The 57,671-nt window shown below is 41.9% G+C and carries 58 protein-coding genes and 2 pseudogenes (2 of these 60 cut by a window edge); 26 read left to right on the top strand and 34 right to left on the bottom strand.

Features of this window, described 5'->3' with window-relative positions; all coding sequences use genetic code 11:
* Together AACU32_RS09110 and AACU32_RS09105 are read left to right on the top strand one after the other, a co-directional pair.
* A protein-coding gene (locus AACU32_RS09110; RefSeq protein WP_096599278.1) for a DJ-1/PfpI family protein crosses the window boundary here: on the top strand, positions 1 to 588 show its 3' portion. 111 nt of this gene lie to the left of the window's left edge; only the last 588 of its 699 coding nucleotides appear in the window; the start codon falls outside the window, past its left edge; it ends in the stop codon at positions 586 to 588.
* A 308-nt stretch (positions 589 to 896) separates the two neighbouring features.
* Positions 897 to 1,700: a sulfite exporter TauE/SafE family protein gene (locus AACU32_RS09105; RefSeq protein WP_096599277.1), complete on the top strand. Its 804-nt coding sequence runs from the start codon at positions 897 to 899 to the stop codon at positions 1,698 to 1,700.
* A 109-nt stretch (positions 1,701 to 1,809) separates the two neighbouring features.
* Here the strand turns inward: AACU32_RS09105 and AACU32_RS09100 are convergent, their stop codons facing one another.
* From AACU32_RS09100 to AACU32_RS09075, 6 genes and pseudogenes are all read right to left on the bottom strand, one after another.
* Positions 1,810 to 2,772: a HEAT repeat domain-containing protein gene (locus AACU32_RS09100; RefSeq protein ID WP_096599276.1), complete on the bottom strand. Its 963-nt coding sequence runs from the start codon at positions 2,770 to 2,772 to the stop codon at positions 1,810 to 1,812.
* A 119-nt stretch (positions 2,773 to 2,891) separates the two neighbouring features.
* Entirely contained in the window at positions 2,892 to 3,146 is a 255-nt protein-coding gene (locus AACU32_RS09095; protein WP_339377691.1) for a class I SAM-dependent methyltransferase, read from the bottom strand.
* 26 nt (positions 3,147 to 3,172) lie between these two features.
* Positions 3,173 to 3,298: a GNAT family N-acetyltransferase gene (locus AACU32_RS09090; RefSeq protein WP_339378739.1), complete on the bottom strand. Its 126-nt coding sequence runs from the start codon at positions 3,296 to 3,298 to the stop codon at positions 3,173 to 3,175.
* Positions 3,299 to 3,352 (bottom strand): annotated as a pseudogene (locus AACU32_RS09085) (hypothetical protein); the annotation flags it as partial.
* On the bottom strand, positions 3,346 to 3,474 hold the full coding sequence (locus tag AACU32_RS09080; RefSeq protein ID WP_339378738.1) for a hypothetical protein: 129 nt from the start codon (positions 3,472 to 3,474) through the stop codon (positions 3,346 to 3,348). The pseudogene AACU32_RS09085 and the gene AACU32_RS09080, both read right to left, overlap by 7 nt.
* A 54-nt stretch (positions 3,475 to 3,528) precedes the next feature.
* A complete protein-coding gene (locus AACU32_RS09075) occupies positions 3,529 to 3,921 on the bottom strand; it encodes a hypothetical protein (protein WP_096599274.1) in 393 nt (130 codons plus the stop codon).
* A gap of 237 nt (positions 3,922 to 4,158) precedes the next feature.
* On the opposite strand from AACU32_RS09075, the gene AACU32_RS09070 reads away from it, so the two are divergent.
* Positions 4,159 to 4,854 (top strand): class I SAM-dependent methyltransferase, encoded by a 696-nt coding sequence (locus tag AACU32_RS09070; protein ID WP_339377690.1) that lies wholly within the window; start codon positions 4,159 to 4,161, stop codon positions 4,852 to 4,854.
* A 342-nt stretch (positions 4,855 to 5,196) separates the two neighbouring features.
* Here the strand turns inward: AACU32_RS09070 and AACU32_RS09065 are convergent, their stop codons facing one another.
* Entirely contained in the window at positions 5,197 to 5,880 is a 684-nt protein-coding gene (locus tag AACU32_RS09065; protein WP_096599272.1) for a glutathione S-transferase family protein, read from the bottom strand.
* A 651-nt stretch (positions 5,881 to 6,531) separates the two neighbouring features.
* On the opposite strand from AACU32_RS09065, the gene AACU32_RS09060 reads away from it, so the two are divergent.
* Together AACU32_RS09060 and AACU32_RS09055 are read left to right on the top strand one after the other, a co-directional pair.
* Entirely contained in the window at positions 6,532 to 7,620 is a 1,089-nt protein-coding gene (locus AACU32_RS09060; RefSeq protein WP_096599271.1) for an aliphatic sulfonate ABC transporter substrate-binding protein, read from the top strand.
* A 139-nt stretch (positions 7,621 to 7,759) separates the two neighbouring features.
* Entirely contained in the window at positions 7,760 to 8,386 is a 627-nt protein-coding gene (locus AACU32_RS09055; protein WP_096599270.1) for a thioredoxin family protein, read from the top strand.
* A gap of 245 nt (positions 8,387 to 8,631) precedes the next feature.
* Here AACU32_RS09055 and AACU32_RS09050 read toward each other — a convergent pair whose 3' ends face one another.
* The 5 genes from AACU32_RS09050 to AACU32_RS09030 all read right to left on the bottom strand — a co-directional run bounded on the left by AACU32_RS09050 (position 8,632) and on the right by AACU32_RS09030 (position 12,241).
* Entirely contained in the window at positions 8,632 to 8,868 is a 237-nt protein-coding gene (locus tag AACU32_RS09050) for a hypothetical protein (RefSeq protein ID WP_339377688.1), read from the bottom strand.
* Positions 8,869 to 8,903: 35 nt separating this feature from the next.
* The gene (locus AACU32_RS09045) at positions 8,904 to 9,353 is read right to left on the bottom strand and encodes an aminotransferase class I/II-fold pyridoxal phosphate-dependent enzyme (RefSeq protein ID WP_339377687.1); all 450 of its coding nucleotides are present in this window, start codon (positions 9,351 to 9,353) and stop codon (positions 8,904 to 8,906) included.
* Positions 9,354 to 9,606: 253 nt separating this feature from the next.
* Positions 9,607 to 10,614, bottom strand: a complete 1,008-nt coding sequence (locus AACU32_RS09040) for an aldo/keto reductase (protein ID WP_096599269.1) — start codon at positions 10,612 to 10,614, stop codon at positions 9,607 to 9,609.
* A gap of 261 nt (positions 10,615 to 10,875) precedes the next feature.
* A complete protein-coding gene (locus AACU32_RS09035) occupies positions 10,876 to 11,619 on the bottom strand; it encodes an SDR family oxidoreductase (protein WP_096599268.1) in 744 nt (247 codons plus the stop codon).
* A gap of 193 nt (positions 11,620 to 11,812) precedes the next feature.
* Positions 11,813 to 12,241 carry a (R)-mandelonitrile lyase gene (locus AACU32_RS09030; protein WP_339377686.1) on the bottom strand — a complete coding sequence of 143 codons (429 nt, stop codon included), beginning with the start codon at positions 12,239 to 12,241 and terminating at the stop codon, positions 11,813 to 11,815.
* 182 nt (positions 12,242 to 12,423) lie between these two features.
* Between AACU32_RS09030 and AACU32_RS09025 the strand changes: the two genes are divergently transcribed.
* On the top strand, positions 12,424 to 13,407 hold the full coding sequence (locus AACU32_RS09025; protein WP_096599267.1) for an AraC family transcriptional regulator: 984 nt from the start codon (positions 12,424 to 12,426) through the stop codon (positions 13,405 to 13,407).
* Between the two features lie 117 nt (positions 13,408 to 13,524).
* Here the strand turns inward: AACU32_RS09025 and AACU32_RS09020 are convergent, their stop codons facing one another.
* Both AACU32_RS09020 and AACU32_RS09015 read right to left on the bottom strand, forming a co-directional pair.
* Positions 13,525 to 14,253 carry an HAD family hydrolase gene (locus tag AACU32_RS09020; protein WP_096599266.1) on the bottom strand — a complete coding sequence of 243 codons (729 nt, stop codon included), beginning with the start codon at positions 14,251 to 14,253 and terminating at the stop codon, positions 13,525 to 13,527.
* A gap of 41 nt (positions 14,254 to 14,294) precedes the next feature.
* A complete protein-coding gene (locus tag AACU32_RS09015; protein ID WP_339377685.1) occupies positions 14,295 to 14,741 on the bottom strand; it encodes an HAD-IA family hydrolase in 447 nt (148 codons plus the stop codon).
* Between the two features lie 120 nt (positions 14,742 to 14,861).
* Between AACU32_RS09015 and AACU32_RS09010 the strand changes: the two genes are divergently transcribed.
* Complete coding sequence (locus AACU32_RS09010) at positions 14,862 to 15,293, top strand: LLM class flavin-dependent oxidoreductase (RefSeq protein WP_339377683.1); 432 nt, start codon at positions 14,862 to 14,864, stop codon at positions 15,291 to 15,293.
* A gap of 93 nt (positions 15,294 to 15,386) precedes the next feature.
* Here AACU32_RS09010 and AACU32_RS09005 read toward each other — a convergent pair whose 3' ends face one another.
* On the bottom strand, positions 15,387 to 15,569 hold the full coding sequence (locus AACU32_RS09005) for a hypothetical protein (RefSeq protein WP_096599265.1): 183 nt from the start codon (positions 15,567 to 15,569) through the stop codon (positions 15,387 to 15,389).
* A 197-nt stretch (positions 15,570 to 15,766) separates the two neighbouring features.
* Here AACU32_RS09005 and AACU32_RS09000 point away from each other — a divergent pair, with 197 nt between their 5' ends.
* Positions 15,767 to 16,495 (top strand): 2-phosphosulfolactate phosphatase, encoded by a 729-nt coding sequence (locus AACU32_RS09000; RefSeq protein ID WP_096599264.1) that lies wholly within the window; start codon positions 15,767 to 15,769, stop codon positions 16,493 to 16,495.
* Between the two features lie 63 nt (positions 16,496 to 16,558).
* On the opposite strand, the gene cutA is transcribed toward AACU32_RS09000, so the two are convergent.
* Positions 16,559 to 16,876: a divalent-cation tolerance protein CutA gene (gene cutA, locus AACU32_RS08995; protein WP_096599263.1), complete on the bottom strand. Its 318-nt coding sequence runs from the start codon at positions 16,874 to 16,876 to the stop codon at positions 16,559 to 16,561.
* Between the two features lie 192 nt (positions 16,877 to 17,068).
* On the opposite strand from cutA, the gene AACU32_RS08990 reads away from it, so the two are divergent.
* Complete coding sequence (locus AACU32_RS08990) at positions 17,069 to 17,434, top strand: GNAT family acetyltransferase (RefSeq protein ID WP_096599262.1); 366 nt, start codon at positions 17,069 to 17,071, stop codon at positions 17,432 to 17,434.
* A 122-nt stretch (positions 17,435 to 17,556) separates the two neighbouring features.
* Complete coding sequence (locus tag AACU32_RS08985; protein ID WP_096599261.1) at positions 17,557 to 17,913, top strand: DOPA 4,5-dioxygenase family protein; 357 nt, start codon at positions 17,557 to 17,559, stop codon at positions 17,911 to 17,913.
* Here the strand turns inward: AACU32_RS08985 and AACU32_RS40670 are convergent.
* The 5 genes from AACU32_RS40670 to AACU32_RS08965 all read right to left on the bottom strand — a co-directional run bounded on the left by AACU32_RS40670 (position 17,892) and on the right by AACU32_RS08965 (position 22,705).
* A complete protein-coding gene (locus tag AACU32_RS40670; RefSeq protein ID WP_096599260.1) occupies positions 17,892 to 18,050 on the bottom strand; it encodes a DUF4351 domain-containing protein in 159 nt (52 codons plus the stop codon). The two genes, AACU32_RS08985 and AACU32_RS40670, sit on opposite strands and share 22 nt — an antisense overlap.
* A gap of 12 nt (positions 18,051 to 18,062) precedes the next feature.
* The gene (locus AACU32_RS40665; RefSeq protein WP_445223168.1) at positions 18,063 to 18,296 is read right to left on the bottom strand and encodes a hypothetical protein; all 234 of its coding nucleotides are present in this window, start codon (positions 18,294 to 18,296) and stop codon (positions 18,063 to 18,065) included.
* Positions 18,297 to 18,710: 414 nt separating this feature from the next.
* The gene (locus tag AACU32_RS08975; protein ID WP_096599259.1) at positions 18,711 to 20,249 is read right to left on the bottom strand and encodes an amidohydrolase family protein; all 1,539 of its coding nucleotides are present in this window, start codon (positions 20,247 to 20,249) and stop codon (positions 18,711 to 18,713) included.
* A 1,420-nt stretch (positions 20,250 to 21,669) separates the two neighbouring features.
* Positions 21,670 to 21,804 (bottom strand): HAD hydrolase family protein, encoded by a 135-nt coding sequence (locus AACU32_RS08970; protein WP_339377682.1) that lies wholly within the window; start codon positions 21,802 to 21,804, stop codon positions 21,670 to 21,672.
* Between the two features lie 70 nt (positions 21,805 to 21,874).
* On the bottom strand, positions 21,875 to 22,705 hold the full coding sequence (locus AACU32_RS08965; RefSeq protein ID WP_096607922.1) for a dienelactone hydrolase family protein: 831 nt from the start codon (positions 22,703 to 22,705) through the stop codon (positions 21,875 to 21,877).
* A 721-nt stretch (positions 22,706 to 23,426) separates the two neighbouring features.
* Here AACU32_RS08965 and AACU32_RS08960 point away from each other — a divergent pair.
* Positions 23,427 to 23,678 (top strand): annotated as a pseudogene (locus tag AACU32_RS08960) (pyridine nucleotide-disulfide oxidoreductase); the annotation flags it as partial.
* 100 nt (positions 23,679 to 23,778) lie between these two features.
* Complete coding sequence (gene fosX / locus AACU32_RS08955) at positions 23,779 to 24,186, top strand: FosX/FosE/FosI family fosfomycin resistance hydrolase (RefSeq protein ID WP_096599258.1); 408 nt, start codon at positions 23,779 to 23,781, stop codon at positions 24,184 to 24,186.
* An 89-nt stretch (positions 24,187 to 24,275) separates the two neighbouring features.
* Here the strand turns inward: fosX and AACU32_RS08950 are convergent, their stop codons facing one another.
* Entirely contained in the window at positions 24,276 to 24,641 is a 366-nt protein-coding gene (locus AACU32_RS08950) for a hypothetical protein (RefSeq protein WP_339377681.1), read from the bottom strand.
* A gap of 339 nt (positions 24,642 to 24,980) precedes the next feature.
* Complete coding sequence (locus AACU32_RS08945) at positions 24,981 to 25,817, bottom strand: hypothetical protein (protein WP_096599256.1); 837 nt, start codon at positions 25,815 to 25,817, stop codon at positions 24,981 to 24,983.
* Positions 25,818 to 26,699: 882 nt separating this feature from the next.
* On the opposite strand from AACU32_RS08945, the gene AACU32_RS08940 reads away from it, so the two are divergent.
* The gene (locus AACU32_RS08940) at positions 26,700 to 26,945 is read left to right on the top strand and encodes a DUF7219 family protein (protein WP_096599255.1); all 246 of its coding nucleotides are present in this window, start codon (positions 26,700 to 26,702) and stop codon (positions 26,943 to 26,945) included.
* A gap of 30 nt (positions 26,946 to 26,975) precedes the next feature.
* Here the strand turns inward: AACU32_RS08940 and AACU32_RS08935 are convergent, their stop codons facing one another.
* The 4 genes from AACU32_RS08935 to AACU32_RS08920 all read right to left on the bottom strand — a co-directional run bounded on the left by AACU32_RS08935 (position 26,976) and on the right by AACU32_RS08920 (position 29,676).
* On the bottom strand, positions 26,976 to 27,725 hold the full coding sequence (locus tag AACU32_RS08935; protein ID WP_096599254.1) for an SDR family NAD(P)-dependent oxidoreductase: 750 nt from the start codon (positions 27,723 to 27,725) through the stop codon (positions 26,976 to 26,978).
* Between the two features lie 6 nt (positions 27,726 to 27,731).
* Entirely contained in the window at positions 27,732 to 28,397 is a 666-nt protein-coding gene (locus tag AACU32_RS08930) for a class I SAM-dependent methyltransferase (protein ID WP_096599253.1), read from the bottom strand.
* Between the two features lie 384 nt (positions 28,398 to 28,781).
* Positions 28,782 to 29,168 carry a hypothetical protein gene (locus AACU32_RS08925; protein WP_096599252.1) on the bottom strand — a complete coding sequence of 129 codons (387 nt, stop codon included), beginning with the start codon at positions 29,166 to 29,168 and terminating at the stop codon, positions 28,782 to 28,784.
* Positions 29,169 to 29,526: 358 nt separating this feature from the next.
* A complete protein-coding gene (locus AACU32_RS08920; RefSeq protein ID WP_339377678.1) occupies positions 29,527 to 29,676 on the bottom strand; it encodes a hypothetical protein in 150 nt (49 codons plus the stop codon).
* 392 nt (positions 29,677 to 30,068) lie between these two features.
* On the opposite strand from AACU32_RS08920, the gene AACU32_RS08915 reads away from it, so the two are divergent.
* Together AACU32_RS08915 and AACU32_RS08910 are read left to right on the top strand one after the other, a co-directional pair.
* Positions 30,069 to 30,716 carry a cysteine dioxygenase family protein gene (locus tag AACU32_RS08915; RefSeq protein ID WP_096599250.1) on the top strand — a complete coding sequence of 216 codons (648 nt, stop codon included), beginning with the start codon at positions 30,069 to 30,071 and terminating at the stop codon, positions 30,714 to 30,716.
* Positions 30,717 to 30,764: 48 nt separating this feature from the next.
* A complete protein-coding gene (locus tag AACU32_RS08910) occupies positions 30,765 to 31,037 on the top strand; it encodes a hypothetical protein (RefSeq protein WP_096599249.1) in 273 nt (90 codons plus the stop codon).
* Between the two features lie 223 nt (positions 31,038 to 31,260).
* Here the strand turns inward: AACU32_RS08910 and AACU32_RS08905 are convergent, their stop codons facing one another.
* From AACU32_RS08905 to AACU32_RS08895, 3 genes are all read right to left on the bottom strand, one after another.
* A complete protein-coding gene (locus AACU32_RS08905) occupies positions 31,261 to 32,427 on the bottom strand; it encodes a phosphoserine transaminase (protein WP_096599248.1) in 1,167 nt (388 codons plus the stop codon).
* Between the two features lie 436 nt (positions 32,428 to 32,863).
* Positions 32,864 to 33,841, bottom strand: a complete 978-nt coding sequence (locus AACU32_RS08900; RefSeq protein WP_096599247.1) for a sucrase ferredoxin — start codon at positions 33,839 to 33,841, stop codon at positions 32,864 to 32,866.
* A 119-nt stretch (positions 33,842 to 33,960) separates the two neighbouring features.
* Complete coding sequence (locus AACU32_RS08895) at positions 33,961 to 34,488, bottom strand: hypothetical protein (protein ID WP_096599246.1); 528 nt, start codon at positions 34,486 to 34,488, stop codon at positions 33,961 to 33,963.
* A 652-nt stretch (positions 34,489 to 35,140) separates the two neighbouring features.
* On the opposite strand from AACU32_RS08895, the gene AACU32_RS08890 reads away from it, so the two are divergent.
* From AACU32_RS08890 to AACU32_RS08875, 4 genes are all read left to right on the top strand, one after another.
* Positions 35,141 to 35,560: a BlaI/MecI/CopY family transcriptional regulator gene (locus tag AACU32_RS08890; protein ID WP_096599245.1), complete on the top strand. Its 420-nt coding sequence runs from the start codon at positions 35,141 to 35,143 to the stop codon at positions 35,558 to 35,560.
* Complete coding sequence (locus AACU32_RS08885) at positions 35,560 to 36,399, top strand: M56 family metallopeptidase (protein ID WP_339378674.1); 840 nt, start codon at positions 35,560 to 35,562, stop codon at positions 36,397 to 36,399. The genes AACU32_RS08890 and AACU32_RS08885 overlap by 1 nt, the downstream gene beginning before the upstream one ends.
* Positions 36,400 to 36,815: 416 nt before the next feature.
* Positions 36,816 to 38,396, top strand: coding sequence for a B12-binding domain-containing radical SAM protein (locus tag AACU32_RS08880; protein ID WP_096599243.1), 1,581 nt, complete (start codon positions 36,816 to 36,818; stop codon positions 38,394 to 38,396).
* Between the two features lie 229 nt (positions 38,397 to 38,625).
* Complete coding sequence (locus tag AACU32_RS08875) at positions 38,626 to 39,567, top strand: ribonuclease Z (protein ID WP_096599242.1); 942 nt, start codon at positions 38,626 to 38,628, stop codon at positions 39,565 to 39,567.
* Positions 39,568 to 39,570: 3 nt separating this feature from the next.
* On the opposite strand, the gene AACU32_RS08870 is transcribed toward AACU32_RS08875, so the two are convergent.
* Positions 39,571 to 40,194 (bottom strand): GNAT family N-acetyltransferase, encoded by a 624-nt coding sequence (locus tag AACU32_RS08870; protein ID WP_096599241.1) that lies wholly within the window; start codon positions 40,192 to 40,194, stop codon positions 39,571 to 39,573.
* Positions 40,195 to 40,975: 781 nt separating this feature from the next.
* Between AACU32_RS08870 and katG the strand changes: the two genes are divergently transcribed.
* The 7 genes from katG (at position 40,976) to AACU32_RS08835 (ending at position 50,457) form a co-directional block, all read left to right on the top strand.
* Positions 40,976 to 43,261, top strand: a complete 2,286-nt coding sequence (katG, locus tag AACU32_RS08865) for a catalase/peroxidase HPI (RefSeq protein ID WP_339377676.1) — start codon at positions 40,976 to 40,978, stop codon at positions 43,259 to 43,261.
* A 1,123-nt stretch (positions 43,262 to 44,384) separates the two neighbouring features.
* Entirely contained in the window at positions 44,385 to 46,583 is a 2,199-nt protein-coding gene (locus AACU32_RS08860) for a GumC family protein (RefSeq protein WP_339377675.1), read from the top strand.
* 472 nt (positions 46,584 to 47,055) lie between these two features.
* Entirely contained in the window at positions 47,056 to 47,793 is a 738-nt protein-coding gene (locus AACU32_RS08855; RefSeq protein ID WP_096599240.1) for a 2-phosphosulfolactate phosphatase family protein, read from the top strand.
* Between the two features lie 243 nt (positions 47,794 to 48,036).
* Positions 48,037 to 48,642, top strand: coding sequence for a vWA domain-containing protein (locus AACU32_RS08850; RefSeq protein WP_096599239.1), 606 nt, complete (start codon positions 48,037 to 48,039; stop codon positions 48,640 to 48,642).
* A 62-nt stretch (positions 48,643 to 48,704) separates the two neighbouring features.
* Positions 48,705 to 49,310: a VWA domain-containing protein gene (locus AACU32_RS08845; RefSeq protein ID WP_096599238.1), complete on the top strand. Its 606-nt coding sequence runs from the start codon at positions 48,705 to 48,707 to the stop codon at positions 49,308 to 49,310.
* Between the two features lie 54 nt (positions 49,311 to 49,364).
* Positions 49,365 to 49,970, top strand: coding sequence for a vWA domain-containing protein (locus AACU32_RS08840; protein ID WP_096599237.1), 606 nt, complete (start codon positions 49,365 to 49,367; stop codon positions 49,968 to 49,970).
* A gap of 82 nt (positions 49,971 to 50,052) precedes the next feature.
* Positions 50,053 to 50,457 (top strand): salt stress protein, Slr1339 family, encoded by a 405-nt coding sequence (locus tag AACU32_RS08835; RefSeq protein ID WP_096599236.1) that lies wholly within the window; start codon positions 50,053 to 50,055, stop codon positions 50,455 to 50,457.
* Between the two features lie 56 nt (positions 50,458 to 50,513).
* Here AACU32_RS08835 and AACU32_RS08830 read toward each other — a convergent pair whose 3' ends face one another.
* The 3 genes from AACU32_RS08830 to AACU32_RS08820 all read right to left on the bottom strand — a co-directional run.
* The gene (locus tag AACU32_RS08830) at positions 50,514 to 54,038 is read right to left on the bottom strand and encodes a two-partner secretion domain-containing protein (protein ID WP_096599235.1); all 3,525 of its coding nucleotides are present in this window, start codon (positions 54,036 to 54,038) and stop codon (positions 50,514 to 50,516) included.
* 195 nt (positions 54,039 to 54,233) lie between these two features.
* Positions 54,234 to 54,413, bottom strand: a complete 180-nt coding sequence (locus AACU32_RS08825; protein WP_096599234.1) for a hypothetical protein — start codon at positions 54,411 to 54,413, stop codon at positions 54,234 to 54,236.
* 435 nt (positions 54,414 to 54,848) lie between these two features.
* A protein-coding gene (locus AACU32_RS08820; protein ID WP_339377673.1) for a two-partner secretion domain-containing protein crosses the window boundary here: on the bottom strand, positions 54,849 to 57,671 show its 3' portion. It continues 699 nt past the right edge of the window; the window shows 2,823 of its 3,522 coding nt (coding positions 700-3,522); its start codon lies beyond the right edge, outside the window; it ends in the stop codon at positions 54,849 to 54,851.

The following is a 57,671-nucleotide window of genomic DNA, read 5'->3' as shown; positions in this document are numbered from 1 at the left end:
ACAAGTTTATATCTGCTAGCAGAAACTCTAGAACCTATCCGGAGCGATCGCGGTTTGACGTTTTTACCTGATACCACTTTTTCTCAGTCTCCACCCTTAGATGTGTTGTTTGTCCCCGGAGGGCCAGGTATTGATGCCAAACTTGAAGATAGGAATTTTCTTGATTTCCTGAAAACTCAAGCAAAAACAGCCCGCTATGTAACATCCGTTTGCACAGGTTCTCTGCTGCTAGCTGCGGCTGGGTTACTCCAAGGCTATCGCGCCACTACTCACTGGCTATCCCTCGATTTGTTGGGGTTGTTTGGAGTTGAGGTAGTGGAACAGCGAGTTGTCATCGATCGCGATCGCATTACAGGCGGTGGTGTCACATCGGGAATTGACTTTGGATTAGTGATAGCTGCGGAATTATTCGGTGACGTAATAGCCCAATCAATTCAACTAGGAATAGAATACAATCCCCAACCCCCCTTTAACAGTGGTTCTCCCCACACTGCGCCGGAGGTTTTGATCAACAGCGTCAAAGCTGCTAGCCAAAATCGTCAAGATACACGTCGGCAAATTATTCAAAAGATAGTTGCCCAATTGTAACTAGCCGAATCTTAAATTAATAGATTATTTCACATTTTTGGAAAAAATTAAATTCAACAAACTCTGCATTTAACACTACTTTATTCTCAGCTTTTTTACCAACTTATTTTAAAAATTAGATCCCCGACTTCTTTGAGAAGTCGGGGATCTAGACACCGCTATTACCAACTTATTTGTTACCAACATTATCTAAAAGCTACTAAAAATATTGGTATATTTCTTTACCGAATTTAAGAATTAATAAGTAAGAAAATAATTAACAAATCAAATAATAAAATACTAAATATCAGTCTTTTAAAAATTAACCTGTGGATATTTTGCAGATAATTCTGCTGGCTGGAATCTTTTTCTTTGCCAGCATTCTTAGCGTGATTGCTGGTAGCACATCGCTGATTACTGTGCCTATAATGCTGGAATTTGGCATAGAACCCCGAACTGCGATCGCTACCAATATGTTTGCACTGACTTTAATGAGTATTGGGGGAACATTACCTTTCATTGGCAAAAAAGTAATTAACCCTAAACGCTTACCATTACTAACGTTATTAACTATAGTAGGGTCATTTTTAGGAGCATTATTAGTACTGATTTTGCCCTCTAAATCAATGCCATTGATAATTTCTATTTCCATGATAGTAGTAGCTATATTATCAGTAATTAATCGTCATGCTGGAGTCAGCCCATCTCAACTTATACCCCCACGCATTGCAGAAATTGCTGGCTATGTAGTGACGTTTATTCTTGGTATTTATGGAGGTTTTTTCAGTGGTGGTTATGTCACTCTCCTCACAGCAGCTTATGTCATGCTGTTTCGGATGACATTCGTGGAAGCGATCGCAACTACTAAATTTATCAATATATTCTCTTCCTTAATTGCCACTATAATTTTTTTGCAGCAAGGAATAGTCGATTACGACTTAGGAATCATCCTTGGTATTACAATGTTTATAGGTGGAATAATTGGCGGACGTTTAACTCTCAAGTTGAGCAATGTCTGGTTACAACGTATTTATTTAACAGTAGTTGGTATCCTAGCGTTTATCACATTGCGGAAATATCAATCACAAAATCAGCCAGCAAGTACAATTGATTTATTAACTCCTTCCGCTTAAAAATGTAGGGGAGCCAGTGCGTTGCGGAGGAACCTCCGTTGTAGCAACTGGCGTTGTGTTGTCGCTCAGCGCAACGCACCTCCAGAGTAATTATAAAGCTGTGTCCGCATTATGTTCTCGTGCCCTCTCCAATTTTCTGAATTGCCTTTTGTGCGTAGATACTAACTTCACGATCGGGATCATCTAGCGCTTGTTTGAGGGCATTTAAAGCTTCATTTATACCCAAATTGCCAAGAGCGATTGCAGCGTCTTTTCTTACATCTGAATACTCATCTGTTAGCGCTTCAATTAGTGCAGGTAAAGACTGTATATCAGGTATTTTCTGCAATACTTGAATAGCAAATTTTCTCACTTGCCAATGTTCATCTTTCACTGCAATTAATACAGTCGGAATAATTTTGGCATCAGGATGAAGTGCTAAAGACTTGGCAGCATTCCGGCGCACTTGCCAATCGGTATCATAATTTAGTGCGTTACCAAGTAAATCTACTATCTCTGCATCTGCCAAATGCCCTAACGTCAGCGCAGCCGCACGACGCACATTTTCATCGCGATCGCGGATTAAAGATAATGCGGGTGGGCATATCTGCACTTGATTGAGATAGCTAAGAGTCGTGACAGCCGCTTCTCGCAGTTGGGGATGTTCCGACTTAAAAAAGGATAGCACCGCCGGGAGTGACTGGGCATCATGTATCTTTTGCAACAGAATTAACACGTTCAATTGCAGGTTGATATCCTGTTGCTGTAACCCATCTAATAACAGCAACAAATCTTCGGAAGATACCAACTCACCCAAAGCTGACAGCGCCTCGCTGCGAATTTCGCCATCTGGTGAAGCTAAACAGGGTAATAAAGCCGGAACAGCAACGGGATTGGCAATTTCCCATAAAGCAGTCACAGCGATTTTTTGCACGGCGGTGCTTTCGTCTTGCAAAGCGACAATTAGCGCATCAATAGCCGCCTCATCACCCAAGTGTTGCAGGGTTTTTACCGCCACCAAGCGATCGCTTACATCAGGCGATCGCAACATTTCCAACCATTCATTTAATTCAGAATCTATATTTGCTGACATTTTGAATCCTAATAAAATAGGTATAGTTTAGCGATCACCTTTTTATTCCTCTCATTTTTTGATAAAAACTAATATATTTGTAAGGTGGGCAATGCTCACCTCACTATAATTTGGCCGCCTTAACGTAACAAAAACGGAATTTGCACTGTAATTGCATTTGTCGGACATTCCTTTTTCACCGATGATGGTTCAACAGCATAAACAGAAAATCCTTGATTAGCTAGTGCTTGTGAGTAGCCACCAGTACCCGCCCCAATATCAGCAATAATGCTACCTTGCGGTAAATCAAGTAAGTCAATTATTTTCTGGACAATGCGATAGTCCGGAACGCGAGTTTTTGTATATTGTTTACCAATTGAATCATAAAGAGGCATTTGCACACCAGATTTTTTGAGATTAATTAACTTAGGTCATTTGTCACCTTAAGGCGATAAAATACATGGGGTAAATTTGCATACATCATATCGCGTTCATATTGAAATCCTAACTTTTGCATGACGCGCTGGGATGCTAAATTTGTGGTCATGGTAAAGCAAACTACCTCTTTTAAAGAGAGTTGCTCAAAACCTAGTTTTAAAATTGCACAAGGCGTTGCTTTATCTGTTGCGACGTAGCAGAATATCCAAGCTGATCGCAAAGCACTGCAATTCGCTCTGCATCTTTACCCTCAGCCAATCTAATTTGGATTTTATCTGTAGTCATTAGCAAAGAGTTTTTTATCGGCGTTTATCGCGGTTAATTACTCATTAACTTATCTCACCGCCACATCATAAACTCTAACATTGGCGGGCCTGATGGAAATTCACTCCAGGTAACAGAAGCACCAGAAGCCGCTAAGGCTTTTTCTAAATCGCCTTTGGTTTTTAACGCACTTAAAATAGTTCCCGCTTTCTGAAAGCCGATCCTAACTGTATTACTGCTGACTGCTGGACTCTGATTAGGTGTTGGCGTTGTCTGTTCTGTGGGTGTTGTGGTTGGTGTTGTTGTTGCTTGCTGGCTTGTGCTTGAAGAACAAGCTGAAACAAATAAAACTAAGCCAAGCCCAACTGCAAATAGTATAGAAAAAATCCGGATTCTTCGCTGCTGAAACTTTTGCAGAGATTCAAGAAAAATGTTTAATATTCGAGATGAAAAGAGCTTGGACAACATAAATACTCTGTTTCTAAAAGTAAACACCTAGGCAACACCAAACCATCTACAGTAAATGGATTGAATAACCGTAGATTGAAGTGATAAAAATCACAAAACAACAATCTGTCTCTGAGGCGTAGCCTAGAAACCTAGCGATGGAATTATTTCAGCATAATACTACGGTATATGTACCAAAATACAGTTAATTAAAGTAAGATTTATCAAGAGTTGATGAGAGCAGATGAGCCGTTCGCAATGACCGATCGCATTCTGCAACAACAAATTGCCTACTATCGTGCTAGAGCCGACGAATACGATCAGTGGTTCTATCGCCTTGGGCGTTACAATCGCGGTGAGGAAATAAACCAGCGCTGGTTTCAAGAAATTGAGATTGTCAAACAAGCTTTACAACAAATTGGACAAGCTGACGAAATCTTAGAATTAGCTTGTGGAACGGGAATTTGGACACAAGAACTTGTAAAAATTGGTAATAAAATTACTGCAATTGATGCTTCAGCAGAAGTAATTGCAATTAATCGCAGCAAGTTAAATTCACCGAATGTAGAATATCAGCAAATAGATTTATTTGCTTGGCAACCTGATGCTGAATATGATTTAGTATTTTTCTCTTTCTGGTTATCGCATGTGCCGCCAGAATTACTTAACTCATTTCTAGGAAAAGTTTATAAATCTGTGCGTGTCGGTGGGCAATTATTTATTATTGACTCGCGCTTTGAACCCACATCTACAGCTAATAACCATATTCTTAATGATGATGGCAGTATATATAAAAGCCGGAAGTTAAATGATGGGCAAGAATTTCAAATTGTGAAAGTTTTTTATCAGCCAGAGGAACTGCAAAAGCATCTGACAGAATTCGGTTTTATAGCTGATGTAAAATTGACAGAGCATTATTTTATCTATGCTAATGCTACGAAGCTTGAGAATTAATCTGTGAGAATAAGTAGGTTTAATACTGGGATCAAGCGTGATTTTATATAAAAATATTTGTTTAATAGACTAACTTTAAGCTGACCATCATCAATATAGAGTAAATAATAAATCGCAACGGTTTTTGCATTGAGGTTTTTTGATTTCGCATCAATATGCTCAAGCGCTTCCAGGGCTGAACAAATCTCGCATGTAGTCTGGAATATTAAATAATAATAAGTCTTTGTGGTTCAAAATATTTTGCCACAAAGACTTATTATTGCACCAATTGTCTAAATTAAAGCTATAAATATTGATCTGCTACTGCTCATGTGCAGGGACTTATGGCGAAAATATCTTACTCTATTTTTGAGCCGCACCGACTGCGGTAGGTTCACCAAGCACTTTGCTAAATCTTTCTATGTAGAAGTTGACAGGATTTTCCACAGCTTTAATTGATTCGCGATCGCGCAATGTATTCCACCATTGTTGGATACGTGGTGTTTCTGATGGTAGGCTGAATTTGCGGAAGTGTTCTAGAAGGGGTAAGCGCTCAAACCAGGGATAGAAGCTGATATCCACTAAACTTACTTTGTCCCCTAACCAGTAAGGGCCATTTCCAGACAGCTTACCTAATCCTTCTTGCTCTATATATAAGAGGGATTCGATAAATTCTCTATGTCCTTGTTCCTGTTCAGCGCTATCTTTACCGCGCAGTAATTTGTTAAACGCAGGGACAAAGCGGGTGTTGGCGTAGTCGATCCAAATACGAGCGATCGCTTTTGCACCAGGTTCGCGGGGTAATAAAACTGGCTCTGGAAAGACTTCTTCAAGATATTCATTGATAATGGCAGATTCATAAATCTCCAAATCCCCATGTTTAATGGCAGGGACTTTACCATAACGCGAAATCTGCGTGTAGCCTTCGGGTTTATTTTGTAAGTCTATTTCAATAGGAGTAAATTCAATTCCTTTTTCTAGCAAAACAACACGGGTTCTTTGGGAGAAAGTTGAGGCTTTGGCGAAGTAAAGCTTTAGGTTAGTCATGAACTACTTTCCTTGTGTTTTACGTGATGAGGTATTGGAGATGATGAATTTTGAGATTACTTTGACAAGTATCTACACCAGCCACTTAATTAAATACGGTTAATCGCTCGTCTTACCGTATAATACTTTATATCATGTTGTCAACACCAGAAAAAGCCTTGTAAAGCTGATGAAAGCTCCTTTTGACATAAATTTAGTTTATCTAAAAATTAGTAATTAATAAATTTAGGGCTACGTATACTTTGTTAACTGAAGACTTGTATTGTCGTGAGGGTTATGCAATACTGCTAAATAATCAACGGTAAGTCGGTCGAATAACAGTATTTAATTTGCCTGATGCACATACAGCACAGACAAATCATTCAGATGCTTTAAGAATCAAGCTAAAATTGCTGCTTTTTTCTTAAAGTTATTGCTGGTACAAAAAATTATTGATTTGAAAGACTGTCCCTCCAAATTAATTCCCTTGACATCTATAGGGTATAAACAAATATCGACGTATTTATTGTTGTTCGTTGTTTGTTAGAAGTATTCTCCAATCCAACTAAGAAAACTTAGCCAACACAGATTTGCTCACCCTTTTAGGGTCGTCTGACTAAAAACACCTTAGTCCTTAACCTCCCTAACACAGTGCTATTTTAGAGACAACCTATGACCGCCACAGTTAAACCTTCATATATCAATATCTTTCGTTGCTTTACACTGCTTGTAGTCCCTGGATTGTTAACCATAGCTACATCGTTGACGTTAGTTAGTTGTACACAACAAAGCCAAAAAGCAGATAATAAATCTCCTGCTAGCAATGTATCGGATGCTAATACCTCAAAAATCAAAACTAAGGTACTCCGCATGGGGTATCAACAAGCAGGCGATTTAGTTAGGGTCACCAAGGTATTAGAAAAGCGGCTAGAACCCTTGGGTGTCAAGGTTGAATGGGCACAATTTGCCCAAGGGCCACAGCTGATGGAAGCAATGAATGTCGGCAAAATAGACTTGGGTTCTGTCGGAGAAACTCCGCCCATCTTCGCCCAAGCTGCTGGCGCTCAGATCACTTATGTTGTGGGTCGGCGACGGACTGAAAATTCTGGGAAAGGAAGTGCGATCGCTGTTCCAACAGATTCTCCGATTAAGAGTATCAAAGAGATTAAAGGACAAAAAGTTGTTTTCCAAAAAGCTTCTGCATCTCACTATTTCATCCTCCGAGCTTTGGAAGAAGCGGGTCTGAAATATAGTGATATTCAAGTTTTGAGCATACCCAACGTAGAAGCGGCGAGTGCTTTTTTAGAAGGGAAAATTCCCGTGTGGGTAACTGGAGATCCTCATCTAGCGCGAGCTGAAAAATTGGGTAAGGCGCGGGTGATTAAAACTAGCGAAGGACTTGATTCACCTGGTGGATACTATATCGGTTCAAAACAGTTTGCAGTTGAAAATCCAGAACTGCTTAGGATTGTGATTGAAGAAATTGATAAAATTGAGCGCTGGGCTGAGGCGCATCCCAAGGATACTGCCAAGTTAATTTTACCATTTCAAAAACTACCCCCAGATGTGATGGATTTGGTAATCAGCCGTCGTAGTTTTGGATTAAGAGCCATTTCGCCAGATTTAATTAGGGAACAACAACGAGTTGCAGATTACTTCTATAAAAACGCCTTGATTCCTAAACCGATCAATGTTAAAGAAGCGACGCTGACGGATGAACAGTATGCAGCGATTACACCACCCACAATCAGTCAAAAATAGGATGGGGACTGGGGACTGGGGATTAGGGACAAGGGGAGAAATTCAAATTACCCATTACCCATTACCCATTACCCATTACCCATTACCTTTGACTCTTGACCCAAAATATTTACTTTAAATCTCAAGGAGTTTTATATCTATGGCACTGACCCCTTCAACAATGATACCTGTAGGCACTTTAGCACCTGATTTTCATTTACCAGATGTGGTTACAGGTGAAACAATTTCACTCTCTACCTTTGCTGATAAAAAAGCATTGTTAGTAATATTTCTCAGCCGCCATTGTCCTTTTGTGCAACATATTAAATGGGAATTGGCAAAACTGGGTAAAGATTACAGCGATCGCAATATTGGAATTGTGGCGATTAGCGCGAACGATATCAATACCCACCCTGAAGATGCGCCAGAATTACTCAAAGCCTTTGCCAAAGAATTGGATTTATCCTATCCTCTGCTTTACGACGAAACCCAAAAATCTGCGAAAAACTTCTTTGCTGCTTGCACTCCAGACTTTTTCCTGTTTGATGCTAACCGCAAGCTTGCTTATCGGGGACAGTTGGATGATAGCCGTCCCAAAAATGATAAACCTGTGACTGGTGCTGATTTACGCAGAGCCATTGAAGATGTTTTGCGCGTAGACGCGGAGCGGCTTGTCGCCGGACATCGCGTGATTACTTGGGAACAAAAGCCAAGTATCGGTTGCAATATTAAATGGAAGCCAGGTAATGAACCTGCTTATTACAAAGTACCCGCAGTTGCAGTATAGAAATTTGGATATTCAATAGACTCTCTAGGAATAAGGTGTGATGAGGTGCGATCGCGCACCTTTTTTTATTGTTGCATCATCCCACCTAAATCAATTCAAATAATTTTGGCGACACATAAAATTATTCATAAGGGCACAACATGTTGTGCCCCTACCCAACTGTCACATTCTTTTTTTAAATAGGTATAATATAAAAAAACTCCAACCACTAGGAGATAGAGTTTCCCGCTGACTTCCTATTAATTTTAAATTTTGAATTTTGAATTCCCCTCAGGGGTTAATTGTAATTTTAGTAATCGCTCTCCTGCTTTTGCTAAAGTTTCTGGCTGCTTACTAAAACAAAATCTAATAAAATTCTTAGCCGTCTCTGATTGCGCAAAAAAGCTAGACCCAGGAACTACGGCAACCCCAATTTCTTTAATTAAATATGTAGCGAAGTCCACATCAGTTTGATAACCAAATTTGGAAATTTCAGCAAACACATAGTAAGCTCCTTGAGGGATAAAATAGGGAATACCTACTCAGGGGGATGTAAGGATACATAACGAGGAATTGCACCAGCTAAAATCGCATCGGGACCGTAGTTTTCATAATAGGGTTCAAATACGATTACCTCATCACCAGGGTTAAGAGTAGCCAGCATTACCGCCGCCATTGCTTCTGTTGAACCGCAGGTAACAGTGATTTGTCTTTCTGGATCAATATTTAACCCTAAATACCATTTAACTTTTTCTGCGATCGCATGACGAAACGCTTTATCGCCCCAAGTGATCGCATATTGATTAATATCCTCGGAAATTGCTTCAATTGCGGCTCTTTTTAACTCTGCTGGACAAGGAAAATCAGGAAATCCCTGCGCCAAATTCACAGCACCATACTGTAATGCGACTCTCGTCATCTCGCGAATGACTGACTCTGTGAACTGGTTTGCCTTATCTGAAATTCTGTGCTTTCCTACCGGAGTCACGTTGATGCCTCTAGATAATTTATAAACTACTTTAAATTGATAAATTTAACGTGTATTTTAGCAATAATTAGCCAATAAAAAGTAGGATAAGACGTGAAATATTAGGGTCTGAGAAAAGGTTAAGGAGTAAGGGGGAAAGGTTTGAATGGGCCCTTTTCCCTTTCCCCCTTAACCGAACCGTATTGATATCACACTTGCATTTACCGCCCGACGCTAGCTACGGAATGCAAGCAGAGAACACATTTTTTGCCGCTCAGCGACCGGTCATTTGCTCGAGCTTTTCGGGGTATCTAGCTCCTTGCACCGTGATCCTGGAGGCGGCATCATCAATGTCACGCAGATCGTTGGGCGTGAGTTCGACTGAGATGGCCCCGATATTTTCATCCAAGCGATGCAGCTTGGTGGTGCCTGGGATCGGAACAATCCAAGGCTTTTGGGCCAGCAGCCAGGCGATCGCAATCTGAGCCGGTGTCGCCTGCTTCTGTTCTGCGATGCTGCCTAGCAGATCAATCAAAGCCTGATTCGCCTTGAGAGCTAAGGGCGTGAAGCGAGGTAGGGTGCTGCGGAAGTCAGAACTGTCGAAGGTTGTGCTTTCGTCCATCTTGCCAGTGAGAAAACCCTTACCTAGGGGGCTGTAAGGGACAAAGCCGATTCCGAGTTCCTCAAGGGTCGGTATCACTTCCTTTTCAGGAGTCCTCGTCCACAGCGAATACTCGCTCTGAAGAGCAGTGACAGGCTGAACCGCGTGGGCGCGACGGATCGTTTGCACTCCTGCTTCCGAGAGTCCAAAGTGCTTCACCTTACCTTCCTGAATTAGTTCCTTCACCGCTCCCGCCACATCTTCGATCGGCACGTTTGGGTCAACCCGATGCTGATAGAGCAGGTCGATTGTCTCCACCTTGAGTCGCTTGAGCGAACCTTCTACAGCCTGCTTGATGCGCTCCGGCCGACTATCCAGCCCAGGTGAACCCTTCATTCCACGGGGATCGGAATTAGGACTCAGGTCGAATCCGAATTTGGTGGCGATGACCACTTGCCCACGGAAGGGAGCGAGGGCTTCGCCCACAAGCTCTTCATTTGTGAACGGGCCATAGACTTCGGCGGTATCAAAGAATGTAACGCCGCGTTCGATGGCGGCCCGAAGAAGAGCGGTCATCTCCTGCGTGTCTTTGGGTGGGCTATAGGAAAAGCTCATTCCCATGCAGCCCAGCCCAATCGCCGAAACTTCCAGATTACTGTTTCCCAGTTTTCGTTTTTGCATTGTTTGAACTCCTGTCTTTAAATTAAAGGTTAGAATTATCCCCGCAGTAGACGAGTGTGGGTCTAGTGACTTTGCGCTGGGACTTGAAGACACTAAAGCGTCTTTTGTTGGACACCATGTTGAATACAGAGATGACCCGAGCCTAACCCTGTTTTGTCACTTTAGACTCGCTGCCCACACACTCCAGTACCGACTCTGCACCGCCAGAGGTAATCTCTTGCAAGGCTGCGATCGCACTCAGCCGAACCACCAGCACTATCCTTACCAAGGCTGCCTGGTTGGGCCAATCGTAAATTCGTTCACGTTTGTGTCTTCTGGCTGGTCAATCGCAAACGCCACAACATTGGCTACTCGATCTGGTGAGATACCATATTGCTTATACAACGCTGTCATTTTTTCAGCCGCATCTTGGTCAGTAATCCGATCTAACAACTCAGTATTAATTGCAGCAGGATAAATTGTCGCAGTCCGAATGTTAGTTCCTTCTTGAGCAGATTCCATACGTAGAACTTCCATGAAATCGCGTACAAACCATTTCGTCCCACCATACACAGCACCACCTGGATAAGCTTTTAATCCAGCGACCGATGAAGTTGTGATCACATGCCCAGACTTTTGGCTAATAAAAGTTGGTAACACCGCAGCGATACCATTTAGCACACCCTTGATATTGATATCAACCGTTTGATGCCATTCATCAGTTTTCAAGGCAGAAAGTGGAGAAGTGGGCATGATGCCAGCGTTCAAGAAAATAACATCGACGCCTCCAAATGTTTCCTTGGCAAGCTTGACGATCTGGGCGTTATCCGATGGGTTAACCACATCCATCACTTGATAAAATGCTTGTCCGCCAGCTTTTTGAATTTCATCAACCAATTGTCTCAATTGCTGCTCGCGTCGCGCGCCCAATACGACTTTAGCGCCTTTGCTTGCAAGCAATTTTGCACTGGCTTCACCAATCCCTGATGATGCACCAGTAATAATCACAACTTTGTCTTTAATCATTTCCGTACCCTCTTTATTGCGATTGAAGCTCGATTTTCACTTCTACAGAGCCAGGTACATTAAATGCCTCGATGCCACCATCTATTTTTCCGAGGATAATGAGTCCGTTGGCGTATCCTCACAAGGGCGAGAACCAAAATCAACATTCTCTGCTGGCAGTTTTTCCCCTTGATGGAAAACCATCTCAACAACACTAAGATATTCCTCCATACTGCTCGTCGCTGACCTTTTCCAGCCAGTCCACAGGCTTACCATCAAGCCATTCCTGAATAGCGATGTGCGTCATCGCTGTGGTTGGCGTGGCACCGTGCCAATGCTTCTCACCCGGCTCAAACCAGATCGTGTCCCCCGGACGAATTTCTTCAATAGGGCCGCCCCATCGCTGTACAAATCCGCAGCCAGCCGTTACGATCAAGGTCTGTCCTAATGGATGAGTGTGCCATGCTGTCCGCGCACCAGGCTCAAATGTGACACTGGCTCCAGACGTGCGTGCTGGTTCGTGCGCCTCAAATAAGGGGTCAATGCGGACAGTACTTGTAAAATACTCGGACAGTCCTTTGGCTGAAGGCTGTGAGCCACTTCTTTTAATGTCCATATTCTTAATTCCTTCACTTGATGCCATTTCGGGTGGTAGCAGGCAAGTCTCTTGCCCAATCAAAACTGAGTTTTCTCTTGAATAAAAATCCAGAATGCTTATAAGAAGCCGAAATCATTTTTCATTACTTTAGCTTCATTCTAAGAATCTTCAAGGGCAAGCGATAAGACGATCGTCTAAGATAGTTGTACAATCCTGCAAACTTAGAAATGAACGCTGGCAAAACGAGTGAAACTTCCGATATCGATTTAATGAACGACCCGCAGGCAAAGCGCGAGGTAGACAGAGCGCAAGCTAACAGAGACGAACTGAAAGAGCGGATTGCACAGGCTATTCGTCATGATGGGACGATTGAGCCGCTCAAAGGATTGCACTTCAACCGCTCCTCTTCGCCTTCGGAATGCCTTCATAGTGTCTCTATCCCTGCCTTTTGTGCGATCGCTCAGGGTAGCAAAGAAGTTCTTCTGGGCAGCGATCGCTATCAGTACGACCCGATGCATTATCTGCTGGCTACGGTCGAACTGCCAATTGTCAGCCAAATTCTGGAAGCGTCAAAGGCGCAACCGTACCTTAGCCTTCGCCTGGATCTCGACCCCACCCTCGTTGGTTCAGTGATGGTCGAGGCAGGGTATCCCTCATCGCGCAGCCGTGCTGATGTGAAAGCGATTGACGTAAGTCCGTTGAATGCAAATCTTTTGGATGCTGTAGTGCGGCTCGTCAGGCTTCTAGATTCCCCTGCTGAAGCTCATGTTCTCGCACCACTGATTAAGCGGGAAATCATTTACCGACTCCTGATGGGAGAGCAAGGTAATCGGCTCCGTCATATTGCAGTTCTGGGTGGCTACACCTACCACATCGCCAGAGCAGTGGAGCGACTTCGTAAAGATTTTAACGAGCCACTTCGGATTGAAAGCATTGCCCGCGAGCTGGGAATGAGTGTCTCGGGCTTTCACCATCACTTCAAGTCTGTCACTGCAATGAGTCCCTTGCAGTTCCAGAAGCAACTGCGGCTCCAGGAGGCTCGCCGTCTGATGTTGGGGGAAAGCCTTGACGCTACCAGTGCTGCCTATCGAGTGGGGTACGATGATGCCTCACACTTCAACCGGGAGTATAAGCGGCTCTTTGGTGCCCCACCCATGCGCGATGTGGAACGGCTGCGAGAAGCTGCTAGGGAGACTGCTAGTTCTATATGATCTCCTCAATATGCCCTAATTTTGCCAGAAATAGCCAAAACATTGTGGAGACGGCATAGAGCTGAGATATCGATACTCTTGGTGAATATACTATGAGTTGTACCTTAAAGTATATGCTTACAGGAGTTGAGATAGCTGCCGCATATCGTTAAAAACTATCTTAGCTCCAGCCTCAGCAAGAGCAGTGCGTAGACGCGCAGCGGTGAGGGGGTCGCAGTCTTGGCGGTTCCCGTCGATTGCGAACCCCCGAACCCGAAGGGCTTGTCGTGAGACATCGCTATGTTGAGCATAGCCAAAAACGGTCATTCCTGCCGCACATCCTGCTTGCACACCCGTTACAGAGTCTTCAATCACAACACAATGTTCTGGATTTGTATTCATTTGCTTGGCTGCATAGAGATACACATCGGGAAAAGGTTTGGGGCGTGAAACATCATTAGCGCTATATATTTTGCCATCAAATTTATGTAGAAGCTTCGTTAATTTCAATACCATTTGAATATGACGGTGACTACTATTTGATGCCACACATTTAAGTAATGTAATCTGCTCCAATACTTCGCTAATGCCTGGAACTGGTTTTAGTTCTTGCTGCAAGGGAGCGATTTCTCGCTCTTTACAAAGTTCCATAAAGTTTTTGGGCAATGGTTTTTTGTAAGATGTCTCGATAATCTCTAAACAGGTTTTTAAGGACTTGCCAATAAATTTTTGAGTTACTTCTGCATAGGTGATAGGAAAGCCAGCTTCAGTGAGCGTTTCTGCAAAAATGCGATTAAGAATTGGTTCGCTATCAACCAAAACTCCATCACAATCAAAAATCACAAGCTCGAACCGATTTTGACCCATATTTTTGCCTCAAATTTAGCATTCTACCATTGGAGTGCTAACTACATATTCTTAACTAGTGATGAGCGATCGCATTTCTTCTGGTAAATCTTATCGAGCTGTTTTGCCAATAATTTCATATTAGAAAATACATTGTTTCTTTCCGCTAATTCCTCATCACAAGAATATTTTAAAGCATAGATTCCTGCTGAACGTGCGGCTGGAATTCCCACATCGCTATCCTCAATGAAAACACAAGATTCAGGCAAGAATCCCATGTTATTTGCTGCGTATAAAAATAAACCGGGTTCAGGTTTGCACGAGCCAATATCATAAGAGCTAAACAAGCGATGTCTGACGGCAAGCCGCTCCGCGTCTACGCCAAAGTAATGCGACAGATTGGTTACATTGAGAGCCTTGCGAATTTTTGCCATTGGCGCACTTGAAGCAACACAAACAGGATATTCCAGGGTTTTTAACATCTCTGGAACGCCTGTTACTGGCTGCAAATAAAATTCGGCGTTGCATAATTGATTCAGGAGACTATGATAAAAAGAATCCAACGCAGTGCTGGATAATCTTGATTATTTCTCCCTATTTTCCATTTCCTACTTCATTTGGAGTTCATCATGCCAGAACCACGCTATGGTATTTGGGCACCTGTTGGTGGTAACTTTGGCCCTTTAGATACTGAAGAAGAACCTGTTGATGCTAGTTATGAGCGATCGCGATCGCTGATTTTAGAAGCTGAACGTTTAGGGTACGCTACAACTTTGGTGGCACAGCACCTCGTTAACCCACGCAGTTTAGAGTTAGAGCAACTAGAAACTTGGACTGCTTCTGCGGCTTTAGCTGAAGCGACAGAAAAAATAGAGATTATCGCTGCCATTAAGCCTTTGCTATTTCATCCTGCTGTTCTGGCTAAGATGGCGTTAGGGATTGACGCTATTAGTCGTGGACGTTTTGCCATCAACTTGATTAGTGCTTGGTTCCGCCCAGAGTCGGGAAAGTTTTTTGTTTTGGTTGGCTGTGCGATCGCACTACTTCTAGCATCTGGTTAAAAGTCTCCGGACTTACACCACACAAGCGTTTAAAGTCTTCTGGCTTTAAGCTTTTTACTTGTTCGTAGGTCATCAATGCTACCCAAATCTAACCTACTTTTCCCACGCATTTGGGACTTTTGCAAGAGGTCTACTATCTTTATCACGTACCTCTGGTAATACCGTAGGAGTTTCCCTGATAGGTGCAGTGTTTGGCGGCTTAATCGCTAGTGTTGCGGCTGGTGCAGATGTATCTGTTGCTCCTCCGGAGGCTATTGTTACAGGATTCCAAGGCACCTTTCGTTTTGCAACGCTAATTCTGTGTGTTGCTGCGACGGCTTCAGTTTTGAGGTTACGTAATCAAAGTAAGTGAACTACCCCACAGCATAGGCGGATGGGGCTTCTAACATCAGGTTGGAAGACACCATCTTAGGCTTGCGTCCACGAATTAGTCTTACCGAATTTGAGATTTTAGATTTTCACGAATTAAAAACATGATTTATGACCAAGCAGAATTTGATCTACGCTGTGAGTGGGGGGCACAAGGAGTTGCTCAACTTGCACCAATTAGTGATGTCATTATTATTGTCGATGTTCTCTCTTTCTCAACTTCGACAGAAATTGCCACCAACAATGGCGCAATCATTTATCCATATCAATGGAGAGATGATTCTGCAATTGATTATGCCAAGTCTGTACAAGCAGAATTATCAAAAGGTCGGATGTCAAAAGCAGGTTATTCACTTTCCCCTGCATCTTTAACTAAAATTCCTGCGGGAACTAAGTTAGTTATACCTTCTCCAAATGGTTCAACTCTAACATTGCTAACTGGTAAGACTCCAACAATAGCTGGCTGCTTGCGTAACCCTGAAGCCGTGGCAAAATTTGCACAAAAATATGGTTCAAGAATTGCAGTAATTCCCGCCGGTGAAAAATGGGAAGATGGGACACTGCGACCAGCTTTTGAAGATTTAATTGGTGCTGGAGCAATTCTGAGTTTTTTGGATGGGAGCTTATCTCCGGAAGCAGAAACTGCTGTAGCCACATTTTATGCTTTGAAAAATGATTTACTAGCGTACTTAAAAAAATGCAGATCCGGGAAAGAATTGATTGCTAAAGGTTATGAGTTGGATGTTGAATTAGCAGCAGATTTTAATGTTAGTGATTGCGTGCCTTTCTTTAAGGAAAATGCTTACATCAATGGTGCATATCTGAACTTTTAAAGACATAAGGCGTGATTTTTGAATTAATTTTTAACTCCTTTACCCTCCGACCATTCCCAATCCTTACTCTGAATAACGTATGGGAACTTCAGCATTCAGCCATGCTAAAAATTTTTCATTAATATTCGTGGGTGATATTTCCGCTATGAAGTTAGTGTAATTAATGTGCTGACTAATTAATTTTTCAATCTCATGGCGATAACCTGCTTGAGTTTTGACAATTAGCACTACTTCTGGCTCTTCTGTAATTTCTCCTTGCCATATATAAGCGCAGGTAATCGGAAACCAATTGACGCAAACAGCAAGTTTTTCTTCTAACAAAGTACGACCGATTTTGCGGGCTTCATCTGTATTATTTAAGGTGATGTAATACAGTATCATGGTAGATTATTCAAAGATTTTAAAATTTCTACTTAATTTAGATTATTACATAGTACGTATATGCAGAGCAAGCAACTTTTAGGCGTGTGTTACTACTAGGACATAAATGAATAAAGTAGTTGAGGAAATATCACTTATGCAAAACATCAATTTGGTGCCTAGACCTATCAAGACCAAGATTAAGAAAAAGTAATTAATTTGTGGGATCGTTGCACTTTAGTAGTGCCTGGGAATGATCCTCAACAAGATATTCGGCTCAAATTGCAAGTACAACCAGAATTATTCCTTGTTAGTCTGATTGAAACTCAAGTTGTTGCCACTATCATGGCAGGGTATGAGGGTCATCGCGGTTGGCTCAACTATTTAGCTGTAGTGCCCGAATATCAACGGCAAGGTATCGGTCAATATAAGGTTGAGCAAGCAACTATTAAACTCAAGTCTATGAATTGCCTGAAAATTAATATACAGATACGTACTTCAAATATAGATGTTCTTCGGTTTTATGAGCATCTTGGTTTCAAAATAGATGATTTTATTAGTATGGGTAAGCGTTTTTGAGCCGTGTAAAAGTTTTATTTCTTGAAGATTAAAAGCAATACTATCGCCTTAAAATAAGTAATATTGTTTGATGGAAATCCATAAGATAAAATCCAAAATTTGTATAAGGGGAGTTAAGAGTAATGACAGAAAATACTGTTAAAATCACTGGTTTTCACGCTCATGTTTACTTCGATACAGCAACCCGTGAGGCGGCTGCACGTATACGGGAAGGATTAGGCGCTAATTTTGATGTCCAGCTTGGACGTTGGCATGACAAGCCTATTGGCCCTCATCCAATATCAATGTATCAAGTTGCATTCTCTCCAGAACAGTTTGCCAAGGTTGTTCCTTGGTTAATGCTCAATCGTGAAGGTTTGGACATTCTTGTTCATCCTTCAACGGGTGATGATGTGGCAGATCATACAGAGCATTCTCTGTGGCTAGGAACGAAACTAGAGCTGAATATCAAGTTTCTTCAACAGATTAGAACAACATGAGCTTTTGTGAAGATACTGATTGCGCGATCGCTCTTTACATCTACAGCTAAGGCTTGCACAGCAGAGTTTTTCAAACCAGTGAAATCTAAAAGTGCTTCGCCTAGATTTTCTAATTGTTCTGGGGATAAATTTTCAATGCGATGTCTTCTCTACGAGACGCTACGCGTAGCTTGCTTCCCGTAGGGTACGACAAGCCGCTTTGCGTCTACGCGCAGTTCTTGAGGTAATTCTCCCACCCGTCGAGTTAGTTGACGAAGAATGAGGTCAACAAAGTAGCCAGTACCAGCGATCGCAAAATCAAACTCGAAAGTATCATCGTTTACCTGAGCTACAATGCGATCGCCTTTTTCCTGTGCCGATTTCCAAGGTGCACCTATCTGCACCTTGGAAATTGGAGAAAGCAATTACTCGCTCAATTGCGTCCGGTGGTGATGTGGAACCTACCTGGCGAAAGCGCCAAGCCTAGAACCAGCGAGCTGCATCAGGTAGTTCTGGATAGTTGAAGTAAGCACCAGGATAACGCCGCAGCGCAAATGCAAAGACGCTACCGGAGCCACTACCACCTACTATTGTGACATTATGGTCGATGCCTGGGCGATGTCTAGCGACAAGCCGCTAGCCTGCGGCAACGCTCCGCGAACGCGTCTACGCTCACCCAGTTTTCTGGATCGGTGCCAATTAGGCGTAGTGCCTCACGAGCGCCAAAATCGAGATCAGTCGTTGTTGTCATGTCGATAGTTTAGGGGACTGGGGATTGAGGGACAAGGGGAAATAACCAATGCCCAATGCCCCATACCCTATGCCCTTACGAAACTTTTATCTACTTGTGGTAATTCGATTTGAGCTACTTGGGATTCGATGGCTGTACCCTTGAAGAAGTTGGGGTTAGCTTCGGTGTAGAATTTGTAGGGATTTGCGAATACATAAGCTTTGAAGTCAGCTTCGGAAATTACGCCTTCTTTCACCAATTCCCAGCTTTCTGCGAGAGGATCTGTCAAATCGGGTACATCCCAGTGACCGACATCTGAGGAATAGATGGCGTTAATCTTCACGTTTAAGGGATTGGCTTTGTCGTTGAATGCTGCGCCGATGGTGCGATCGTCAGATTCGGAACCAAAGAAGAAACTATTCACCCAGCGATCGCGAATATCTTCTATCTTTTCAATTCCAGCTGCGGCAAAATCTTCTAATTCCTTACCAACTGGTTGACGGCTATGACGGCCGAATGAAGAACCCAGTACACTCTTGGTTAATTCTTCTTTGCTGAGGGAATATCCTTGAGTGATTTCGCCACCGAAGCGTTCAAACAACTCATATAATTCATCAGCATTGGTAAGGTCTGGGTTGTAGTTTTGTAGCCCTTGAAGATTTCGCTTGGAGTAACGATCCACTAAATGAATGTAGACATGAGCGCCCCAATCTGCACCACCTTCCAGCATCCCGACGCGCAACTGTGGAAAACGCTTGGTGACACCACCAAAGAACAGCGCTTTCGCAAATGCTTGGGAACCATCGGCAAAGTGACCGATATGGTTGTTCATGTAGTTGCTGATAGACGAGCGACCAGTCCAACCTTGGCTGCCGTAATGGGTAGTAATGGGCACACCCAATTCTACGGCTTTAGCCCAGAATGGATCGTAGTCATATTCGCTATCTAGCCCGAAGAAATCTATATATGAGGCATATCTGGCGATTTCGGGGAATTTATCTGCGGGATATTTATCTGCGATCGCTTTAATTGGCCGCTTTACACCACCAGGAATATTTGCTACTTTTAAACCTAGTGTATTTACTGCAAATTCTAATTCCTCAATAGCTTCTTGAGGGGTAGTCATGGGGATACCAGCTACTACCGTCAGGCGATCGCTATATTTACGATAGATATCAGCATGATAGTGATTAACCGCTCTTTGCAATGCTTGACGGTTTTCTGGACTGGCTCCCGCTGGTGCTAAAACATTATTGGGAAATAGTACAGAATAATCTGATCCCTGTTCCGCCTGACGTTCATATAGTAAGGCAGGTAGGGTGTAAGTAGCTAAATCTAAGGTATTGCGGGTAACTCTCGCCCACCAAGGAGAGCGAATTGTGCGGTTGTATTGGCGTTCTTCAGGAGTTTGTTGATACCAGTCTTTACCGTTTGTCTTGGAGTTAAGACGAGATGATTCCGCCTTCCGCAATTCATCTACAAGTTTCGCACCGCCATAATTAGCAATGTAATCTTCCAGAGCAGGCGTGAAATCATTGGTGTGAACGTCGGTGTCGATTATCGGATAATCTAGGGTGGCTCTGATTGCAGCGGAGGGTGAAGTTTTTAATCTGCTATATTCAGTCATCTTTTTTTCCTTCTATTTGGCTAAGATTTTCAGATTATGTAGGGCATCAAGTACAGGTTAGTAGGAGGCGATCTGCAAACAAGACGCTTTAAAAAGTAGGGTTTAAGCATCAGTGAACAGTCCTGAGTATCGAGTCCTGAGTGTTGCAGGACTTAAGCACAAGTAACGGAAAAACAAACCGCAGAGGACGCAGCGAAAAGTCTGATCGGAGGAAACCTCCGATCAGAACTTTTCAAGACAGAGTACACGGAGAAATAAGAGTTTGAGAGGTTTTTTGCGTAATTCCTATATTGAATGCTGTTTCTCTAAAATCTGGCTACAGATAAATCTTTGCGCCTCCCTGTGATCAAATGCGACAGATGTTATTTGTAGGGGCGGGGTCTCCCCCATACGTGTCAACTTAACGTCAAACCCTTATCAAGGCGTGATTTTGAATTAAATCACCTACCATCAATATCCGCGTTACCCCACCCCAGTTTTGTCTAAAGCCAAAACATCCCCTCCCCGCTTGCGGGGAGGGGACTGAGGGGTGGGGTAAAATGCCTGTGGGATAAGCGTTTTAGCTTAAGTTGACACCAATGGGTCTCCCCGCCCTTATCAGGATGTCGCCATGCAGAGACATGATGGCCAGTAGCTTGAATAAATGCACCTAAACGAAACTTGCGTGTTGTACTCATCTGCTTTTTTCTATTCTTAAGATAGTGCGACGTAGTGCGATCGCTAATGCAAACTTGGATTGAGAGTTATAAAATCCTTTAAAAGTCAAGCTTTGAGGTAATCGTGTCTGGCACTCAGGTATTGACCTATGACTAGACGCTCAAGATAAAGCTTACACAGTACACCCAAAAAAATCTGTACTGGAAAACACAAGCTTATGATATACGAATTATTAGCTTATCAAACATTAAATATTGCAAACTATCTGGAAATGGTGAAACTAGAGTTTGAGATGGGGGCTTGAGCGATCGCATCCCAAATAAACTAGTGGTCTGTCCCATAAGTTATGAGGGACTGTAGTGTGAGCGAGACGCTCACGCGGGCTTTTCGGCCCGCACTACCAAAAACCCAGCAAAATTAATGGGACAGACCAATAGTCTTTGGCTTTTTTCAAAAAGTAGAGTGGGCATCACCCACCCTACGAGTGGCAAGAGGAAAGTTAGGAAATGCAACAGGGAAAGCTGCAAGTATGTATCATATCTGTTGGACTATTGGGTCTGTCCGTGTTGATGACGACAAGTTAAATATTTTGCAACAAAAACATATATAGCAATCCGCTCTTGGATTTGTGAAATATTATATGCAAAGTTGTTGACTGTTAACAGTCAACGGTCAACAGTCAACAGCCAAAACCGATATTTTTCACAACTGAAATAGGATTGCTATATGAGTCTGACATGGTGTTTTGCGATCGCCAGACGAGCTACACTAATTTGAGTAGGCTCTGTTGAGTCCAATCTTGGTGGATATATCGTACCACGCTATCGGCTTGATTGGAGTCAATCACATGGGTGGCGTGGCGTTTTAACTCGACAGTGGCGTTGGCAACTGCGATCACACTATCGGCAATACCGACATTGCCCCCTTCGCAGACTTATAGCAAGTTGAAAATTGATTACGAATTGGTATTAAACACCATGCCGCTTAAACCAAGCTTGGAGGCGTTTCCAGCCTTCTTTCGCTTCTTTTTTCCGGTAGGAGGGGCGATAATCAGCAAAAAAGGCGTGGGGTGCATCGGGATAAACGATGATTTCTGATTTGCTGCTGCTGGATTTGAGTTGTTCTCTCAGTTTTTCTACTGTATCCAAGGGAATACCTGTATCTTTACCACCGTAGAGTCCAAGAACTGGAACTGTCAGCGTTGACGCAATATCTACGGGATGTTTGGGTTGAAGTTCAGTTGCATCACCAACTATTCGCCCATACCAGGCCACACCTGCCTTAACTTTGGGATTATGTGCTGAATATAACCAAGTAATGCGACCACCCCAGCAAAAACCCGTAATACCCAATTTATCAGCATTTCCCTTTGCAGATTTTACAGCCCAGTCTACCGTGGCATCAAGGTCAGATAGTACCTGAGCATCGGGTACTTTAGCTACTATCGGGCGAATTTCGTCAATACTGCTTAATTTTGACACATCACCCTGACGAATAAATAATTCAGGTGCGATCGCTAAATATCCCAACTTGGCAAAGCGACGGGCGACATCCTGAATATGTTCGTGTACACCAAAGATTTCTTGAATCACCAGCACAATCGGGAAATTCTCGCCCGTCGCTGGTTGCGCTCTATAAGCCGGAATTTCACCATCTTGCACAGGTATTTTCACCGCACCTGCGATTAATCCTTTAGCATCAGTGGTAATGACTTGAGCCGAAATAGGTTGTACTGCTAGAGCAAAGCCTGTAGCAAGGGTAGCAGTTGCGATAAAGTTGCGGCGTGTTATCTCTTTGATCATCTTTATGCCTTGAGCTATCCGGGTTTAATTTTTATTGTGTCAGGAACTAGGGATTAGGGGCTAGGAATTAGGGAAGGTTAATTTTCATACTCTCGTTCGTTGTGAGCTTTTGTTTGTGGGTTTCCACTTTCTGAAATTGATGCCAACGAAACTCTATTTAGTTAGTCTAATAATTAGTTTTACATAAATTTACGTAATCAGATATTTTATTGTCTAAGAACTTGAATTTTACCTATAGACATGTAATACTCATAAGTTAAACACCGTTAAATCGGTCAATAAACAGTATTTATAATTTTTGAATCAAGTACTGTATAGAGAGATTATTCACATCTTCGTAATGGTCATGCACAGAAAAATTCTGTGAGTCATGTCTGTTTTCTGGTGAGAAGTTAGTGTTGCAAATAAAGGGGTGACGCTTGTGAGTGCAAATCAATTGAATTCAACGAAGCAGTTTTTAGCAAGCCAGGAATTGTTGAAGTCAGATTTTGATATAAATTGGCAGATTCCGAATCCGTAAATTTCTGCTGAAAGCTACTCTCGCTGAACTGTGGATAAAGGGAAAAGGTAATTTACCTGGCTCTTTATCCCTTTTCCTAATTCTAGGTTTGTCTCACGCAGAGGCGTATATATTTAAGGAGTAAATTCGTGAATAATCATATCGGTAAAGAGTCTTCAGACAATATTTCCGATCTCAATTTAGTAGCTGATGTATTGGATGCGTTCTTCTCAGCCTAATTTCTTTGTGGTCTTCGATCGCGCTGGAATTGATCCCTTTACCCAACGTTTCCCCATTACCCTACGGTTAGAGGGAACTGTGCGCGGTACAGGCGGCATCAGAATTGCAGATTACACCTGCGCTACCTCTGTTAGTGGACTCTACGCTGCGGGAGATGCGGCAACTAGAGAGTTGATTTGTCGTGGCTTTACAGGTGGAGGTAGTCACAATGCAGTTTGGGCAATGTCTTCCAAGCTGTTATTAACTACTTTGAACCGGAAAAATTCCTCGATATAATTGTCAAATTTTGCTGACAAAAACACTAGTTCAAGCTTTGGGTATGGAAGGATAAATGATTCAAGGTATCAGCCATTTTACATTTATCGTCAGGGATTTGGAGAAAATGACAAAATTTCTCACAAGCATATTTGATGCTCAAGAAGTATATGCGAGTGGTGAGCAAATTTTCTCTATCTCCAAAGAAAAATTTTTCCTGATCAATGGCTTGTGGATTGCGATTATGGAGGGTGAACCTTTAGCCGAAAAAACCTATAATCATATAGCTTTTAAAATAGCCGCAGAAGACTACGAACTTTATGCTGCGAGAATTAAGAGTTTGGGAGTGGATGTCAAAGAAGATAGAAACCGTATTGAAGGCGAAGGAAGTTCTTTATATTTCTATGACTACGACAACCATTTGTTTGAGTTACACACAGGTACTTTGAATCAGCGGTTGCAAAATTATCTAAGCGTAAAATAAATGCTATGCGATCGCACAAAATTTCTGGTAAGATGAAACTATCTCGACTTTGCTACGGTAAACTGATTAGTTTACCGTAGTTTAACTGTCTAAGGAACGATATTTCTACCAAATCCATCTAGTGTATTTTTAACTGCATTGATATATCCCTGGTCATTCAAAGCCTCTGAAGGTAACCTGTTAGTGTTGACTGCACTGCGAACAATATCTTTAGGAGTGATTTGTTTTGCTTGATAAGCCGAAAACAGTTCACTATAACCAGGAATACCTTGGTCTTCAAAGTAACCTTGATAAGCCAAAGAAACAAGATTAAAAGGTTCTATCCGAGTTGTAGAAAGCGAGTTGCTAGCTAAAGCTGTAGAATTGACCGCTATTTTTTCAGATGCGAAAACAGGTGCGGTGGCTGTAGAGATTAGCAGTAACGATAAGCTACTAAGAATTAAACGTTTCATCATATAATTCCCTGGGACTGAGTAGGATAAGTCAAGTCAAAGACAAGCTTTGCTGTACTTGCTCCTATATTGTCAGCGAACGGATGGGGAAACTTCTTTCTCTAGTAGGCTATTTCTATCTCACTCAATTGACAGATTTTTAAAGTAGGTATACCTCCACAGAAATAAATAAGCAAAGTTTTCATTCTTGGTCGGTAATCAACCAAACCAAAAAAAACGAAATTAATAGAATTATTAATGAGATGATTTCACGAATCATTTGTCAATAGTCAGTTGTCAGTTGTCAGTTGTCATTTGCTTCCTTGTCCCCCTTGTCCCCTTCCTTCCCTAGTTCCTAATGTATTAATTATGTAACTCAAGGCTAACATAAGTGCGATCGTCAAATGACTCTCTACCTGGTGCGAGTCCTCTTTGTCCTAGATAAAGGTCATAAAATAAAGGGTCTTTAGCAATAATTTCTGAGAGAATTGTCTCGCTTTGTGTCAGAGTTGTTCTTAAATCTGGATAACCATCACTAGCAAGAACTACCGACTTAACTTGCTCAGGAATTTTGATGACTTCAATGTATTTCTTAGGGACTTGATCGCCATTAATCACACCGTAACCAAAAGGTTCTGTTGGAGAATTAGATAGGAATGCTTGCAACCTATATATAGATATAAGGAAATTTTGACTGGGATCGTTTTGCAATAATTCTGCAATTGTTTTACCCTGAGCCAGATAGGAATGCACAATCAAAGAACGTAACTGAGTCGTCACTTCATCCACTTTGCTGAGGGGATTGTGACCTTTTCCGTCTAATAAATATTGACAATCTCCAACCCGCCAAATTTCTCGACGCGCATTCGAGAATATGATGATTGCAAAACACGGGGCAAAAATTGGAATTTTATCTGATTTAACTATTTCTAAAGATTGTTTTACTGCTTGAGTTAACTGCTCAATGGCTTCTGTAGCATTACTATTAGGAGCAAGACTTTCTAAAGCTTGAGCGCCTATTTCTGCTACAAAACTACCTGGAGAAAGCCCGTTATAACTAGCACCAGAGGTATCCGTAGCTCCATCTAAAACAGCTACAAAGTGTTGGGTAATCACAAGGCGATCGTCACCTTGTGTTGGCTCTCCGTACTTTGATCGGCTCAATGATTCAACTACTGTGAAGCTTGGGTTTGGATTCATATTAAGTATCTTACCTCACAGTTATATATACCAGATATTAAATCCTGAGCAAAATAACTATCAGTTTATTTACTAAGCGTATTTAATACCTATATCTGTAGATAATGACATACAATGCTTTCACAATCAACTCAAGTACAAGGTTTTTAACCCTAGGGAATATTTGCTATTAAAAACTTGCTGTTATGAAGCTTTTATGTAACTATTCTATATGGTTAGTATTAAAATACTGTAAATAAAACTATTTAACGTATTTTGAGGTTATATGTACATGAATGTACATTTATCTGCGGTTTTTAATAGACATAGCTGACTATATCCGGGTTTTTGTGAGCAATTTTCCTGCCTACGATGAAAGCTGGGTCACAAATTTTTGACGATGTCTATATTCATCCATCAGACCTGAGAAATTGTAGCGACAAAAACAAGAATGTCTACGACTTATTTCTGATGTATGTTGGGAAAAATCTCTCCCATAGTCCGCAACTTAAGCGATAACTCAACACATTAACTAAATATCTATGGATTTTCAAGAGCAGTCTACGCTCAACAATACAACTGCATTTAGCAATCTGTTAGCGAATCGGACGGCTATTTTCATCTTAGCGTAGGCGTAGCCCAACCTAGGCATCGCCTGTGGATTAGCAATAGCAAATGTGTATTACAATCAACCTCTGTTAGCAGATATGGGTAGAAGCGACTTTCATAGCAATCCAATTCGGTACTATACGGTAGATATGCCAAAATTTCATGTTTGATATTCAGCAAATTCACGTATTCATAAATCATAAACTGTACTAATTAATCTAGTGAAAGTAGCAATGCCAATAAATTTAGGGCTTGTTACTATTTTGCCTTCTAGATTACCAGCAGGTGAATATGATGACAGAACCAAACCGCATCATCAAAGATAATTTCATGTATCCTCGCAGTCGTTACTATAGTCAAGTGAAACCACAGAACTTAGTATTCAATGCGAATCTTCAAGAATTTTCTCAAAAAGTTGCTTATATTTCCTGCCTGGAAACAAACGGTAAACTTTCGCCGGAAGAAGCTTATCAGGATATTGAAAAAGTGTGGGAGCAGTTAAAAAAATCCAAAAAGGAATTAGGAATTACCAATAATTGAACTTTCCTATTTGCCCGGATTTCTAGAAATTTACCAATCTTGTAGTGTTGGTCGAATGAGAATCTCATTCACATTTACGCGGGATGGCTGTGTCAGGGCGTAAACGATCGCGGCCGCAATGTCTTCACTTTCTAACGGTGTCACAGAACTACGACGTGCTTCTATGTTTTGTTTGGCTATGGGGTCGGAAATTCGGTCATTAATCTCTGTATTAACTAAACCAGGCTCGATAATAGTCACACGGATGTTTTGCTTGCAAACTTCTTGCCGCAAGGATTCTGAAAAACCATTGACACCCCATTTTGTTGCGTTATATACACCAATACCAACTCGTGCCGTTCGCCCAGCAACGGATGAAATATTGACGATATGCCCTGCACCTTGAGCTTTCAAGATGGGTAATACTGCATGGGTGACATACAGCAATCCCAACAGATTGAGATTAATCATCTCCTTCCAATCGGCGGTATTCCCACCATCGATCGCACCCACAGCAGCAATACCTGCATTATTGACGAGGATATCTATGTGACCGAATTCTGTCTTGGTTTTCTGGACTAAATTCTGTACTTGAGTCTCGTCTGTAACATCAGTAATAATAGGTAAAGCTTTGCCACCAATGGTAGCAACCTTTTCTGCTAGGGCATTTAAGCGATCGCCTCTGCGAGCAGCTAGTACTACTGCTGCTCCTTCTGCTGCTAGTGCTAGGGCGGTGGCTTCACCAATACCAGAAGAAGCTCCGGTAATAATTGCGACTTTGCCGTCTAATTTACCTGTCATGATTAATTAACGTTTGATTGCTAAAGTGAGTCCATCTGCTATTGAAATCAAGCTTAAATCTATCCGCTCATCAAGATGCAGCTTGCTATTAAAATCTCGGATAGCATTGGTAGCTGAGTCTTGAACATCTGGTTGTGCTGCACGTCCAGACCAAAGGACATTATCAACAGCAATCAACCCACCAGGTCGAATTAACTTTAACACTCGTTCGTAGTAAGCATAATAGTTTTCCTTATCGGCATCAATAAAGGCAAAATCAAAGGTTTCAGCCTCACCTTCAGCCAATAATTTTTCTAAAGTCTCGATGGCTGGCGCCAGTCGCAGGTCAATTTTTTCTGCTACCCCTGCTTCTTGCCAATAACGACGAGCGATTCCTGTAAATTCTTCGCTGACATCACAAGCTATAATTTTACCGTCAGGTGGTAGCGCCAAGGCCACGCTCAGAGAACTATAACCTGTAAAAACTCCTAACTCCAGAGTCTTCTTGGCTCCAATGAGTTTGACTAAAAAACCGAGAAACTGTCCTTGTTCTGGTGCTACCTGCATATTTGCTCTCTTATGACGCGCCGTCTCTTCCCGCAGTTTGAAGAGTAATTCTGGTTCTCGCAGAGAGATAGACAACAGATATTGGTAAAGTTCGTTTGATAGATGCAGCGTTTTACTAGGAGCCATTGGAGTCAATAACTATCAATATTATTTGGGGTTCCATATTTTAATATACGGCAAACTCACTGGTTTACCGTATTTTGCATATAAAGTATTAAGAAAGGCGACAGAACCCGTTGACGAATTGACCAGACACACCTCGACAAGCTCTAGACAAGACGAAAAAACACCTGATGCACTGCTGGCACGGGTGTTTACTTGTCATTACGGCTTGAATAACAGCAACCAGTCGATACTGCTGAAGAAATAGCAACCCTGCTATACTCGGCTAAAGATATTGATCCGGCGATCGCTTATATTTTAGTGCGCATAATCAAAGCGGCATACCGCGATCTAACAAGTAACTAGAGTCAATCGCCCTGTGTTCATCGGCGATCTAAACATTATTTACTAGGGACTACAACTAATGGATTGAATACCATTCGTTGTACTCAAAACATTTATTTTGTACTCTGCTGGACACGTTTCAACTGAACTACCTTTTATGAGTTGTACTTCCTGTGAAAGTTGGCAACCTGTAAACTGTCCTTTGTCATCAAAAGATATAAAATTTTTGGCTTTGCACTCAAAAGTAGCTACTGCGGAAGTGGGGCTAGAAACCTGCACGCTCATATCTTGACCAAGAATACAAGTTGCCAACGAACCATTTTGATAATTACTAATTGTCCCTGATTCACATACAACTGCTGCTTTGGCAGGCATAGAAACAGCAAAATTGATTGACACTAAACCCAAAGAAGAAGTTAAAACTGCCAAAAATTTAGACAGAAATCTCATGAAAGAATACCGATTGGTAGAATAAACTTTGTTACTTTATTTCTACTTTGTTTCTCGTAAATACTGATACAGCAAAGGTACTGATCTTGATTTAAACTTTCCGTGAATGATTTGATGAATAAAGATGAATCTGAAATTTTCAATCTACTAAAAAAAGCTGGATCACTTCGGGCAGTGGAAATTCATAAAACATTGTTTATGGGATTTCATCGACTTTATCAGTCTCTGCATCGACTGAAGGAACAGGGATTGATACAAGGTCGGATGGAATCACGAAGGCTACTCTACGAGATTACAGGGTTGCAGCCACAAAATGACTAGAGTGAAAAGCTCAAATTCAGATCAACGATATAACTGATCATCCTTCTACTCTGGCGCGGATAATGAAAGCAATATTCCCACAAGGACTACCGACACCAAATACTTCTTGAAAATTCAGCCCATGATAACCGGGGGATGGTTCGGTAAAGATGGGGAATTTGCCATTACCCCAGACCCTAAATAACAAAAATATTGACTTGAGTTTTATAGTCAATCAAAAAGATGGTATGATTAATTTTAATCTACGACATGTCAATCGGATTTACGTAGATTATTGCTTTGCCTCTCAGATTAAACCAACATCGTTGCTGCTTCAACTCGAAACAATTGAGATGAAGGAATAAATTGTGGTGAATTCTTCCTAAACGAGTAGATATTGCAGCTTCTGTATGTCCTTTGGGAACTACTGCGGCGAGGTAGGGAATGGAAGGGGGACAAGGAGGACAAGGGAGACAAGGGGGACAAGGGAGATGAGGAAACAGAGGACAAATGACAAATGACCAATGACCAATGACAAAAAATACATAATGCGTAAGTCTTAACCCCAAAAGTTAAATATCAAATCAAATCTGGAATTTTATGACTTATACAACTATTCTCGAATCCTTAAAAACAGACGAATGGTTTATTGATAGTCCTGACTTAGGTGAGTTTGTGGCGATCGCTAAAAAAATTATCTCTCACACTACTGACGATCGCCAACAAACCCTCAATACTCTAGAACCCCATTTTGCTACACTCCTGAAAAAACAAGATTGGTTACCAGAGGAATTCTCCCAACCAATTCACCATAGCGGTTTGGGAGGTGGAATTGGGCAATGGTTGCTGTATCGTTCTCAGGATCGGTCACTGACTATCTTTAGTTTGGTGATTCCGCCCAATTCCATTACTCCTGTCCACGATCATTTATCTTGGGGGCTTGTGGGTTTGTATAAAGGCAGACAAGAAGAAACTGTCTACCGTCGCCTAGATAACGGTGATGTAGAAGGACGCGCCCAATTACAAAACCTCGGTGTCTATAAAGTGAAACGTAGTGATATTTACCGTCTGTTACCGCCTGACGGAGATATTCACTCTGTGAAAGCGACAACAGTATTTACTCCCTCCATCTCCATTCATGTCATGGGGAATGATACTGGTAACATTTTGCGCCACCAATATCACCCAGAACAACGAAGTGTCAAATCTTTTCGCTCTGGATATTCCAACGCACCATATAAGGAATAAAAGGAAAACTATGCCGATCCTAGTGCGATCGCAGATTTTCTCTGTCACTTGCAAAAATCACAACAATGGCGAGAATCCAATCTCAAACAGTGGTCTAAAAGTTATGCAAATGCCATCAATATTGATGAAGACATTGTTTACAAAGATGCCCAAGAAGGACAACAACAGCGATCGCAAAAATTACTTCCTGTGTCTCAAGAGGCGATTGCATCTCAGCAAAAAGTTGCTAATACATTTTTCCCAGCAGGGGTAATTCCCTCAAAAGTTGATGTCAAGCTAGTTTGGGACAAGACTTTTAACGAAGATATCGCCAAATGTTAGTAACCAGCAGAAAGTTCAAACAATTCTTAATTCAACGTGAGTTCGATGCACAGGATTTAGCTCCAAACTAAAACGAAAACTACATGATGGAGAACATGATGTTTCATCGCATAGAAAGAGAATTGTCTGATGGAGAACCTCACCCCCTGCTGGGGGTGAGGGTGGGGAAACCCCGCGCCCACTTCCCTTGAAATTACATCACCGAAGGCGGATTAGCATCAGATCAAACCACAGAAGTCAATTCGGCTTTGACTGTACTGTAAGCCCAGTCTAACCAGGGAAGTAAAGCCTCAATATCTGCGGTATCGACTGTTGCTCCACCCCAAATGCGCAATCCTGGGGGTGCAGCACGGTAGGCGGCGATATCATAAGCTACTTTTTCTTTCTCCAGTAGTTTTGCTAGTTGGGTAGCACATTTTGCTTGTGCTTCTGGTGTCTGGCTAGTGAACCAAGAATCAATAATTTTCAAGCAAATGGAAGTACAAGAGCGAATTTCTGGTGTTTCTGCCAAAAAATCAGCCCAATCACTTTGCTCAACCCATTGAGCGATCGCCCCTAAGTTGGCTTGACTACGATTAATTAAGCCAGGAAGTCCGCCAATACTTTCTGCCCAGATTAATCCATCTAGGGCATCTTCGACACATAACATTGATGGCGTATTGATGGTATCTCCCTGAAAAATACCTTCAATTAGCTTACCTTTTTGTGTCATTCTAAATAGCTTGGGTATAGGCCAAGCTGGTTTATAACTTTCGAGGCGTTCCACAGCACGGGGGGAAAGTACAATCACACCATGTTGTGCTTCTCCACCTAATACTTTTTGCCAGGAGTAAGTCACCACATCCAATTTATCCCAGGGTATGTCCATCGCAAATACTGCGGATGTAGCATCGCAAATAGTCAGTCCTTCACGGTCATCTTTGATCCAATTGCCGTTTGGTACTCTGACACCAGAAGTTGTACCATTCCACAAAAATACTACATCATGACTAAAATCAACCGATTCTAAATCGGGCAACTTGCCATAGGGTGCTTTGAGCAGACGAACATCAGGTAACTTTAACTCATCTGTGACATCTTTTACCCATTCCTGACCAAAACTTTCCCAGGCCAGGATATCAAGGGGTTTGTGTCCTAGCAGTGACCACAAAGCCATCTCTACTGCACCAGTATCAGAAGCCGGAACGATACCCAAGCGGTAATCAGCAGGAACACCAAGGATTTTCTTAGAACGCTCAATTACTGCTGCTAATTTGGCTTTACCATCTTTGGAACGGTGGGAACGACCAACACAGGCGTTTTCTAGCTGAGAAACAGACCAGCCGGGACGCTTGGAACAGGGGCCAGAGGAGAAGTAAGGAATGGAAGGCTTGGTTAGGGGTTGAGACATAGGTACAGTCTACGATAATTACTTATTCATGGACATAGTATCGAATAACAAGTACTTGATATTACGTCCAGCAAATTACTCGTAATCATAATGTACCTATCTTAGGTATTAGTCACACTGCTACATACAATCTAGACAAAGCTAGACATTACATGACTTTTCTCTTGTGTGCATGGAAGCGGCTATCCCTCTACAAAGTCCAGGCACGGTTTAGCCATCCGTACATATTTTTCCAGATTTGTAGATGCAATTTCCAGCTTCGTCTTATGCATAGCGCTAAATTAATGCCAGACTTTAGCAAATGGCTAATTTCATGAGTCCAAACACTATGTATTTTTTTGATTAACCATATCCTTTGTCGGGACTCATATCTTATGGTCTACTTGCCAATAAATCGCGGTAAAATAATCAGCCAATTGCTTCAGTCCTCACATAGTTATGCACTCAAAGTTACAACTTTCTGAGCTTCCAGCCAGATACTAGCTACAGTATAGTTAACGACTACTGCGCTTTGCTTAGCATTGCAAGAACTCTTGATTTCTAGGGCTTTGCTTTCATCTTTGATTAATTTCGCTTGACAAGTATATAGCGCACCTGTAGTTTTGGCAAAAGTTAGTTCAGCTAGTACTGTATTATTATCTAGGCTTTGTTCTAATATTTTACCTGTTACTTTGTAGTTAAACCAATCCCATCCATAGTGAAGAATTAATTCCTTTTCTAAAATCTGGAGTGGAATTGGTAGAATACCCCAGCCTCGATAGACCTGATTTAAACAGTTAATATCTCCAGTCCGAGTCAAAATCGATTTGAATGATTCTTGCTCAAGCTCACCATAATATCGCCCTTCTGGTAAATCTATCATTGTTGGTGCAAATCGATGTCCACCAAAATGGCTAGATTTCCAAATCCGCACATTTTCCAAATCTAAATGGGCAATAGTATTTTGAGCATAAAAATAAAAAGGGTTACCATATCTAGCACAGCATTTATCATGGCTGCCGTGGGTACATACTAAAATATCTCTAGTAATACTTCTTTCTCTTTCATACTCAGGAATACTACCCCATAAGAATCTTTTGACAAATCCAGCTACCTGCTGAATATTCGTCAATTGAAATTCATGTTTTTGGTATCCCTGATTTAATCCCTTTTGTTTTTGATAAATCAACAGAGTTGTTTGTTCTACTTTGTGCGATTGATCGTTAGCAATTAACAAAAATCTCATTGGTAGTTTAGCGTGTTTTACTTCCTCTACCAAGATTCTTAAATCCTTGGGCACCCATTTAGAATTAAAGGCTTCTGTTGTCCAAGGCGGAGGACATTCAACCAAAATATACGTTTCGTAATGGGTGGCAGTACCAATAACATTTTCTCCTATTTGTCTTGAGTAATCTGAACAAAAAAAGGTATTCATCTATCTGTACTCATTCTTAAATTTTATGGACAAGTTCATCAAAGCTAAAATTGTGAGTTGGGCTACAATTGACAAGGGAAATGCAACAGTAAGAAACAATTAGCATTTCTTAGAGCCAACTAAGTAGCCACTTTATAACATTCATTTCTACTAAACCTATTTCCGGTTAATAAAATCTCCATAATAGAGCTAGGAAATGGTTGTAGAACTTCTTCAGTAATTCCAAAGTTAATTTTGTATCTCTGATAGTTCGACTGTTGAACAACTGTCAATTGCTGAACAATGTCTTGCTTAATCTTGCTAAAAGAGCCAAAATTGAAGTATTTTAGCTGCAATTTACTTAAGCCTTTGATGTAGCTTAAATCACAGTTAAACTTTTGGCTAAAATTTCGGTAATTATTTAAATTTTTCATGAAATAATTCATATAGCCATTTGTAGTCTCTGTCTTTACATCTGTGGACAGACTTTTATTTATATGCCATTTGGCAGATAAATTTGGACGCTTCACCCAAGATTGCAGAAAATCAATCTTTTTTCGCCAATTTACTCCTATTCCTTGATGTTGTCTCGTGATACTTATGGAGACTACTTTGTTGAAGCGATCGCGTTTTCGGTATTGGTTACTACATCTTGTATCTAAAAACATATTGCAAATAATTCTCAATAAAGCAGAAAAAAAATTTATATTTATCATCTGAGTAATCTATTCTATCGCCTTGACTCATGAAGAGCTAGGCTAATAAAATCACCAGTATAGGTTAGCAGATAACTATTGAAACTTGAGTAGCAGGAACATATTTTTCAAAAAATACGCAAATTTTCCTAGCTCTACTCAGTTTTTAGTTTTGGTATCTACTCTTTCATTGAGTTAAACTCCTGAAATAGATATCAGGTGTTTTTTTGTATACCTGCTTTGACTGTAACTGAAGTCAATAAGAAATGCAAGTATTTACTAATATATATAAATTTTACTAAAAATTTTCTGCTGATGAAAATCCTTTAAATAAAGGTTAACAACTAGCTAACAGCTGAGATTGCTGGTTAATGTAGGAATTGAGAACTTCAATGCAAATAATAATTTTTTTCAATAATTAAAAATGATGATGACCACGCGATCGCCTGCTGAGTTGCTGTGAATTTTGCCTAAAGATGAAACAGCAGTTTCAATCAACGGTAATCTGAAAACAGAATAGGTGTTTAGCGTTGACGACTACGCGCACTCAGGCTAAGTCGATCTCATCGAGAGGGGAATGTTCGCGTTCAATCTACTTATCCACAATCTCCCATCCAAAATTGATATGGCTCCTTTACCCGACTACCGCCCAAAACAACTGTCCGTAGGCCCCCTAGAAGCAGAAATTTTACAGATCATCTGGGAACTGGGTTCAGCTACAGTTAAGGATGTACACGATCGCATTCTCTCTGACCCTAACCGGGAATTAGCTTATACTTCTGTCACCACCGTCATGCGCCGCCTCACTGATAAAGGTTGGCTAGTCTGCGACAAAAAAGGCAAAGCATTCTATTGGCGACCATTACTGACAAAACAACAAGCAGAGGTAATCAAAGCACACGAGCAATTGCAGCGATTTTTGGCGGTGGGTAATCCCGATGTAGTTGCTGCTTTTGCTGATAGTCTGGATGAAACAGCCAGCGACCAAATAGAAGCGATCGCCAAACGCATTCAAGCTGCACGTCAAGCCAGGGAGGGGAAATGATACATTTAATCATGATTTTGACTGCTTTTTCCGTAGCTTGGGGGTTAAGATCCTTTGGGAGAGTTCCCCAAGGTAATTGGAATCTGCGCTGGCGGCGATCGCTATTTTTATTTCTCTTTCCTCCCTTACTGCTATTCATGACGGCGATCGCCGTGCTATGCATGGGCCCCCAAGGTAAAATGGCAGGTATGTATACTGGCTGGGGTAGTTATCTCCTAGCGCTAATTTATCTGGGATTTTTTAGCATTTTCTGCATCAAGCTTGCCATTGAAGGCTGGCAGTCTGTACAATCTGCCCGTAACTGTCCTTTGGTAAATTTTGGCAACAGACAAATCAGGCTACTTAACACAGGCGCACTCTTTGCCGGTCAAATCGGTTTTTGGCAACCCGAACTAGTACTCAGTCAAGGATTACTCCAAACTCTCTCCAGGGAGCATTTAGAAAGTGTCCTAGCGCACGAGCAAGGGCATTATCATTACCGAGACACATTTTGGTTTTTCTGGCTGGGTTGGGTGCGTTCTTGTACGGCGTGGTTACCCAATACAGACTCGTTGTGGGAAGAACTGTTAGTTTTGCGCGAACTCCGAGCCGATGGTTATGCTGCATCCCAGGTAGACCCCTTAGTACTAGCAGAATCACTGCTGTTAGTAGTCAGTAATACCCCGGTAGTCTCAGAAATTTGCTGTGCAGCTTTAGGTTCACCAACAGGCGATCGCTTAGAACAAAGAATCGATGCTCTCTTAGCACCCCCAGAACCAATCCCAGCGGCTCAATTGCATTCCTGGCATGGCTTTTTGTTGGCATTTCTGCCCTTAATCACTGTCATCTTCCACACCTAAATAAAAAATGGGTAATAAGTTATTGATATTACCCATTTATAATTAATTTTTTATATCATTATTTATTTAATCCCAATTTCCTATTTGTAATAGGCTCGAAACATTGGGAAAAAATAGCATTTAAAAATTACATCACGATCGTCAAGTTTCCATTAAATGAGCAGTACTTTTAAACTTTTTAAGTTTGTATTCAGCCTTGTTTAAATGTAAAATATAATACCGATATAATCAACGTCTCTAAATGCTCAAATCGCTTAAAGGCTACTGAGTAAGGGATTGATTTGGCAATTATTTATAGCATCGGGAACAATATTATAGCTTTTGCTACATTAAATATAAGTGCAAATAAATATAAGCACCATTTCAGTTTTAGTATTAACTAACCCAGCAACAAAATTTAGGCTTTAATCACCTTAATGAAAGTTTTACTTGTATATCCTCGCTTTCCCAAAAGTTTTTGGTCTTTTGAAAAAACACTGGCTTTATTAGACCGTAAGGCAATGCTACCGCCTTTGGGATTGGTGACTGTAGCTGCGATTCTACCTCAAGAATGGGAATTCAAGCTAGTAGATCGGAATGTGCGTCAAATCACCGAAGCAGAATGGGCTTGGGCAGATTTGGTGATTATGTCGGCGATGATTGTGCAAAAAGAAGATTTGCTAGAGCAGATTCGGGAAGCGAAGATTCGGGGTAAGGCTGTGGCTGTTGGTGGCCCTTATGCTACAGCCCTACCCCATGAAGTCAGCGCCCCAGGAACAGACTACTTAATCTTAGATGAAGGGGAAATCACACTGCCCTTATTTGTCGAAGCGATCGCACGAGGCGATCGTACAGGTGTGTTTCGCTCTGGCGGTGAAAAACCAGATGTTACTAACACCCCGATTCCGCGCTTTGACCTTTTAGAATTTGAAGCCTATGCGGAGATGTCGGTACAATTTTCCCGTGGATGTCCCTTTCAATGTGAGTTCTGCGACATTATTGTTCTCTATGGTCGCAAACCCCGCACCAAAAACCCCGCACAACTGTTAGCCGAACTTGATTACCTCTACGAACTCGGTTGGCGGCGGAGCATTTTTATGGTGGATGACAACTTCATCGGCAATAAACGCAACGTCAAATTATTTTTAAAGGAACTTCAGCCTTGGATGGTAGCACATCACTTTCCATTTTCCTTTGCCACAGAGGCTTCAGTTGATTTAGCCCAAGATCAAGAACTGATGGATTTGATGGTAGCGTGCAATTTTGGAGCGGTGTTTCTGGGAATTGAAACCCCCGATGAAGAAAGCCTCACCTTTACTCAGAAATACCAGAACACGCGAGACTCCCTGAGTGAAGCAGTCCATACAATTACCCGCTCCGGGTTGCGAGTGATGGCGGGCTTTATTATTGGGTTTGATGGTGAAAAGCCAGGAGCCGGCGCACGCATCGTTAAGTTTGTGGAACAAACTGCTATTCCTACTGCCTTATTTAGTATGCTGCAAGCCCTTCCCGATACAGCCCTTTGGCATCGATTGGAAAAAGAAGGACGACTCCGTAGCAAAGGAGCCAACATCAATCAAACCACATTGATGAACTTTGTCCCAACTCGACCCTTAGCAGATATCGCCCGCGAATATGTAGAAGCGTTCTGGGAACTGTATGAGCCATCGCGGTTTTTGGATCGCGCCTACCGTCACTACCGGATTTTGGGCGAAGCAACCTACCCCAAAAAGGGCAAAGGTGCGAAAAAACCATTGAACTGGAAGGTAATCCGGGCGTTGCTGATCATCTGTTGGCGACAAGGTGTGCGCCGTCAGACACGCTGGCAATTTTGGCGCAACCTGTGGAATATGTATAAACATAATCCAGGTGGCGTAAGTAGCTATTTATCGGTTTGTGCCCAAATCGAGCATTTCTTGGAATATCGCCAAATTGTGCGGGATGAAATTGAGGCGCAAGTAGCTGAGTTTCTGGAAGCGGAAGCCAACGTACAGCCAGAAGTGAAAGTGTTAGTTTAATTGCTATTTATTCTGAAATCCTTTAAATATAAGGATTTCAGCTGATTGTAGTTCTTTTTTAAATGTCTATAACTCTTGTAGGGTGCCTAAGGGAGCAAGTTAAATGTGTAACAGTGAAACCCAACAAATTGTGGTTCTTGTATATTTGCAGAGCGATCGCATCTTTTAAAACCATGCCACTATATAAAATAGAGCGGCCAATTGAGCAAGAGGAAGGCTAAACAACGCTGTGCAGATCACATTTTTAGGGACAAGTTCCGGTGTACCCACAAGAGCGCGCAATGTTTCCAGCGTTGCCTTAAGATTACCCCAAAGGGCAGAACTTTGGTTATTCGATTGTGGCGAAGGTACTCAGCATCAACTTTTACGGAGTGAGTTGAAAATGAGCCAACTATCCCGAATTTTTATTACCCACATGCACGGCGACCACATCTTTGGCTTGATGGGATTGCTTGCTAGTTGCGGTTTGGCTGGTAATGTGGAAAAAGTTGATATCTATGGTCCACCTGGATTAAACGAATATATCCAAGGTGCTTTACGTTACTCCCATACCCACTTTTCTTATCCTGTAAAAGTTCACGCCGTCCGTCCGGGAGTCATTTATGAAGATGATGAATTTACTGTCATCTGTGGGCCATTGCATCACCGCATTACAGCTTTTGGCTACCGAGTAGCTGAAAAAGACCGAGCAGGACGTTTTGATATCGAAAAAGCCCAGGAATTACAGATTCCCCCAGGTCGAGTTTATGGTCAACTCAAGCGGGGTGAAACAGTGACTTTGACTGATGGGCGAGTGATTAATGGCAAAGAATTATGTGGTCCTACAGAAATTGGACGTAAGATTGCCTATTGTACAGACACAGTTTTTTGTGAAGGTGCAGTGGAATTGGCACAGGATGCAGATGTGTTAATTCACGAGGCGACTTTTGCCCATCAAGATGCAGACATGGCTTTTCAGCGGCTACATTCCACCAGCACAATGGCAGCACAAACAGCTTTAGCAGCAAAAGCACATCACTTAATTATGACTCATTTCAGTCCCCGCTATGCTCCGGGCAACAATTTAGAGTTGAAAGATTTACTTCAAGAAGCTAGAGCTATTTTCCCCAGTACCAATATGGCTCATGACTTCATGGTTTATGATGTGCCCAGGCGGCGAGAGTTAGTCTAAATGCTAATTTAAAGAACTAGTTAAATATAAATTTAACATCACTAATTCTGCTTCTTCTTCCGGCATTTCTAAATATTTTAGACTGACAATATTGCCCTGTCCACCCATTTCAAATAAATCAGATCCCGCAACTAAAAAAGGCATTTTTTCGTAAAATTTTTCAGCTTCTTTTACAGAATTTAAAGCTATTCTTCCTAGAAAGCCCAAGTCAAAACTACGTGAAATGGCAAATGTCAGTAGAGAAGTTCCGACTCCTTTATAATTCCGTGTTTCTTGAATAGCGCCACGGTTCCAAGGAGCTACAGTTAGTAAGTTTACGTAAATTAAATTTTTGCCTTCTTCTAACCGGGAATGGCGTTCCTTCGCTTCTAAAACTATTAGACCTTGAGCAATTGAGTCGTATTCAAGTACATAAACTTCATAAGTTTGAGGCTTATTTAAATATTTGTTGAGATTTAAGTTTTGATCCCAACAGTTTTCTTTTTTTAGTAGAGGCTTCCACATTAATTCAATCTCTTGAATATGTGTTGATGAAATAGGTACAATCTTGGCTTGTACGTATTCATTAGTTAAGTTATGGAAGATTGTTACAGACTCTTCTACTTGTGCGACTGCTACTGCTAACATATGCCTATTAAAATTTGACTGCAAGTATCGTTAATACTGTGAAAACAGCAAATATATTTGCAACTAAATTTGCGCTTTCAACTGTTTGTTATGAATCTGATTATAGTCATTTACTTAGGGGGTAATATTTCGTTTACGTAAAGCTTTGATTAGTAATTGACAAATCTTCGGAGATCAACGACTCTTTTCCCGACTATTCAAATAAGTCTTTGTCTAAAAAATTACATTTATATTACCGTACACCCGATCATCGCACAGATGAATGGGACAAGGAAGTGTTGGGAGTGTGGGACAAAAAGACGTGGTGACGCGGAGAATAATTAATGACACATGACCATTGACTCTTTTTAGCCAAAATATCAGTATTAAATACTACTTAAAAATTCACGATATTCTCAATAGCATGGCAACAATGACAATAGCATTTATACGCAATATGTCATCTATTTAAGTTTTCTTGCTGGTATATCGATTTACTAAACATTCAGTATATTATTTCTAGTTGTCAACAATACCCTCTCCAAAAAACGTTGTAGCTCGATAGCTCGTTCATTGTCGGATAGTACAAATCATTTTTCAGTTTCCGGTTTAGATGACCAGCCAGATTCCCAAGATGCAAAACAAAGTTAGTTGCATTTCATAGTCATAACGATTATGATTATTAAAACGTAGTCATTACGACTACGTTTTAATAGGTTCGATCAAGAGAACGTCCGTTGATTTACTGACCAAGATTTAGTTTGGGCAATCTGAATAACTTATATGGAGAATTTCTCTACCTATGACTGAACCGCAAAAATTGACAACTGCTGATAACCAGAACTCACTGACCGCAGACCCCCGTGATTCTGGACACTTGATAGGAGATACTATGAGCAGCGAGAGCAAATGCCCTTTTATGGGCGGAGTTCAGAAATTCACGGCAGGTAGTGGTACGTCTAACCGAGACTGGTGGCCGAATCAGTTGAACCTGAAGATACTTCACCAGCACTCACCACAGTCCAATCCTATGGGTAAGGCGTTCAACTACGCTGAGGCTTTCAAGAGCCTAGACTTAGCTGCCCTGAAGCAAGACATCTTCAACCTGATGACCACCTCTCAAGACTGGTGGCCAGCCGACTACGGTCACTATGGGCCGCTCTTCATCCGGATGGCCTGGCACAGCGCAGGCACGTACCGCATCGGCGACGGTCGCGGCGGCGCGGGCACCGGCAACCAGCGGTTTGCACCGATCAATAGTTGGCCCGATAACGCAAACCTCGACAAAGCGCGGATGCTGCTTTGGCCGATCAAGCAGAAATACGGTAAGAAAATTTCTTGGGCCGACCTGATGATCCTCGCTGGCAACTGCGCCCTGGAGTCGATGGGATTTAAAACGTGCGGTTTTGCGGGCGGGCGCGAAGACATTTGGGAGCCTGAAGAAGACATTTACTGGGGTTCTGAGGGCGAATGGCTGGGCGACAAGCGCTACACGGGAGACCGCGAGCTCGAAAATCCTCTTGCCGCAGTTCAAATGGGTCTCATCTATGTGAATCCGGAAGGACCCAACGGCCATCCTGACCCAGTCGCCTCAGGGCGGGATATTCGCGAAACCTTCGGGCGGATGGCAATGAACGACGAGGAGACGGTTGCGCTCGTTGCCGGTGGACACACCTTCGGCAAATGCCACGGCGCTGGTGATGCGGCGCTGGTTGGTCCCGAACCTGAGGGCAGCAGCATTGAGGAGCAAGGCCTCGGCTGGAGGAACAGCTTCGGCACTGGCATCGGCGTTCATACGACCACCAGCGGCATCGAAGGTGCATGGACCACCAATCCGGTAAAATGGGACAACAACTACTTTGAAAACCTGTTTGGCTATGAGTGGGAACTGGTGAAAAGTCCTGCCGGTGCGCATCAGTGGGCACCTAAAAATGGTGCTGGCGCAGGTACAGTGCCCGACGCGCACGATCCATCCAAGCGGCACGCTCCCATGATGACCACGGCGGACATGGCGATGAAGATGGACCCCATCTACGAGCCGATTGCGCGGCGCTTCCTTGAGAACCCGGATCAGCTCGCAGACGCGTTCGCCCGTGCTTGGTTCAAGCTGACGCATCGCGACATGGGGCCGCGATCGCGCTATCTCGGCTCGGAAGTCCCAGCACAAGAGTTCTTGTGGCAAGATCCCGTCCCCCCAGTCACCCATGAATTAATTGATGAGCAGGACATCGCCGCCCTTAAGGGCAAGATCCTCGCTTCAGGACTGTCTATCTCCCAAGTGGTCTCGACAGCCTGGGCATCGGCATCAACGTTCCGTGGGTCTGACATGCGCGGTGGGGCGAACGGGGCGCGCATTCGTCTTGCGCCTCAGAAGGATTGGGAAGTCAACCAGCCAACCCAACTAGCAACGGTGCTGCAAACCCTGGAGGCGATCCAAGGGGAGTTCAATAGCTCACAGTCCGGTGGGAAGAAGGTTTCGCTCGCTGACTTGATCGTTCTGGGTGGATGCGCAGGCGTTGAGCAAGCGGCGAAGAACACCGGGCATGATGTCAAGGTTCCCTTCAAGCCTGGACGTACCGATGCGTTGCCGGAACAAACGGATGTGGAATCCTTTGCCCCACTCCAGCCAACGGCGGACGGGTTCCGCAACTACCTCAAAGGTGACCACACCTTATCGGCGGAGGAGTTGCTGGTGGATCGGGCGCAGTTGCTGACCCTGAGTGCGCCGGAAATGACGGTTCTCGTTGGTGGACTGCGCGTCCTGAATGCCAACTTCGATCAGACCCAGCACGGTGTCTTCACCAAGCGACCAGAGATGTTGACCAATGACTTCTTCGTGAACCTGCTCGACCTTAGCACGACATGGAAAGCGACCTCTGAAGCTAAAGACGTGTTCGAGGGACGCGATCGCAAAACGGGCGAACTCAAGTGGACTGGCACCCGTGTCGATCTCATCTTCGGTTCAAACTCTCAGCTACGAGCCCTTGCGGAAGTCTACGGATGTGACGACTCACAGCCGATATTTGTGCATGACTTTGTGGCGGCGTGGGACAAGGTGATGAACCTTGATCGCTTTGACCTCCGCTAGTCTCAGCGAAAAGGTCTTCGACGGTTTCTAGGCGTAACTTCGATCATTGGGTGATCAGAGGTCGAGGCTACGCAAACCTACGGAAATCCTCAACGCAGGTGGAAGCCAGAAACATGAGGGCGGTATTTCAAGATAAGTTGAAACGCCGCCCTAGCTTTATTCCCTGATGTCAAAGCTGCTGATAAATCCGACCATGCTTGGTGCTACTGCCCAACCTGTGGGGATTTAGTCAATAGTCAATGGTCATTTGTCATTGGTTAAGAAATTCTCGACTAGGGACTTCCAAATAAAAAAATATTCCAATCATTAACCTACCAAACCCGCAACTCGTAGGGGCCATTGGTGTCAACTTAAGCTAAAACGCTTATCCCACAGGCATTTTACCCCACCCCTCAGTCCCCTCCCCGCTTGCGGGGAGGGGATGTTTTGGCTTTAGACAAAACTGGGGTGGGGCAGGGCGGATATTGATGGTAGGTGATTTAATTCAAAATCACGCCTTGATAAGGGTTTGACGTTAAGTTGACACGTATGGGTTACCCCGCCCCTACAATTTTGCATAATTTATTTTTTGGAGTTCCCCTATGGACGACATATCTTGTTTCGAGAGTGAAAATCTCGCAAAACCTGCCCCTACTGACTATTGACTATAGACTTTTGATTAACTATCTTATAAAGCACTTGTGGTGGGCTGCTGCTTCTTTTCCTTCCTAGAGGTAGCAGCCGCCGCTTTTTTGTTTCCGTATATAGGTAGAAAACAGTCAAAAAAATCAAAAATAATACACAAAAATAATTAACTATTTACTACTTTTCACTTATATTCAGATCCTCGACTTCTTGAAGAAGTAGGGGATCTGAAGTGCAGTAATGTTCACAAATAGAATAGGACTAATCTTAGATATTTTGTATCAATTACATCTTAATAAATTGATTTAATAATTTGAGTTATAGCCAATCAAAAAATATTATTTACAATTGCTATCCGTAAAATTATTGAAGACAATTTATTTGGAAAACTAGGAATCATTTAGCAGAAAATGCCGTCTATAGTTTAATCAAAATTCATGCCAAGAGATTTTCTCAAAATCTTCCTGATTTATTATTTAGAGATGAGAGGATTTGTATAGTGACTAACAGTAGTCTGAACCAAGGGCAAATGCTCAATAACTCTTCACAAAACGCGGTTAACATCAAACAACTCACTTCAATTCTGTTTCACAGACGTTATCTGATATTGGGTATTTCCTTTGCAGTAATGTCAGTTGCTAGCCTCTTGGCTATCTTTGCTAAACCGTCTTACCAAAGCTCGATGCAAATACTGGTAAGTTCTAACTTATATGCAGGGGTAGACTCAAGTAAGGTGCAGGGAGTAGCTGACAGCGAGGTTAAAAATCCCAATGTTCAAGCTGTAGACTACACGGCGCAATTAAAAGTCATGCTGAGTTCTCAGTTAATCCAGAAAGCTGTAGATTTACTACGTTCTAGTTATCCTAATATTACTTTAGAAGATATCAAAGGAAAAAAAGAACAGGGTGAAACATCACCTTTAAATGTAAATCGGCTAGAGACTGGAACGGGAATTAATAAACTAGCCAGTCAAATATTTGAGGTGACTTTTAAAGATAAAGATGCAGTTAAAACACAAAAGGTGTTACAAGCGCTACAGACTGTTTATCATAACTACAACGTAGAACAACAAAATGAGCGTTTAAATAAAGGACTGGCTTTTGTTAACGCGCGCTTACCGGAAGTAAAAAAACAAGTCAGCCAATCTGAAAAAAAATTAGAAGCATTTCGCAAGAAGCATAATTTAGTTGATCCAGAGGTACAAAGCAAAATTCTGTTGCAATCTGTGGCTGATATTCAAAAACAGTTAGACATTACTCGCGCCCAACTTCAAGATCTACGAGCTCGCCAAGCTAACCTAGAGCAAAAAATGGCATCTTCATCTGAGAATGCTATAGTTTCTTCTCGTTTGAGTCAATCAACACGCTACCAAACTCTGCTGAATGAGATTCAAAAGACTGAACTAGCACTGGCTCAGCAGCGACTACGGTATACTGAGGATTCGCCAGCGATCGCAAATCTCAAGCAGCAACACCAAAGCCAAATGGCGCTACTGCAACAAGAGACGGGAAAATCGTTAGGAGAGAAAGTTACCAAAATAGCAAATCCCCAAGATGATATGCTCGGGGTTGACTCAAAGCTAGCAGAAGAAATAATTCAAGTACAGACAACTTCTTTAGGGCTTCTGGCGAATGAAAAAAGTTTAGTTGAGTCTCAAAAGCAACTGCGTGTTGAATTGAGCAAATACACCAGCCTCATCGCCGAGTATAATCGTCTCCTGCCAGAGGTGAAAACAAATCGCAAAACCCTGGAACAACTACTCCAGACACAACAATCTTTAGGACTTAAAATTGCTCAGTCTGGATTTGATTGGCAACTATTAGAAGCACCAGATCAGGCAACCTATATAGATAGTGGGAGATTACTTCTATTAACTGGGGGATTAATAGCTGGGCCGATTTTAGGGATTATGACAGCCTTAATCTTGCAATTAAATCATAATGTCATCTATTCGGCACAACAATTACAAAAATTGACAAACCTGCGACTATTAGGAACAGTGCCAAATCTTGGCAAAATAGGTGTGAAGAAGCGGTTTTCTCAGATGTTTTGGCAAAAGCAGCGAAAACTAGCGCTAGTAGAAACTAGCCCCTGGTTGCCATATCACGAAAATTTGGATATGGTCTATCAGAATATTCAATTATTAAATTATTCCCTGCCTTTTAAATCGCTAATGTTGACTTCAACACTAGCTGGTGAAGGAAAAACAGCCTTAGCTTTGGGACTTGCGGCTAGTGCTGCGCATATGCATCGCCGGGTACTAGTAATTGATGCCAATTTCCAGCATCCCAGCTTGCATAAAAACCTTGAGCTTTCCAATGATTGGGGTTTATCTTTGTTATTAGTCGATGAAATTAATACTCCAGTTGTAGAGTATATTCAACCAATTCATCCAAATATCGACATTTTAACTGCTGGCCCGACACCAGAAGATCCAGTCAAACTACTGAGTTCAGCGCGGATGAAAGATATTATCGCCTTGTTTGAGCAAAGCTACGATTTAGTGATTGTAGATGCGCCGGCAATTTTAGACAAGGTTGATGGGAGAATCATTGCATCCTTGTGTCATGGGATTGTGTTAGTAGGGCGGATGGGTAAGATTACTGAAAGTGAAGTAATTCAAGCTAGGGATATTTTGAGCAAGTTGAATTTAATTGGCGCGATCGCAAATCATGTCAAAGATGCTCCCAAGGTTTAACTAAAACGTAGTGCAATATGTATACAAAGGTGAGGAAACCCCGCCCCTACGAATGCATTTGTCTTTGAATTGGTATTAATTACGAATTACTTCGCCTCGTTAACCAGGGTGAATGCAGCCCTAGCGCTAGGATTGGGATGTTGTTGCAGTAGCAAACGCTTATGCATTTTTTACCAAAACTTAAACAAAATTTATGAATAATTCGTAATTCTTAATAAATTGATTGCGGTTAGTAGCGGTGCGCGATCGCTAAACTATAAAACACTCTACAATTTCCGGAATTTGAGGAATTGTGAAGTCCATGCTTGACTGTAGTGTGATCTTGCCCAATGCCCAATGCCCAATGCCTAATGCCCCATGACAATAATCATAGAGCATTCCCACGCTTAACCTTTGAGAATTCTTACTTACCTTATATGACATCAACTGGTTAAAATGTTTCTCGGCAGCATTAATCAGGCTTATCTAAAACGTGAAGCTATTCGTTTACCACACCCCGGAATTGACACCAACAGATCAAGCCCCAGAATGTGCGATCGCAGTTGATGTTCTGCGAGCTACTAGCACAATGGCCACTGTTTTGGCGGCTGGGGGCGAAGCTGTACAAGTGTTCAGCGATTTAGATCAACTCATGGAAGTCAGCGACAAATGGCCTCCCGTCAAACGGCTACGAGCTGGAGAACGCGGTGGTTCAAAGGTAGCTGGCTTTGATTTGGGTAATTCGCCCCTCGATTGCACACCAGAACTTGTACAAGGACGGCGCTTATTTATCAGTACCACCAATGGTACTCGCGCCTTACAGCGGGTACAAGACGCGCCAACTGTACTAGCAGCAGCTTTGATCAACCGTGCTGCGGTAGTTAACTTTCTCTTGTCCAAGCAACCAGAGACTGTCTGGATTGTCGGTTCAGGTTGGGAAGGCAGTTTTTCTCTAGAAGATACAGTATGTGCAGGTGCGATCGCTCATAGTATTTTGCAACATACTCAGTTATCACCCGAGGAAATAGCTGGTAATGATGAAGTGATTAGTGCGATCGCGCTCTACACTCAATGGCAAGATAACTTGTTAGGACTTTTACACCAAGCCACTCACGGTAAACGGTTGTTGCGTCTGGAATGCTATGAAGATCTAAAATATTGTTCCCAAACCGATATTTTAGATGTATTGCCCATACAGCAAGAACTTGGTGTTCTCAAACGCCACCATTAATTATAAATCTCAAAAAATAACTCAGCTTTTACGTCTTTAGTTTGTAGGGTGGGCAACTTGTCCACCCTACATTATGTAATATGTCTACAAATGGATTTATTAAGTAACTCTACGGTTATTTTTGCCTAAAAAAATACTTGATAATTAACTACTTAAATCATTATTACAAAGCGTCTGACAAAGATGTCGTACTATTACCCAACGGTTAGACTAGAACCACAGGGTAACAATCAAAGGAATACTATGATGAGTGACCGTGACTATACATTGATTATCGACAAAAGTGGCAGTATGTCCACGCCTGACCAAGCAGGTGGTAGAAGTAGATGGGACATAGCCCAAGAATCGACGCTGGCTTTGGCGAGAAAGTGCGAACAGTTTGATCCAGATGGAATTACAGTCTACGTGTTTTCTGGGAGATTTAAACGCTACGACGATGTTACATCAGCGAAAGTGGCGCAGATATTCCAAGAAAACGATCCGGCTGGGACGACAAATTTAGCAGGTGTACTCCAAGACGCACTCAATAATTACTTTAAGCGGAAAGCAGCGGGTAAAACTCAACCCAATGGCGAAACAATTTTAGTGATCACTGACGGCGAACCCGACGATCGCAAAGCCGTCTTTGAGGTCATTATTCATGCTACCCGCCAGATGGATCGGGATGAAGAATTAGCAGTTTCTATTATTCAGGTTGGTTCAGATCCCCAGGCTACTAAGTTTCTTAAAGCTTTAGATGACCAGTTGCAAAGTGTAGGTGCTAAATTTGACATCTGTGATACTGTCACTTTAGACGACTTGGAAGAAATGAGCCTTGCAGATGTCTTGATGAATGCAATCACTGACTAATCGTCACTAAATCTGTTAGCTTTATCTAATTAATTATCAGCAAATTGTGGGGAGTATCAGCCATGCTAGAAAATCGTGACTACACCTTAATTATTGACCAAAGTGCCAGCATGGCTACTAGAGATCAAAAAGATGGTAGAAGTAGATGGACAGCATTGCAAGAATCAACATACGCTTTAGCTGCTAGATGCGAAGAATTTGACCTTGATGGTATCACTATTTATCTATTTGCTAAAGCATTTAAGCGTTACGATTATGTTACCGCCGCCAAAATCAAGCAGATTTTCACAGAAAATATCCCTGGAGATAGTACAAATCTAGTAGGTGTACTGCAAGACGCAATTAATAACTACTTTAAACGCAAAGCAGAGGGTAAAACCAAGCCAGCCGGAGAAGTAATTTTAATTGTCACTGATGGTACACCAGGCGATCGCCAAGCTGTATATGAAGTAATTATCAATGCTACCCAGCGCTTGGAAAATCCCCAAGAATTAAGAATTTCTTTGATTCAAGTAGGTGCTGATAGCAAAGCCACCAAGTTTCTCCATGCGATAGATGATGAATTGCAAAACATTGGCGCTAAATTTGATATTTGTGACACCATCACTTTAGATGAATTAGAAGAGATGAGCCTGACTGATGTATTAATCAAGGCGATAACTGACTAATTGATAATCTCAAATAATCTCAACTTTTTTACGCAATACTTGGAGAAGTTAGAAATGCTAGACAATCGTGACTATACCTTAATTATCGACAAAAGCGGTAGCATGGCTACCCCAGATCAAAAAGGTGGTAGAAGCAGATGGGTAGCTGCACAAGAATCTACCTTAGCCTTAGCTAGCAAATGTGAACAATTTGACCCAGATGGGATAACTATTTATGTATTTTCTGGAAAATTCAAACGTTATGAAAATGTCACCTCAGCCAAGGTAGCACAAATTTTTCGAGAAAATGACCCCTCTGGAACCACTGACTTAGCAGGAGTGCTAAAACACGCCACTGATGATTACTTTCAACGCAAAGCTGCTAATCAAACTAAACCCAATGGTGAGACAATTTTAGTTGTTACCGATGGTGAACCAGACGATCGCAAAGCCGTCATGAAGGTGATTATCGAAGCTTCCCGAAAGATGGATCGTGATGAAGAATTAGCCATTTCCTTCATTCAAGTTGGTACAGATGCTCAAGCCACTCGCTTTCTCAAAGTTTTAGATGATGACCTCCAAGGGGCTGGAGCGAAATTTGATATCTGTGACACAGTGACAATGGAAGATATGGAGGATATGAGTCTATCGGAAGTGTTGCTGAATGCCATTAATGACTAGTAATGGTCAATAGTCAATAGTCAATGGTCATTTGTCCCCCTTCCCTTGTCCCCCCATCCCCCTCAATCCCCCCATCTCGCCAATGGATACCATCGATAAGCTGTTAGCTGAACTCAAAACTGAATACGAAGAAGGAAAACCCTCTCAACCCCAGCCAAAACCTCAGCCAAATATAGCCCAATCATTCATCCAAGCTTCGTCACCAAAAGCATCTTCTTTAATCGATAGCCTTTTGGAAGAAGTTAAAACTGATTTTGCGGAACGTGATATGGCTGAGGAGTTGAAACGACAACAAGAATTAGAACAAGAACGAATTCGCCAAGAACAACTTAAAGCAAAACAACGAGAAGGTTTAAAAAATCAGGCTAAAGAATGGCTAGATAAATTAGATCAATTCTCACCTGAAGGACTGTGGTTTGAAAGATTTGCTGAAGGATATCCTTCAAAATTAGAAGCTGCTATTGAATATTTACAAAACAATTATTGAGCCAAAAATTTTCGATTTTATCTACAAAATCAATGACACTGACCATTGACAGTTACTTATATTGCTCCACAATTAGGTGTAGGATTTCTAGATACTTGAGAAATCATATTAGGAGAATTAGCTAATAATTCTGCTTCCCCTCGGCTATTAATTATCCATCCTTGAGCCTCAATAATGACGGATGGCATATTTTGCGCTGCTTGGGAAACTATTTTTGGTCTTCTTTCTTCCCTCTTTTCCTCCAACCCGACTTTTGTAGAAAAGTCACGGGAATCTGTTAAAATATTCTGACCGATGATCGTATCAGTAGGATTTTGTGGTAATCCACCTCGTCCTGTGACAATAAAATAATTTGCGCGATCGTCGCGATCGCCTCGACAAATAGCAGCAATCTGCTGACTAGGATCTAAGATATTTTTGGGTAATTCAGTGTTGGCAAGATTCTTACTCGTTTCTAGGTTAGTAATTGTGACAATCCCATCAACCCCAAATTTTGAACTAGCATCAATATGGCTATCTGGGGAAAGGAAAATACCTTGAGTTTGGATTTGAATATTACCCCCAAGTCCAAAAACAGCATTAGCTCTAATATCACTTTGATTGTGAGCGACAACAAAATCGGCATTGATGTTAATATTACCCCCGCCACCAGTACTATCTAAAACACTGGTACTAATCAAACTATTGTTATTGAGAAAGAGTAAATCAGTAGTAAAATTTAGATTACCGCCACCAGTTTGAGTAGAAGTGGCAACGATATTTCCTTGATTAGTTTGTATTTGACGAACGTTGAGAGTGATATTACCAGCTTGACCCAATCCCGCACTATTAGTAGAGATGCGAGCAAGATTTGTCACCTTCAAAAAGTCACTTGTAACTTGAATATTGCCGCCATTACCAATTGATTGTGCCTTAGCTTCACTGAAAGCACCTGTGAATAACCCATTACTATAACCATCAAACACAATAGAATTGGCATCGATTTTAATCAAACCTGCATTGCCTTTTCCTTGTGTACTAGTAGTCAAGGAAGCTCCAGTGGTAAATGCTAAAGAGTCAGAATTAATATTAATGTTACCGCCATCACCACTACCTTTAGTGTCAGCAGATATTTGGCTACCATTGCGAGCAGTTAATGATTGTTGCACATTTAAAAATATGTTACCACCACCACCAGAAGCTGTAGATGCAGTGATGCTGGCTAGATTTTCTGAGGAAGTGTTATCAAGTAAAATCGCACCAGCATCAATTTGAATATTTCCTGCTTTTCCTTGTCCTGGTGGAATATTCAGGTTACGGCTATGGAAATTACTAGCACTGATAATGCCCCCATCTTTAACAGTTAAATTGTCAGTAGTGATGCTTAAGTTACCACCATCGCCACTCCCTTGAATTGCACTAGCAAATAAACCACTACGCCCTTTTTCACTAAACCCAACAACTTCTATATCAGTGGCGTTGACAATCAAGTTACCTGCCTTTCCCGATCCAGCAGTACTAGTAGCAATTTGACCTCCATTTATCAGGCGTAAACTACCGATATCTAGGGTCAAGTTTCCTCCCTTACCTGTAGAATTTGAAGTGACATTAGTAAAAGGGCTTAGATCACTACTCAAATTACCTATGAGTTCTATATCATTTACCTGAATTTTTAAATCTCCAGCGTTTCCAGCGCTAAATGTACCTGTGCCAATTTGAGCACCATTTATCAACAGTAAACTCTGAGTATCAATGTTTAAAGCACCACCATTACCCTGAGAACCTGATTCCACATTCGCAAATAAACCGCTGGGTAAACCTCCTGGTGAAGTACCCTTCAGTTCTATCTGATTTGCTCGCACATTCACACTTCCCGCATTCCCTGAGCCAAAAGTCAGTGCTGCTATCTGTGCCCCATCAGCCATTCGTAAGTTATCTGTCTCAATCAATAATTTGCCACCATTACCTGTGGCTTTTGATTCCACATTCGCAAATAAACCACTGGAGCCAACACTTGCTGCACTCCCCAATAGCTCTATATCTTTTGCCTTGACTGTTAAAATTCCCCCATCTTTTGAGCCAAAGGTAGTAACTGCTATCCTAGAGCCATCAGCAACTTGTAATTTTTGAGTATCAATATTTATATTACCGCCAGTACCTTGGGCAGTAGATCCGACATTAGCAAATATGCCACTGGGAGTGCCTCCTCGTGAAACGCCAGTTAATTGTATATTTGTGGCGTTTAATTTTATGCTTCCGGCATTACCTAAGCCAAAGGTACTAGCTAATAGCTGTCCGCCGTTATTAACTAATAAGTTGTCTGTTTCAATTACTAAATTACCGCCATTACCAGTTGCTCCTGGTGCTACTGGTGTGAATAAGCCGCTAGAACCAGCAACGCCTGAACCACCAGTCAATTCCACTTCTTGGGCTTTAATTGTTAAACTCCCACCGTTACCAGAGCCAAAGGTGCCACTAGAAATCTGAGCGCCATTAGCAACACGCAAACTTTTTGTATCTATGAATAAATTACCACCATTACCTGTTGCTCCTGGTGCTACATCGGTAGATAAATAGGTGATAAAGGGAAGACCTACGGAGGAAGTACCGCTGACTTCTACAGAATCTGAGGCCTTAATTTTTAGCGTTCCTCCCAAACCATTGCCTAAGGTATCTGCAAGCATTGCAGAACCATCCTTTAGTTGGATGTTACGCCCTTGTAAGCGGATAGTACCGCTACTATTACCACTGGCTTCTAACGAAGCTGCTTGAGATAGGTTAATATCTCGAAAACTATTGACATTTTCATAACCCAATTCCCAACCTGAAGTTACCGGAATAAGTGTGACTAAACTTTCTGTACCCACACTTGCTAGCTCAATTCTTCCTCCATTTGCAGTCAGATTACCTCCGCTCATTTCCACATTTCCACCCACCAAAGCCAAAGTTTTCTGTGGCTGTACTTGTAGTCCCACTGGCCGAGAGTTTCTCATCACGGAAAAGTTATTTTTATCGAGACTGAGATTGTTTCCTGTTCCATTAACTTTGATAACACCTGTATTAGTTGGCCCATATTGCAACCCTAGAGGAAGACTCACTGTCAATAAAGGTGTTGCTTGAGGACTACTTGCACTGAACTCACTACCATCAGCAAATCGGATACTGTTGGCTGTCGAACCAATAAAAGAACCACCTATATTTAGAGAAGCATTAGCACCAAAAATAATCCCATTGGGATTGATGAGAAATAGGTTAGCTGTGCCTTGAGTGAGGATTAAACCATCAATATTTGAGATAAAGCTACCAGTAACACGGCTGATAATATTTTGAATATCTAGAGGATTATTGAATGAGGCCATTTGCCCTTGTATTAGGGAAAACTGTTGAAAACTATGAAATAAATTATTCCCAGATCTAGTGCCACCATCAATGTTAAAAGTGCTACCACTAGGAATGACAATTGTATTATTTGGTAGAGTATTATCGGGAATAGTTTGTGCAGCAGCGCTCAGTCTGATATTTGCCAGCGACCATAAGACAAGAGGTAAGCCCAGTAATATTTTGAGGCGTAAATTTTGGCTTTGTCTTTTCGTCACTGACATAGTTTTTGCAGTTCTTTTGGTAGAAGACACTATCTTAACCACGGAGTAGCTAAAATGTCTTTACATAGGCAAAAATACTCGCAACCAGGATAAAAAATTTAAGCCCGCGCAGGCGGGCTTGGTTTGTTTTTCTTCAAGACTTATGTGAAATTGCTACTACCATAACTAGAATCCTAAGATACCCAGTGACTACCACTACCAAGAGCCACTACTAGAACTCTTTTCAGTATCACGATCATCAATATTAACGTCACCCCAACCACCTACCACTATTTCAGCTTCTTGGTCAGTTAGTTCAGTCAAGTTTGATAACTGGATAAATTTGATATTTTGTTTATGTTCTATACAATGATTTTTTTGGAGTTTGTACTTCATTTTTTATCCTTTAAACTTGATAACTGTATTTTATATTTTTAAGGTAATTTTTTGTTATCTACAATAGCCATTTTAATTTATTGTTGAAAATTTAATATTCACATGAGATTTGATGAAGATATTTAATTTATCCTGTGTAATTACTTAGGTTGTTAATAGCAAATCACTTACAATTAAAATCTCTCCACCTTCCTGTGTCTTTGCGTCATGGCATCAGCCTTCATGATGATACTAATGCTGTATGAAAATGCGCCTAAAAAATTTATGCAAAACCATAAGTAGGAGCAATTCATGTAGACACGAAGCGGTGAGGTAATGCGCCCTTGCGGGTTAAGAGACAGTCACACAAATGTAAGCAGGGGAAGCCTTTCAGCGCAAGTGGCTCACCATCAACGGACTGCCTCAACTTTGTAATAGATGACAAATGACAGTTACTTATATTGCTCCACAATTAGGTGTCGGATTTCTAGAATCTTGAGGAATTATACTAGGAGAATTAGCTAATAACTCTGCTTCCCCTTGGCTATTAATTATTAATCCTTGAGCTTCAATAATAACAGATGGCGTGTTTTTCTGCGCTGATTGGGAAACCATTGTTGCTCTTTCTTCTACCCCCTTGTTATCTAATCCTACTTTGGGATAAAGGTCACGTAAATCTGTCCAAATAGTCTGACCGATGATCGTATCAGTAGGATTTTGTGGTAATCCACCTCGTCCTGTGACAACAAAATTATTTGCGCGATCGCCTCGACAACTAGCAGCAATCTGCTGACTAGGATCTAAGATATTTTTGGGTAATTCAGTGTTGGCAATATTCTTACTCGTTTCTAAGTTAGTAATTGTCACAATCCCATCAATGCCAAATTTGGAACTAGCATCAATATGGCTATCTGGAGACAGGAAAATACCTTGAGTTTGGATTTGAATATTACCCCCAAGGCCAAAAACAGCATTAGCTCTAATATCACTTTGATTGTGAGCGACAACAAAATCGGCATTGATGTTAATATTGCCGCCGCCACCAGTACTATCTAAAACACTGGTGCTAATCAAACTCTTGTTATTTAGAAAAAGTAAATCAGTAGTAAAATTTAAATTACCGCCACCAGTTTGAGTAGAAGTGGCAACGATATTTCCTTGATTAGTTTGTATTTGACGAACGTTGAGAGTGATATTACCAGCTTGACCCAATCCCGCACTATTAGTAGAGATGCGAGCTTGATTTGTTACTTTCAACAAGTCACTTGTAACTTGAATATTACCGCCATTACCAAGTGATTGTGCCTTAGCTTCACTGAAAGCACCTGTAAATAACCCATTACTATAACCATCCAATAAAATAGAATTGGCATCAATTTTAATCAAACCTGCATTACCTGTTCCTTCTGTACTAGTAGTCAAGAAAGCTCCAGTGGTAAATGCTAAAGAGTCAGCATTAATATTAATGTTACCGCCATCACCACTACCTTTAGTGTCAGCAGATATTTGGCTACCATTGCGAGCAGTTAATGATTCTTGCACATTTAAAAAGATGTTACCACCACCACCAGAAGCTGTAGATGCAGTGATGCTGGCTAGATTTTCTGAGAAAGTGTTATCAAGTAAAATCGCACCAGCATCAATTTGAATATTTCCTGCTTTTCCTTGTCCTGGTGGAATATTCAGGTTACGGCTATGGAAATTACTAGCACTGATCGTGCCCCCATCTTTAACAGTTAAATTGTCAGTAGTGATGCTTAAGTTCCCACCATCGCCACTCCCTTGAATTGCACTAGCAAATAAACCACTGCGTCCTTGTTCACTCACCCCAAAAATTTCTATATCAGAGGCTTTGACTATCAAGTTACCTGCTTTCCCAGAGCCAAAAGTAGTAGTAGCAATTTGACCTCCATCTATCAGGCGCAATGTGTCGGTATCTAGTGTCAAGTTTCCTCCTTGACCTGTGGCTTTTGCGGTAACAAGAGTAAACAACAAGCTTTGACCACTAGGAGAACTACCTATTAGCTCTATATCATTTGCCTGAATTTTTAAATCTCCAGCGTTTCCAGCGCTAAATGTACCTGTGCCAATTTGAGCGCCATTTATCAACCGTAAACTTTGAGTATCAATGTTTAAAGTACCACCTTTACCCGTGGCACCTGATTCCACATTCGCTAACAAACCGCTGGGGAACCCTCCTGATGAAGTACCGCTAAGTTCTATCTGATTTGCTTGCACATTCACACTTCCCGCATTCCCTGAGCCAAAGGTTAGCGCTGCTATCTGTGCGCCATCAACCATTCGCAAGTTTTCTGTCTCAATCAACAATTTGCCGCCATTACCTGTGGCTTTTGATTCCACATTCGCAAATAAGCCACTGGAACCAACACTTGCTGCACTCCGCAGTAGCTCTATATCTTTTGCCTTGAGTGTTAAAATTCCCCCATCTTTTGAACTAAAGGTACTAACTACTATCTTTGCGCCATCAGCAACTTGTAATTTGTCAGTGTCAATAGTTATATTACCGCCAGTGCCTTGGGCACCAAATTCTACATTTGCGAATATGCCACTAGGAATACCGCCTTGTGAAGCGCCAATTAATTGTATATTTGTGGTCTTTAATTTTATGCTTCCAGCATTTCCCAAGCCAAAGGTACTAGCTAATAGCTGTCCGCCGTTATTAACCAATAAGTTGTCTGTTTCAATTACTAAATTACCGCCATTACCAGTGGCTCCAGGTGCTACTGGTGTAAATAAGCCGCTAGGCCCAGTCAGGTCTGAAATACCAGTCAATTCAATTTTTTGGGCTTTAATTGTTAAATTCCCACCGTTACCAGAGCCAAAGGTGCCACTAGAAATCTGAGCGCCATTAGCAACACGCAAACTTTTTGTATCTATGAATAAATTGCCACCATTACCTGTTGCTCCTGGTGCTACATCGGTAGATAAATAGGTTGCAAAGGGAGAACCTAATACAGAAGTACCGCTGACTTCTACAGTTTCTGAGGCTTTAATTCTTAGCGTTCCTCCCAAACCATTGCCTAAGGTATCTGCCAGCATTGCAGAACCATCCTTTAGTTGGATGTTACGCCCTTGTAAGCGGATAGTACCGCTACTATTACCACTGGCTTCTAACGAAGCTGCTTGAGATAGGTTAATATCTCGAAAACTATTGACATTTTCATAACCCAATTCCCAACCTGAAGTTACCGGAATAAGTGTGACTAAACTTTCTGTACCCACACTTGCTAGCTCAATTCTTCCTCCATTTGCAGTCAG

It is taken from the genome of Calothrix sp. NIES-2100 (assembly GCF_963875285.1).
In the GTDB taxonomy this organism is placed as follows: domain Bacteria; phylum Cyanobacteriota; class Cyanobacteriia; order Cyanobacteriales; family Nostocaceae; genus Aulosira.
This window is presented reverse-complemented; position numbering and strand designations above follow the sequence as displayed.

Coding starts and splice junctions, on each gene's coding strand:
- AACU32_RS09100 (WP_096599276.1), bottom strand. CDS start 2,772: ATGTCAGCAAATATAGATTCTGAATTAAATGAATGGTTGGAAATGTTG.
- AACU32_RS09095 (WP_339377691.1), bottom strand. CDS start 3,146: ATGCCTCTTTATGATTCAATTGGTAAACAATATACAAAAACTCGCGTT.
- AACU32_RS09090 (WP_339378739.1), bottom strand. CDS start 3,298: ATGACCACAAATTTAGCATCCCAGCGCGTCATGCAAAAGTTAGGATTT.
- AACU32_RS09080 (WP_339378738.1), bottom strand. CDS start 3,474: ATGACTACAGATAAAATCCAAATTAGATTGGCTGAGGGTAAAGATGCA.
- AACU32_RS09075 (WP_096599274.1), bottom strand. CDS start 3,921: ATGTTGTCCAAGCTCTTTTCATCTCGAATATTAAACATTTTTCTTGAA.
- AACU32_RS09070 (WP_339377690.1), top strand. CDS start 4,159: ATGACCGATCGCATTCTGCAACAACAAATTGCCTACTATCGTGCTAGA.
- AACU32_RS09065 (WP_096599272.1), bottom strand. CDS start 5,880: ATGACTAACCTAAAGCTTTACTTCGCCAAAGCCTCAACTTTCTCCCAA.
- AACU32_RS09060 (WP_096599271.1), top strand. CDS start 6,532: ATGACCGCCACAGTTAAACCTTCATATATCAATATCTTTCGTTGCTTT.
- AACU32_RS09055 (WP_096599270.1), top strand. CDS start 7,760: ATGGCACTGACCCCTTCAACAATGATACCTGTAGGCACTTTAGCACCT.
- AACU32_RS09040 (WP_096599269.1), bottom strand. CDS start 10,614: ATGCAAAAACGAAAACTGGGAAACAGTAATCTGGAAGTTTCGGCGATT.
- AACU32_RS09035 (WP_096599268.1), bottom strand. CDS start 11,619: ATGATTAAAGACAAAGTTGTGATTATTACTGGTGCATCATCAGGGATT.
- AACU32_RS09030 (WP_339377686.1), bottom strand. CDS start 12,241: ATGGCATCAAGTGAAGGAATTAAGAATATGGACATTAAAAGAAGTGGC.
- AACU32_RS09025 (WP_096599267.1), top strand. CDS start 12,424: ATGAACGCTGGCAAAACGAGTGAAACTTCCGATATCGATTTAATGAAC.
- AACU32_RS09020 (WP_096599266.1), bottom strand. CDS start 14,253: ATGGGTCAAAATCGGTTCGAGCTTGTGATTTTTGATTGTGATGGAGTT.
- AACU32_RS09010 (WP_339377683.1), top strand. CDS start 14,862: ATGCCAGAACCACGCTATGGTATTTGGGCACCTGTTGGTGGTAACTTT.
- AACU32_RS09000 (WP_096599264.1), top strand. CDS start 15,767: ATGATTTATGACCAAGCAGAATTTGATCTACGCTGTGAGTGGGGGGCA.
- cutA (WP_096599263.1), bottom strand. CDS start 16,876: ATGATACTGTATTACATCACCTTAAATAATACAGATGAAGCCCGCAAA.
- AACU32_RS08985 (WP_096599261.1), top strand. CDS start 17,557: ATGACAGAAAATACTGTTAAAATCACTGGTTTTCACGCTCATGTTTAC.
- AACU32_RS08975 (WP_096599259.1), bottom strand. CDS start 20,249: ATGACTGAATATAGCAGATTAAAAACTTCACCCTCCGCTGCAATCAGA.
- fosX (WP_096599258.1), top strand. CDS start 23,779: ATGATTCAAGGTATCAGCCATTTTACATTTATCGTCAGGGATTTGGAG.
- AACU32_RS08950 (WP_339377681.1), bottom strand. CDS start 24,641: ATGATGAAACGTTTAATTCTTAGTAGCTTATCGTTACTGCTAATCTCT.
- AACU32_RS08945 (WP_096599256.1), bottom strand. CDS start 25,817: ATGAATCCAAACCCAAGCTTCACAGTAGTTGAATCATTGAGCCGATCA.
- AACU32_RS08940 (WP_096599255.1), top strand. CDS start 26,700: ATGACAGAACCAAACCGCATCATCAAAGATAATTTCATGTATCCTCGC.
- AACU32_RS08935 (WP_096599254.1), bottom strand. CDS start 27,725: ATGACAGGTAAATTAGACGGCAAAGTCGCAATTATTACCGGAGCTTCT.
- AACU32_RS08930 (WP_096599253.1), bottom strand. CDS start 28,397: ATGGCTCCTAGTAAAACGCTGCATCTATCAAACGAACTTTACCAATAT.
- AACU32_RS08925 (WP_096599252.1), bottom strand. CDS start 29,168: ATGAGATTTCTGTCTAAATTTTTGGCAGTTTTAACTTCTTCTTTGGGT.
- AACU32_RS08915 (WP_096599250.1), top strand. CDS start 30,069: ATGACTTATACAACTATTCTCGAATCCTTAAAAACAGACGAATGGTTT.
- AACU32_RS08905 (WP_096599248.1), bottom strand. CDS start 32,427: ATGTCTCAACCCCTAACCAAGCCTTCCATTCCTTACTTCTCCTCTGGC.
- AACU32_RS08900 (WP_096599247.1), bottom strand. CDS start 33,841: ATGAATACCTTTTTTTGTTCAGATTACTCAAGACAAATAGGAGAAAAT.
- AACU32_RS08895 (WP_096599246.1), bottom strand. CDS start 34,488: ATGTTTTTAGATACAAGATGTAGTAACCAATACCGAAAACGCGATCGC.
- AACU32_RS08890 (WP_096599245.1), top strand. CDS start 35,141: ATGGCTCCTTTACCCGACTACCGCCCAAAACAACTGTCCGTAGGCCCC.
- AACU32_RS08880 (WP_096599243.1), top strand. CDS start 36,816: ATGAAAGTTTTACTTGTATATCCTCGCTTTCCCAAAAGTTTTTGGTCT.
- AACU32_RS08870 (WP_096599241.1), bottom strand. CDS start 40,194: ATGTTAGCAGTAGCAGTCGCACAAGTAGAAGAGTCTGTAACAATCTTC.
- katG (WP_339377676.1), top strand. CDS start 40,976: ATGACTGAACCGCAAAAATTGACAACTGCTGATAACCAGAACTCACTG.
- AACU32_RS08850 (WP_096599239.1), top strand. CDS start 48,037: ATGATGAGTGACCGTGACTATACATTGATTATCGACAAAAGTGGCAGT.
- AACU32_RS08845 (WP_096599238.1), top strand. CDS start 48,705: ATGCTAGAAAATCGTGACTACACCTTAATTATTGACCAAAGTGCCAGC.
- AACU32_RS08840 (WP_096599237.1), top strand. CDS start 49,365: ATGCTAGACAATCGTGACTATACCTTAATTATCGACAAAAGCGGTAGC.
- AACU32_RS08835 (WP_096599236.1), top strand. CDS start 50,053: ATGGATACCATCGATAAGCTGTTAGCTGAACTCAAAACTGAATACGAA.
- AACU32_RS08830 (WP_096599235.1), bottom strand. CDS start 54,038: ATGTCAGTGACGAAAAGACAAAGCCAAAATTTACGCCTCAAAATATTA.
- AACU32_RS08825 (WP_096599234.1), bottom strand. CDS start 54,413: ATGAAGTACAAACTCCAAAAAAATCATTGTATAGAACATAAACAAAAT.